Raw genomic sequence first — 57,671 nt, 5'->3', positions numbered from 1 at the left:
TTGGTGCCCCGCCTGGGATACACCGCGAGCAGGTGGTTTTCGGTCGAACCGGTAAGAAAATCCTACCTGTTCGACCAAAAACGACCTGCTCGCGGGAATAGAGAATAGCGGTTAGTCGCGGAGTTCGGGCACGGTAATCGCCCCCTGCACCGCTTTGAGAGCGATATCGGTGCGATATTGTGCGCCTTCCCAAGTAATAGCATGTACCCCCTCGTAGGCGGCATCGCGAGCCTGGGCGAGGGTATCACCAAGCGCGACGACGGCGAGCACGCGACCGCCCGCCGTCACAATCTCTTCGCCCGCGACAGCAGTTCCGGCATGCACCACATGCACATCGGGCATAGCGGATGCGCTCTCAAGCCCCGCAATCGCATCGCCCTTACGCGGGGTTCCCGGGTAGTTTTCTGCCGCCATGACCACGTCTACGGCGGTGCGGGGATCCCATTCCAGGCGGGTGTCTTCGGCGATCTCGCTGCGGGATGCCGCAAGGAGCAGCTGCCCGAGCGGGGTGCGCAGGCGTGCCAGCACCGCCTGAGTTTCGGGGTCGCCAAAGCGAGCGTTGAATTCGATGACGCGCACGCCGCGGCTGGTAACGGCGAGTCCGCAGAAGAGCACACCTACGAACGGGGTGCCGCGTTCTGCCATGCGAGCGATGGTGGGGCGGGCGATCTTTTCGATCACTTCGTCCACAAATCCTTCGGGCAGCCAGTCAAGCGGGGTGTAGGCGCCCATCCCGCCGGTGTTTGGGCCTTCATCGTTGTCAAAGATGCGCTTGAAATCCTGCGCAGGAGACAGCGGGAGCACGTTCTTTCCGTCGCTGATGACGAAGAGCGACACCTCGGGGCCGTCCAAGAATTCTTCGATCACCACGGAACCACCGGCGGCAAAACAGGCGTTCGCATGCTCTAGGGCGGCATCCCGGTTCTCGGTGACAACCACACCTTTACCCGCGGCGAGCCCGTCGTCTTTCACCACGTAGGGGGCGCCGAATTCGTCAAGGGCTTGCGCCGCTTCGGCTTCGGTTGTGGCGACGAAGGCGCGGGCGGTCGGTACGTTTGCCTCCTCCATCACCTGCTTGGCGAATGCCTTAGACCCCTCAAGCTGTGCCGCAACCGCAGAGGGTCCGAAGACCGCGAAGCCCGCCTCGCGCAGAGCATCAGAAACACCGGCGACCAGAGGTGCCTCAGGGCCGATAACTACCAGGTCTGCGGCGAGCTCACGGGCAAGCGCGACAGCCTGCTCGGGGTTATTGGCGTCGATGGCGTGTACCGGAACGTCCTGAGCGATGCCCGCATTACCGGGTGCGCTGTGAACTTCGGTCACCTGTGGATCGCGCGCAAGCGCACGGATAATTGCGTGTTCGCGGCCGCCGGGGCCCAGTACCAAAACCTTCATGTACATAAGGGTACCGTGTCGGATGCGGCACGGGCGGGGTTTGTAACAACCCATTACTGTGCTTTACCCAGTGACCCTCTGCCCCCGTAACGTTTTTACCGTGTAACGTTTTGCCCACCGAATGGTGTCTTGAACCGTTCAGCTGTTTTCCACGTTTTGTGGTTCTCCCCGCGTTCGTAGGTTAGCTACTCCAAGAAGCGCGGTAGCAGACCTCACCCACAAATGCCTCATATGCTTTCTGCTCTGCGGAAGGGAAGATGAAAATATAGGTTTTCTCGCGGCCTTTAATGCGTGCCTGGATTTTCAGTGCCGGTCCGTGCCGCAGATTACCAAATATCAAACCGGTACCAGGTGTTAAACGCAACCCGATGCCTACAGTTTCATGCACCACATCGTATTCGGGGAGTACTTGAATTTCTGTAACCTCGTCCCAAGCAATACGCCGCCGAAATAGTGGCATGTACAGCAGAATAAAGCCTTCATGAGTAACAAGTAATCGTTGGTATGCATTCGCTAGCGAAGCTGTGATAACGGTAATCAGCAAGGCGATCATGACGAGGCCATATTGCCTAGGGTTCAGCCACGAAACCATGACCACAGGTATCAGAGCGATACCGGTGATCAGAAGCCGAAACTTCGGCGACAAGTATATTTTGGGATATTTACCCACGGTGGACGGGCCGTTTAGAGTGAGGGTTGTCCCCAAGGGCTGCAGGGTCTTCGGACATGATGCCTCCGCCGCGTTTTACTGTTCTACCAGTGTACCGGGAGCGTCCTCTCAGGCAGCCACAAACGCCACGTATTTTGCGTTATTTCAAAGGCGGGAGTAGGCTAAATTGTCTTGTGAATACGGTCTGCTCTACTGGCCGGGCGCATCGCAGGGCGTATTACACAGACGAAAGGACCCTCATGAGCGCGCAAAATTCCAGCACTCAGACCCCTGCCCAAGATACGCACAGCGAATCCGATATTCACGCCAGATTATTCCCGATCCTGGCGCGTGTAGCATCCGTAACTGCGGTGCTCATGTACGTCTTTTACTTCCCGCAAATTATCGGCAATATCAACGGCCATAAGGGCGACTGGATTCAGCCGCTCGTTGCCGGCATTAACTGCACACTGTGGGTGGCATACGGCTTGTGGCGCGAGAAGAAAGACTGGCCCATTGTGATTGCGAATGCGCCCGGCATTATTTTTGGCGGTACGGCAGCCATCACCGCGCTCATGTGATTTTATCCGCTAGAATTTCTATTTTTAGCACTATTATTGTGGGTATATGACTTCTCCTCAGCTTTCCCTCACAGACGCCGAACTCGTATTTCAGACTCGTAACGATCTGATCGAGACGACCCACCACGGTATTGTGGTGGTGCTCTCCCCCGAAGGCACCACCGATCTTGCCCTCGGAGACATGAGCCAGCCATTCTTTGCCCGCTCGGCACTCAAGCCACTGCAGGCTATCGGCACGCTCAAATCGGGGGCGCCGCTGCGTGGCGCGCAGGTAGCGATCGCGTGCGGGTCGCATCAGGGAACGTTCGAGCAGATGCGCGCGGTTCAAGACGTGCTTCAGGGTGCCGGTGTTGATGCGACCGCCCTGCTCTGCCCCACCGCCTACCCCACTGATGCGCACGCGCACGAACAGATGGTACGCGCGGATTTGGCGAAGACTCCGCTTGCGCATCCGTGTTCGGGTAAGCATGCCGGGTTTCTGTGGGCGTGTGCCGCGCAGCTGGACCGCTCGGTTGTAGACCCGGAGTCGCGCCAGTGGACAATGAAGGATTACTGCGACCCTGAGCATCCACTGCAGCGCATGATTGCTGAGGAAATCGCGAGTTTTACGGGCGAGCCTGTGGGCACATCGGGTATTGACGGATGCGGTGCCCCCGTCGCGGCGGTCTCAGCTCTGGGTTTGGCGCGTGCCTATTCGACGCTCGGTGCGGCGATTCGTAATATGGATGCGGATGCGCGCGCCTCAACCGTGGCGACCGCAATGGTTGATTACCCCGAGTTGATCCAGGCCCCGGGCATGCCCGATACGGTGTTGAGTGAGCAGCTGGATGCGGTCGTCAAGAGCGGCGCCGCCGGGGTATTGTGTGTGGGCCTGCGTTCTGGCGCGTCTGTGGTCGTGAAGATTTCCGACGGCGCAACCCGTGCTGCCTACCCGGTAGCGCTGTGGGCTCTGGAAGCTACGGGGCATCTGCCTTCCGAGCAGGTGCAGCAGCTTCTTCCGCAGGTGACTCGCCCCGTGATTGGCGGCGTTCAGGATAATGCACCCCGCGAGGTTGGAGGCTGGGTGCCCGGCGCGGATCTGGAGCCGCTGGTGGGTGAGAGCGCGTGAGTGTGCGCCGTCGAGTTTCGGAGGCTGACGGCGCGGCGGCCTTTGCACAGGTTAGACAGGTTTTTGATACTGTGCTTTCCGGAGAAAAACCGCTTATTAGTGCAGAAAATCGAGCCGATATAGAACAAGCGTTCGCTCGTCTGCCGCGCGGTGTGCGCGCTACCGTCGTGCGGTACGCCCTCGAAGAACTCGCCACGCTCGCCCCCGGCAACAGCGTGGAGGTTCGGGTTCCGCCCTACGGAGTTACCCAATGTATTGCCGGACCTCGCCATACCCGCGGCACCCCGCCGAGCGTAGTCGAAACGAGCGGGTTCATCTGGTGTGCGCTGGCTGCCGGTGCCCTGGTTTGGGACGATGCGAGCGCATCCGGACTACTGACCGCCAGCGGTGAACGCAGCAACTTATCCCGCTACTTCCCGTTGTTCTAGGCGCCGAGCTACCTGACAACGGCACCTCAAGTCTTAGCGTGCACGCCCTAGAGCAGACAACACTCCTTCAGCCACGTTTTCCGCACCCCGCTGTCGTCAAGAGTCATGAGGCAACACATATTAGAGATGCGTGCCGCCGGTAGCGTCAATAACCTGACCGGTCACCCATCCCCCGTCTTCTGAGGCCAGAAAGCTAACCACTTTCGCGATATCTTCGGGCTGTCCAAGACGACCTAGGGCAACATCTGCTGTTACGCCGTCAATAGCTTCTTGATTACCTCGCAGCCAGTCGGCGTTGATGTCAGTATCCACAACACCGGGTGCCACCGCATTCACCGTAATGCCCCGTGAGCCTAGGTGCTGCGCGAGAGTAAGCGTGAAGGCGTCAATAGCACCTTTCGTGAGGGCGTACCCAATAATTTCTGGGAAAGCTATACGCGTTACGCCGGATGAAATGTTGATAATCCTTCCGCACTCACCCATACGAGGCAATGCCTCTCGAACAATGAAGTAGGGAGCGTTAACGTTGATGGTCTGCTGAAGCAGAAAATCGTCTTGGCTAAAGTTTTCAATCGTTCCGCGTAAGGTAATACCGGCGTTATTCACCAGAACTGCAATGCTCGCAGGGTCAATACCGGCTTCTAGGGCTGCAGTATCGTGCGCTTCCCAAAATTGGGTTCCTATATCGGGCACCGCCAGATCTGAGCTGAACGCGTATGCTTTTCCACCCTGCTCCTTTATAGCGGAAACCGTTTGAGCAGCGGCGGCACTGTGCGAGCCGTAATGAACTCCAACGACAAAACCATCTTGTGCAAGGCGGATAGCAATCGCTCGACCGATCCCGCGGCTGGCACCTGTTACAACTGCGATTTTCTGAGGGTTGATGTTATTCATACACACTATACTTTCATTCATTTAACGCTCATTACAAGAATAGTCGCAAACTGAGGCATATCTCATACCTAGAACACCCCTTACCAGCGCTGAATCCCAGCCGCATTGCCCGAAGGATCCGCACAGACGCCACTAGAATAGTAGGCAGGGAGGTACACTAATGAGCGGCAAACCTGGGCAGGGGCGAAAGTTTCACTTAGAAGATGCCCTTGAAGCAGCAATGATAGTGTTCTGGGCGCGTGGATATGAAGGGGCTTCCATGGCAGAGCTGACCCGCGCCATGGGAATCAAAGCCCCGAGCTTATATAAAGCATATGGGTCTAAAGAAGATCTGTTTTTCTCTGTAGTAGATCATTACAACTCCACTCATGGCTCTTTCATATCCTCCGCTATGGCTGAAGAAAAAGACGGACTGGCTATGCTCAGGCGCATTCTTTTGGAAGCCGCAGAGCATTACCCCTCAAAGCAATACCCTGGCGGGTGTCTTGTCATTAGCGCGGCGGTTTCGGTCACCTCTGCCCATGAACATGTTGCACAAAGGCTTGCCAGCATGAGGAACGACAATATTCGTCTGATGTCTTCGCGCGATGATGTTTCAGAAGATATGGCACGATTTACCGCCGCCACTTTACAAGGTATGAGTCAACAGGCACGAGACGGCGCAACTTCTGATGAGCTCAAGCGAATCGCTCAACTTGCAATATCGGCCCTTGAACATGAAGCACGACTTTTAACGACTACTCCCTAACACACAGCTCAGGGCGATCGTCCACGCTCTGGCAGACGACATTCCTTCAGCCACGTTGTCCGCATCCCAGCGTCGCCAAGAATCATTAGGCAGGATTTACCCCAAAAGATAGACTTGAAGACATGAGTAGCGCACACACACCTTCTAATTCCCACTCTGATTCTTCGGAACCGGAATCCCCCACGCCCGAAGCTGAAGCATCCCCTGAAACCGAGGTTGAGTACTCACAGGTGCGGGTTCGCCGTGCCCCGTCGGTGGTAGCTTTCATGATGCTGGGGCTCGTCATCGGGCTTATTGCGGCATTTATTTCGGTGATCGTGGGTCCAGGCGATCCGTCATATTCTGAAACATCGGTGTTCGGTGTTATCGCGGTTATTTACGGTGCCGTCGGTGTGGCGTTGGGCGCCCTCGTGGCCCTGTGGCTTGACCGCCGGTCCCTCAAAAAGTCCGTAACGGCGCGAGTTGAACCAGAGTCTAAAGAAGAGGATGAATAGAAGCGAGCGGCGCATCCTAAAACGCTTGACGCAGCCGCACGTGACATATTCATCACCCCTGCGGGCGTTAAATTTCGTAGCGTGCACCACAGGGTAGCGTGAAAGAGGGTAGACTAGAAATGTCTGTGTACTCCCCTCTGAGGGTACGGCTGCTCAGCGGCTCACACACCCGCGCGCAGACAAGACTTTCCCGCAGTCCCAACGTCGAAAAGATGTGAATTGATTCGTCCTGACGGAAAACTCACTCACGATCTCGATCCGATAGACCACGGACCCAAGGACGCCTGCGGCGTATTTGGTGTCTGGGCTCCCGGTGAGGACGTGGCAAAACTAACCTACTACGGCCTGTATGCACTGCAGCATCGCGGGCAGGAATCCGCCGGTATCGCAACGAGCAACGGCAAGCGCATCCACGTGTATAAAGACATGGGGCTGGTGTCTCAGGTTTTTGATGAGGCCACGCTCAGCTCTATGCCGGGCGAACACGCTATCGGACATGCGCGCTACTCCACGACCGGCGCATCCCATTGGGCGAACGCTCAGCCGACCCTGGGCACCACCCCGCACGGTACGCTTTGCTTGGCGCATAACGGCAACCTGACGAACTCGGCTGATCTTTACGATAAGCTGCTGCAGAAAAACGGCGGAAAGCCCCCGGCGTTTGGTGAGCTGGCTCAGGGTAATACGACCGATACCGCGTTGGTAACCGCGCTTTTAGCCGAGCACGATTTTGATTCTCTAGAAGAAGCCGTTCTCGATCTGCTGCCCACCCTGCGAGGCGCATTCTGCCTCACGTTCATGGATGAACAGACTCTCTATGCGGCGCGTGACCCGCAGGGCGTTCGCCCGCTGGTGCTGGGGCGTTTAGAGCGGGGCTGGGTGGTTGCCTCCGAGACTGCGGCACTCGATATTGTGGGTGCATCCTTTGTGCGCGAGGTTGAACCCGGCGAACTTATTACGATCGACGAAAATGGCTTGCGTTCACACCGTTTTGCTGAGGCAAAACCCGCCGGATGCGTCTTCGAATACGTCTACCTGGCTCGCCCGGATACCACGATTGCGGGGCGCTCTGTCTACGAATCTCGCGTGGAAATGGGTCGCCAGCTCGCCCGTGAACACCAGGTCGAAGCCGATTTGGTGATGCCCACGCCAGAATCCGGCGTCCCTGCTGCCATCGGCTACGCCGAGCAGTCCGGCATTCCTTACGGTAACGGTCTAGTCAAGAACGCCTATGTGGGGCGTACCTTCATTCAGCCTTCGCAGACCATTCGCCAGTTGGGTATTCGACTCAAGCTGAACCCGCTCAAATCCGTGGTTGTGGGTAAGCGCCTGATTGTCATTGACGATTCGATCGTGCGCGGCAACACTCAACGAGCCCTAGTACGCATGCTTCGTGAGGCCGGGGCGAAAGAGGTTCACGTGCGCATTTCTTCCCCACCCGTGAAATGGCCCTGTTTCTACGGTATCGACTTTGCCTCACGCGCAGAGCTGATTGCAAATGGTCTTTCGGTGGACGAAATTTGCGCTTCTCTCGGCGCCGATTCGCTCGGTTTTATTTCAGAAGACGGCATGATGGCGGCAACCGAGCAGCCCGCGAAAAACATGTGTACGGCCTGCTTCACCGGCAAATACCCGATTGAGCTTCCCTCGGAGGAGCGCCGCGGCAAATCGCTCTTCGATGCCGAAGAAGGCAAGGGCGGTCCGCTCGCCGGTAAGGCGGCGGAGGTAACCGTGGAACGACCGGTTCCTCATAAGCCCGAGCATGCGGAAGCCATCTCCATTGAAACCCGCACCGGTACCGATACCTTGGAGAATAAGTTCGATACCGCCGCGCTTCCGGTGGTTCAGGCGCAGGCTGGCTCTGGCGCATCCGCATCCGTCGAGTCTGTTCAGGAAGCTCAACAACCGGCATCGGGCATGTGCAACCCCGGTCCCGATGCCGATCTTGAAGCGTTTTTGACCGAGGAAGACTTGGTTCCCGCACACGTTAATTCACGCCCTATAACCCCGAAGGACTAATACACCCATGAGCGAAAACAGCACCTCTGTAACCTATGCAAGCGCTGGCGTTGATGTTGAGGCGGGCGACCGCGCCGTCGAGTTGATGAAGGATGCGGTGAAGGCAACTCACAACGCTTCGGTAATTGGCGGTGTGGGCGGTTTTGCCGGGCTGTATGACCTCTCGGCCTTGTCCTCATATCGCAAGCCCTATTTGGCGACCTCTACGGATGGTGTGGGCACGAAGGTTGCTATCGCGCAGGCACTCGATATTCATGACACGATTGGCTACGACCTAGTGGGTATGGTCGTGGACGATATTGTGGTGTGCGGCGCGAAGCCCCTTTTCATGACCGATTATATTGCTACGGGTAAGGTCGTTCCCGAGCGTATCGCCGATATTGTGCGGGGTATTGCCGGGGCTTGCAAGGTTGCCGGTACCTCGCTGGTGGGCGGCGAGACGGCGGAGCATCCGGGGCTTTTGGCTGAACATGAGTACGATGTTGCCGGTGCCGCAACCGGTCTGGTGGAGGCCGATGAGCTGCTCGGTCCAGACCGCGTGCGCGAGGGCGATGTGCTGATCGGTATGGCATCTTCGGGTATTCACTCGAACGGGTACTCGCTGGTGCGTAAGGTGATCGATGTGGCGGGCTGGGACTTGGATCGTCAGGTGGACGAGCTCGGCCGTACTTTGGGCGAGGAGCTTTTAGAGCCTACTCGCGTGTATGCGGCGGACTGCCTGGATTTGGCGGCTGCGTTCCCGGTCAATGGTACCGACGGGCAGACCGGTCACGGTATTCGCGGGTTCTCGCATGTGACCGGAGGCGGTCTCGCCGCTAATCTGGCGCGTGTTTTGCCGCAGGGCTTGGAGGGCCGCGTGGATCGTTCAACCTGGCAGATTCCCGCGATTTTCTCGCTTATCGGTTCGCTCGGTCAGGTTCCGCTCGCCGATTTGGAGCGCACCCTGAACCTGGGTGTGGGCATGATTGCGATTGTTGATCCTGCGGTGGCGGATGCTGCGGTAAGTCGCCTGAATGAGCGCGGTATTTCGTCCTGGATTATGGGGGATGTGGTGAAGGCTGGCGACCCTGAGTTGAATAACCCTGACTATGTGCAGGGTGCCAAGGGCGTTGATGGAGGCGCAGTGCGGCTTTACGGCAGCTACGCGGTCTAGCCTGCGCTCTGACAGGGTTTTACGCTGTAGCGCCCTGCCCTATATCTATAAAACGCGAGCGGATGATTTTTGACGAGACAAATCATCTGCTCGCGTTTTGTGTAAGGCTTCAGCGAGTTTGAAAGACGACGAGCTAATTTTGTGCAGACTTTAAATCTTCACTCAATACTTGGTGAGCTATCATTCATACTTGCGGAAAACTTTAAAGTATTTCAAGACCCTAAATCTCGTATACCAGATAGTGTGATGTATATTAAATACACTATTATTTTCTCCGAAAGAATAAATTAGACCCTAATTTTACCGTGCAAAATCAAGGATTTCACCAATATTTTAATAGTAAAACTTTATGTGTAAATATATTTTAGTGCGAAATCTATAAAAATATTTTGAGTTGAAATACTTTCAAGATGCACTTTTTCAAAACGCCCTATATTCTATTTTTTGATGACGAGTTCAATCACAAATTCGCCATCACATATATTCACTCACACATAACTGAACATAGGACATTTCATGTCACTCATCGAACACCCTACGGTGAAGCGGACCCGCATAGCGGCGCTGAGCGTAGCGGGTATCGCATCCCTGATGGTAGGGCTCTGCGCACCGTCCGCTCACGCCGCACCCGCATCACCGGTATCAACGAAGACCGGAATTCCTGCATCCTCACAGACTGAGGATATTCTGACTGCAACCTCGGTGCAGCAGCAGGAACAGGGCTATGACCGCTTTATCATCAACTATGCCGACCAGGCCAAGAACAACCTTGATATCGCGGGACTGGAATCTGGCGAATACTCCGAGTTTGTGCCCGAACTCTACCAGGGCATCGAGAAGAGCGTAAATTCGCTTGACGAGCTCCTCGGCGTTAAAACCACCTATGTGCGTGATACCGCACAGAATGATTCGGTGGTCTCTCTATCGAAGCCTCTGAATGCGCAGCAGGCAAAGCAGTATATGCAGACGCTCGCCGAGAACCCGCAGGTGGACTCGGTCGAGCCGGATCTCAAACGCCAGCCCACTGGTAGCCTCCCCGGCTCGGACAAGGTCGATTTCAACGATCCTAAGATGTCACGCCTGTGGGGTTTCACCACCATCAAAGCCGACTATGCACTGAAGCACGCGGGGGATCACCAGGTGACCGTTGCCGTGATCGATACCGGCGTTACCAAGCATTCAGACCTGGATGAGAATGTGTTGCCCGGCTATGATTTCGTGTCGGATGCTTCAGCTGCGCGCGATGGCAACGGACGCGATAACAACCCCCAGGATGAAGGCGACTGGACCACTGAAGGGCAGTGCGGTTCTGGGGCAAAAGCCACCAATTCAACCTGGCACGGCACCCATGTTGCGGGGACTATAGCGGCCGTTGGCAACAACAGCATCGGTATTACCGGGGTAGCTCCGAAGGCCAAGATTGTGCCGGTGCGCGTCCTGGGTGCCTGCGGCGGCTACGACTCAGACATTATCGATGGGCTGATCTGGGCATCCGGTGGGTCCGTGAGGGGTGTACCCGCGAACCAGCACCCCGCACAGGTTATCAACATGTCTTTGGGCGGTGCCGGGAAATGCTCGCGCACCTACAACCGTGCTATCGAGTCCGTGAACAAGCGCGGCAGCATCATCGTAACCTCCGCCGGAAACTCAAATCAGAATGCTTCGGCTCAGATTCCCGGCAGCTGTGACGGCGTGATTAACGTGGGCGCAAGCAACCCTGAAAATTCACGCGCACGCTACTCCAACTACGGCTCGACCGTTGCCATCAGCGCCCCCGGCGGCGATTTTAGGCAGTCGGGTGTGGGCGTTCTTTCGCTGGTGAACAAAGGCAAGACTGTTCCCGAAAAGGAAGATTACGCCGAATATGAGGGTACCTCGATGGCGGCTCCTCACGTTGCGGGCGCGATTGCCATCATGCGGTCAAAATACCCGAACCTGAGCTACGAAAAGGCTCTGGATATTCTGAAATCCACCGCCAACCCGATCACCTGCGATCGTGACTATTGCGGCGCCGGCATTATAGATGCGGCTAAGGCGATGGATAAGGTCGATGAGCTCGTAGAATCGGAGAAACAGCCGAGCCCCGCACCGACTCAGCCCACACCGTCCGAACCCGCTCAGCCTGTACCTGCGCCGTCCGACAGCTCTACTCCGGCACCGACTGAGACCTCAAAGCCCGCGCCTGCGCCCACACCTACCCCAACGCCTGCGCCGAGCAAGCCTGCACGCCCGATTGGACCCCCGCCGTCGAAGCCGCTGCCCACGCTGCCTCCGTATGAGGAACAGCTGCCGGTTCTGCCGATCAAGCCCAAACCTTCGCCGAAGCCTACCAAGCCCGCACCGGTTGAGACTCCTAAGCCGAGCCCGGCTCCCGTAAAAGCCAAGAAACCCACGCCCGCACCTTCGGAGTCTTATAAGCCAGCGCCTCCTTCATGGTGGTACTGGTACGACTATCCGGGTCAAGGCTACTACTCCCCCAGCCCCTGGTACGATCCCTGGTCGGGATACGGTGCATGGAATCGCTGGGATTACGGATACGGTTCTTGGGGCGGTTGGGGATACCACCGCGGACACCGTGGAAGCTGGCACAACACCTCGTGGATGTACCGTTCAGGGCATCCGTGGTGGGCATCGTACCCCTACGGCTGGGGTAACAGCTACCGCGGCTACGGCTACTATAACGTAGGCTACCGCTACTAAAATCTCCTGACGGATAACACATAAAAAGGCTCTTGATATACATCAAGAGCCTTTTTAGTAAGAAGTGAAATAGAGAAAATATGTGCAATTTTAAGTCTACATAAAATTTTACTTTATGTGTGATGCATGTCTATGATATAGGACATCATACAAATCTCATCCATGCTCAACACACGGGGTTTTTATTTGAGTAATTGATGAGGGCAATAACCGCATCGCGCCTGTCTGCTCTGCACAATATGTAGCGACTATGAGGCATGATGCGGTGCTGCGCTGCTATGAGGCATAGTAGCCTCACAACCTTGAATATCTGGAGAACCCCATGAGTAAACACAGCCTTTTGCGGGCAAATATCCCTTTGAGACGCACAGTATTCGCGATAGGTGCGAACCAGCTGTCAGACGCTATGTCTTATATAAGTGTTCCCCTAATCATGCTGTTCCTCACCGGCTCCCCCGAAAACGCGAGTCTTGCCCTCTTTGCTACAGGTGTAACACGCATACTGGCGAGCTTCCTGACTGGAGTTATTGTCGACAGATATAAGCCCACATACACTCTTACGCTTTCATGCATGGGGCAGTGCATCACCTGGATAGTCCTAACCCTGTGTGTTCTCGCAAACGTCGGTTCTGTTCCAATTCTGATAGGCATCCTGTGCGTGATGGCACTGGCATCATCGTTCGATTACCCCAGCGAGCAGGCTATTATCGCACGGGTGGTGCCTACCAAACAGCTCGGGTACGCCTCTGGATTAGGAGAAACACGAGAATCTGCCGCGAACCTAATTGGCAGCCCGTTAGCGGGTCTACTCGCCTCCACTTCTTTGATTCTGACCGCTTGCGTGCACGCGTTTGTCAATTTCACAGCTTTTCTGGCGGCACCTAGTTCATCTACTGTTGTGCATGCCGAGCGTAAGCACCGGCAGGCAGGCAGTGAAACTACGGTGTCCGATACCGTCATCGATGCACAATCCAACGGATTTTTTGCCGACCTCGCCCAAGGGCTCATGTATGTTGTGAAGAACCGTGTTCTTGTAGCGATCGCATCTGTGACCTGTTGCGCGAACTTTGCCGCCACAGGACTGCCACTCGTCTTCATCTATTACTACGCGGAACAGGGTATTGCGGCCTACAGTATCGGTATTTTTGCCTGTGTTTTTGGCGCCGGAGTGCTCTTAGGATCCTTAGCAGTCGGGTGGATGACGGAGCGTTTCGCCTTAGGAACATTGGGTGTACTGGCGGTCGGGATGATGGTCATATGCTACATGACAGCGGCGTTCACCCACGACTCTTTTTGGGTAACCTGTGCGCTGATGCTTATTTCGGGAGTGCCGCTTCCTGCCTTCAATTCCAGTATCGTCGCGTATATCAATGCTTCGACTCCGGTAGATATGATAGGACGTGTACATTCGGCGCAGTGCATCCCTAATATGCTTCTAGCCCCTGTGGCGGCATTACTTGCCGGCATCATGTATGTGCAGTGGGGGATTTCCAGAACGGTTCTCTTTTACGGATCGTTTATGGTTTTGGCTTTGATCCTGATGCTCTCACAAAGAAGTCTTCGCACACTGCCTAAACTTTCGGAAATGGCGCCAGCTTCTGACTAAGTAATCCCTGTTCCCCTTCCCTATAAAAGGCTCGTTATTTGAATAACGAGCCTTTTATAGGGAAGGACCTACGCCGCAGGATGTTCTACAAAGAGTGCGTGGCAAGCTCGCGTGAGCGCTCGTTTTGTTCCGTAGTCTGCGGAGGCGGTGCTGGCAGGAAAACCCACCGACGCTGCACCGCGAAGCTGAGGGGAATCAAGGTCAGCTCGGTTAGGATCTTCGCCGCGAGGAGCATGACCCCGAAAGCGGTAAGGACCTCCATCAGCGCGGCGTTTGCAAGCAAAATCCCCACCGCTAAAATTGCATAGCGCCCCAGGGAAACCGCCCGCGAGGGGCGATCGGCACCGTCGTTCATGAGCATACGGTTAATACTAAAATTCGTCAGCGCCGAGATAATGCGCGCCAGCACAATCGCCGGAAGCAGGGCAAAACCCGCGCCTACGAGGGCAAAGAGGGCGAGCGCATCCACGATAAACCCGGTGCAGGAGGATACCAAGAATCCCAACAGCGGCGCGTAGATTCGTGCGGAATCGCGGATCGGGCGAAAATGACTGCTCGGGTTCCCCGGCTCATATACTTTCACGATGGGCAGCTCGATAAGCTCCACCCCGGCTCGGCTAGCACGAAGCAGCATTGAAAACTCGTATTCGTATTTATCGCCGCGCAGGCTGAGAGCCCAATCAATCATCTGTGTGGTAAACCCGCGAAGCCCTGTCTGGGTGTCGGCAATGCGAGTGCCCGTCGCCAGCGTAAAGAACCCGACAGTAAGCGCATTACCCAACCGGGAACGCAGAGGAACGGTGGGTTCGGTGACCTTGGCGCGAGTATCCTGCAGGGTGCGTACCCCCAGCACGAGGGCACGCGTACCGATGCTCGCCATTCGCTCGGTTTTAGCGCCCACTCGCAGAATATCGCGGGGTAAATGCTGCCCGTCAGCATCCGCCGTCACCACAATGTGATCGGGCCGATGCGTCCGTGCCCACGCCAGCCCGGTACGCAGGGCCGCCCCTTTTCCGCGGTTTGCAGGGTGAGTAATAATCGTGACGCCCCGAATCGCCAGCTCGGTAAAGATCGGCACGTAGGTGCTTCCCGAGCCGTCATCGACCACCAGGATTTCGGCGTGCGCATCCAATTCTGTAATCTGCTGCGCTAACCGCACGAGAGATTCATCCGGTTTATAGGCGGGTATCAGGATTATCATGATGCGCTCCCGGCAATGTACAGAATATCGCTGGTTCCGCGTTCTTTGGTGCCGCCCATCGGTTTATTGACTAGCTGGTTGTTGAAGACCATCACCGAGGATCCGCCGCCGTCTAGGTTATAGGCGCTCACGCATCCGAGTTCCTTGAACATATAAGCAAATTCGGGCATGGTGACTCCGCGCGAATACCCGTCGGAACGCCCATCGACCACGATAAATACGAGGTGGTTCTGACCGAGCACACCCACGCCGGTACGCGGCTGGTTGCCTTGAATGGAGTGGTTACCGAAGTTGGTATCGACCTCAACCTGGTCGATGCCGCTGACAACTTCTGAGTCCCGCACGAGCGCCGGTCCGAAGGAAAGCGTATTCCAGGCACCTTCGTTGAGGAGCTGCTGCGCGTTTGTACCGGTTTCGTCGTAGAGTTTGACGGAGCCGTCTTGGTAGAACGCGAGCCCTTCACGGGCGCCGGAATCACGGTATGCCACACCGTTGCGAATGACGATGCCGGTGTCACGGAATCCGTAATAGTCGCCGTTAATCGCCCAGATACCGTTGTGCTGCGCGGCGATATTGGAGGGCGTATCGATAATGTTTTGCCCGAATTTGTTGTTGGCGAAGGCTCCGCGCAGCAGGGTCATGGCGTTGAGTTTGATCTCTGCGGCAAAGGAAACGACCGCGTTGTTGCCGCTTCCTTCGGTGGATTTAGTAATGGTGATAGAGCCTTCGCTGGCGCTCAAGCCGTCAGAGGTGATCTTAACGTTGGTGAGTTCGCTGGGGCTTAAGGCACCGTCAGATGATGAATTATTATTCTTTGCTTGTTGTGATTTTTCATAGGCTACGGTGTCATCAATCTGCGTATGCTCGGCAAGATAACGATTATATGCCCAGCCAGCACCAACACCCGCGACGGCAAGGGTGCCGAGACCGCCTCCTAAGAGAACGCGCCTAGTTACTTTCTTTTTCTTGGGTTTCTGGGATGTTTCAGAAGTCTCTTCGACCTGTTCGGCTGGCAGTGTTGCGGTAGTATTTTCGTTCTTCATGATTCTAGAATGCGTGGCATTTCTCGTTTTAAAACATGAAGAAGCTATGTTTTAGCTATGTATGAGTATTCATTTCCGGGGATCGCCTCACCATTCGCATATACTCCACACAGCTTGATGCATTAGACGCAAGACCGTCTTAGTTCGTTTTCTATTTTGCGGGTTATTGTGCATCGGGCGACTTAAATAACCACAAAATGCACAATAACTCACAAAATAAGCCTGCCGCCTCTACGTGAATACGCACTTACGCGCCGGTGAGGTTATCGAGGTGCCGCTTGGTGACGGAGTCAAAGAGATCAAGGCTCTGTGCGGAGCGTGCTATCAGCTGCGCGCCCTGCACCGTGCAGAATAAGGACTCCGCCTCTGTCTGCGCGTGCTCGGGATCGTACCCGGCGTGCTCAAAACGCTCGGCGAGCCAGCGAATATTCTTAGCCTGAAAGTCTGCGGTGTTAATCTCGGCAGGCTCACGGTTTTCAGCTTGAGCACGTAGGGGCACGAACGTGGCATTGATATGCGTTCCCCGTTTCGCCGTCTTCTTGCCCTCTTCAGCATCGTGAGCGGATGCGCTCTGCCCCAGGGATTCCAGCGCCAGCATTGAGCAGAGGCAGAGTTTATAGCCCTGTTCCAGGTTCGCACGGTAGGGCTTCATATAGACTTCGAGTTCTTCGCGGAGGCTGTGTGCCGCATCCACGCCTTGGCGCAGCGTCTCAAAAAAGTCTGTGCTGTACTTTTCGAAGGCTGCACGCACGAGATCTGATTTCACAGGGAAATAGTAGTGAATGCTGGGTTTTTTGATGTTCATTTTGCGCGCTATATCTGCGTAACTGAAACCACTGACGCCGTTCCTTTGGATATAGTCGGTGGCTATGCGCACAATATCATCTTTAGTTCCCATCATTCTCTCCTTATGTGATCCTTAAAATCCCCACGACCGCCGGAGCGGGGGCTGCGATGCGAATTCACCTTGCCATCACTGCGGTAACCGAGGACAATTCCCGCGAGCGCGATTTCATTGTCGGGAATATCCGGGTGGGCACGGACCTTATTCGGGTATTGTACATTTTCGTAGGTGACACTATCGTATCCACACCGCAGGACGCCCGCCAACATCAGCATATGCGCAAACAAATCAACATGAAAACCAGTAGACCGCTCAAGCACGCCCGCAGAGTATACAAAAAACCGGCCCAAGCCACCCTGCAGGGTGCTTAAGCCGGTTCGCGTATGAGCGTAACGCTAGGCTCTACCGCTACACCTCATCATCATATTTGGCATATTTCTCTGCGTATGCCGAGTAATCATCCTCATCATCATAGCGACGAGAAGATGATTCGGAGGATTTAGTGTTCTTAGCGTTGAGCTCGCGCTCAAGTGCACTGTAGTCGGTTTCGGGGCTGAAGTATTTCATCTCCCGAGCCTGCCGTGTTGCCTTAGCCTTCTGACGGCCGCGCCCCATGGCGTGACCCCCTCTTTCCTCATGTCCGCAGCCACCACACCCAAGGCGCGCATAACCCACGGATCGCTCTCTAGTCTTTCCTATGTTCTAGGGTACCTTGTTTTACCCCTCAATGTCTTGTTGATTGACAGATTCATGCTCAGAAAATCTATCGAATCTTCAGTTTCTTCGCCCAAAACCCGGCGAATTATGCATAAGGTTTGGGCTCCACCTCGCGCATTATACGCTGATGTGGAGCCCAAACCTTTGTAGGAGCCTTCTATAAGAGCCGCGCGTAGCAACCCATCTCTACAAGCCCGAGACTCAAAGATTTTATCCCCAAGTCCCTGGGAACAACCCGCACTAGCTGGCTGTAAAGCTACCTAGCTCGGTCGCACCGGATGCCAACGACGCTTCGTTGGAGTCCACAGCCGATGTTGTAGTGTACACCGTGTAACTCTGACCCTTGACGATCGATGAGCTAGAGACGAGAACCAACTGCACATTCGACTTGGTGACTTTATAGTTAGCCACCACCTTACCAGATGAATCCGCTACTTGAACCGTGGATCCTTGCTCAAATCCGGAACTATTGGTCAGTTTCAGGTAGCCGCTCGTCGAGTTGGTGGAGGGAGCCTCGAACATATCTGCCGTGCTGCCGCTGAGAACCGTGGCACCGTTGAGGAGCAAGTCGCCGTTGGTATCCAGCGCAGCGTTACCGCCTTGGCTGGGACCGTTCACTATCAGCGTTCCTCCAGAAAGAGTTGTGACACCGTTCGAATCAACGCCGTCGCCCTCAGCATTGACGGTAATATTACCGCCGCTCACGTTGATTGCAGCATCGACAACCTCAAAGGTTCCGCCGCCACCACCGGGCATACCACCCTGCGGGGGCTGGCCCATCCCTTGCTGGCCGGTACCTGTAGTTCCGTTCTGAGACGTGCCGTCCTGGGCGTTACCGCCGGGCATTGCCGGAGGCTGACCCATGTTCTGGTTGCCTTGGTTCTGGGTGTTGTTCTGCTGCTGAGCTGTGCCTGAAGTTCCGTTCTGAGACGTGCCGTCCTGCGAGGTTCCAGACATCGCAGGAGGCTGTCCTTGCGGAGGCTGACCCGTCCCCTGCTGTTGTTGATTGGAGGTTTCGCTCTGTTGTCCACCCGGCAGGCTGCCCTGCTGCTGGTTGTTCTGCTGCTGATCGGCAGTATCAGAGGTGTTCGCGGATGAATCCGTACTCTCAGAATCGCTCGTCTTCAGCGAGGCATTCATGCCGTCATCCGCGCTCGTGACGTTTACATCGCCGCCAGAGACGTTGATGTACTGTGCCTCAATGCCTTCATCGGACTGTTCAACCGTCAGGGAACCCCCGGAAATTTCGACGACCCGAGAGGCTTTGAAACCATCATCGCCTGCATTCACGGTCACGGTACCGTTACTCAGACGGGTCCAGCCCTGCCCCTCGTCGGTGTCGTTAGTAGACTTGATGCCGTCCTGCTGCGCGGTCACGTTAATAGTGCCGCCTAGGATATCCACATAATCCTTGCCCTTGATACCGGTGTTCGCCGCATTGACTTCGAGGGTCCCACTGGCGATCACAAGGCCATCACTCGTGTGAATACCGTCTTCGTGGTTGCCGTTCACCTTCAGGGTGCCTTCACCCGCGATCGTCAGGTCGGCCTTGGAATAGACCACGGCATCCGGATCATCTTCCCCCGTTGCGGTGTAATCTGCGCCGTCGCTTATCGTATTGGTGGTGCCGGATGCGCTGTAAAGAATAACCTCGTCAGCGTTTACCACGTTCAGCGCGGCACCGCTGGAATTCGTGATGTTTGCGTTATCGAGAACAAGCCGAACCGCGTCGCTATCAGCAGTTTCAACCTTGATCTGCCCCTGGTATTCGCCGGAGAGTTTGTACGTGCCAGCCTTCGTGATGGTCAAGGTGCCGTCTTCAACCGTAACGCCGTCCGTTGCGGTGGGGTTTGACAGGTCAATCGCGGTTTCGGAGGAAGTGTCCCAGCTGAGGTCCTGTTCCGAATAGTGAGTATCGACGTCGAGTTTTTCGCCGCTTTTCACGTTGGTCGAGAATGACGAGCTACTGGCGGCAGTATCGGTGGCGGTTGCCGAGGATGTTGTCGCAGTCGTACCGACTGAGCTATCCGCCGCCGTCGTGCCAGAGGCGAGGGCGTTGCTCGTAGTTGAGCATCCGGTGAGCGCAAGCGCCGCGAGCAAAGTTACCGAGGTTGCCGAAGTCAGTATTTTTTTATTCATGGGGAAAGAATCACTTTCTATCTACACTGTTTGAGCAGTTTGTGAGTATTTTCAGGGTTTACATCCGAATTCTACGGGGTAACGGGTACCTACCGCATCAAATTCACGGGTTCCTGCAGGCTCCTGATGTATGTGTCGTGTGATAGAAGTTGGATTTTCTGATGCATATTTGTGGCGTGCACCGCCACCCGCGCCGGAGTTTTGTGTGATGGTTTTATCCTGCGCAGGCTAAAGGTTGGAATAGGATTCTCTCCTCTCGTTATGTTTTACAGATCAGGGGTTGATGCCGTGAAAGTTCCACGTTCAACGGCACCAGGTGCAAGGGTGGTGGTCTTCGGATCCACCAGCGTGGGTGCTAGGTAAAGAGTGTATTCTTGACCCTTCACGATAGAGGGATTCGAGAAAAATACTTGTTTAACACCCGGAGTAATCACCCGGTAGTTTGCAACGACTTGTCCAGCAGAATCTACTGCCTGAACAGACTGCCCTTGTGGGAAAGTATCGTTATCTGCAATTCGCAGATACCCATTCGTGGAGTCGTCGATCGGGCGCTTGAAAAGCTCTACACCACCGCCGCCAAATGAGATCCTGGCATCGTTACTTACAGTAATGTCACCATTTGGATCAATAGGATCATTGGCATCGTCCTGAGGGCCGTTGATCAGCAGCTCGCCTCCTGTATAGAACTCGTGTCCGTTAGAGTCCATGCCGTCAGCACCCACGTTGAGGGTTACATTTCCACCGGTCATGTTGATCACGGTATCAATAACCTCTGTGGTATCGCGGGCACCACCCAAGGGTACGGGGCTGGCATCCGGCTGGTCGCTGTCTTCCTTCTGATCCTCATACTCTTGATCGTTAGGCAGCTGGTCCTTGAGCGAGGCATTCACGCCGTCATTATTGCTGTTGATGAGCGTATTGCCGCCATGAATATTGACGTATTGCCCTTCAAGCCCTTCTTCAGACCCTTCGATGGTGAGCTTCCCGTCCAGAATCTCAAGGGTGCGCAACGCCTTGATGCCGTCGTCGCCAGCACGAAGAACAGTGTCACCGCCAGCCACGCGCGCCCATCCAAGGCCTTGTTTTTCGGTGTTGGTGGCTTTAATCGCGTCTTTTGCGGCTTCAATACGCAGGGTTCCGCCCTGAATATCCACGTAGTCCTTGCCTTTAAGCCCGGTCTTCGAGGAATTAATGTTGAGGGCACCGCCAGCAACAACCAGTCCTTTGGTGGTGTGCACCGTCTCGTCAAATTTACCGGCGATATTCAGCGTTCCATCGCCCGCAAGGGTTAGGTTAGCGGTTGAATAGATCGTAGAATCTGCTTCTTTTTTGCCCTGAACTGCGTATTCTGGGCCGTCACTGAGGTTATTGGTGCTGCCCCGGGACGTGTAGATGACGGCTTCGTCGGCAGAGGCAACGTTAATAGCAGGTCCGGTCTCATTCGTGATATTAACGCCGTCAAGAATGAGCTGAACTTTATCTGTCTTGGGGGCTTGAACCTTCACTTGCCCCGTATAGTCGCCAGACATACGGTAGGTTCCCCCCTTCGTAATCGTAATCGTGCCGTTTTGTTCGCTGACCCCATCGGTTGTGGTGGGATCTGCCAGATTCAGCGGAAGAACAGCATCCTGGTTCCAGGTCACGTCTTCTTGCGTAAAGTGAGTTTGCGCATTAATCTTTTCACCATTTTTGGTGTTCGAGGTGTATACGCCAGATTTAAGTTCCTTCCCCTGTTCCTGTGCGGTCACAGTGGCTTTGGAGTTATCAGGGTTCCCACTAATGGCGCATCCGGCAAATGCCAGCGATGCCGCAAAGGCGCATGTAAGAACAGATGTAAACCGGTTTTTGAACATCTCGAACGGGGTTCCTTGTCTGTAGGGATTAAGTGTCTCGGTAAAGAATGCCTCAACCATCCTACGCGAGAGGGTGGGGTTTCCAGAATGCCCTAACACGGTGAGCCTCTGGAAAAACCCCACCCTATTCTTGTACCGCGTTCTAAGACGTTACCCGCTCAGGGTCTAGATCTAAGCGGCAGGTTCAAGCTGCATCCAACGTTGAATCGTGCGCTTCCACTTGTTCGCCGGCAGCTGAGGATTCAGTGCAGCCATACCCGTAGCGAACTTAGAAATTTTGACGGGTCGGATGCCCGCACGCCACAGATACTTATCGGCGACTGAAGGTGCGCTGCCGGATTTCGTTTCGATAATCACCGTACCGGGTGCAGTATATTCGGTACCGACCTGATACTTGGTTGGCCCTTCACCACCGTCTGCGGTGTACATGAGCACGCTTTCTGAAAGCGGAGTCCAGGTGAGCGAAGTATCAATCGTGAGGCGAGAATCTACCGGATTCTGCTCGGACTGGGGCAAATATACAGTCGTACGACGGTACCCGGTGCGAATAACCGGCTCCAGGTCATCGACAGACGCATCCGTCAGCTGCTCAAGCGCGGTAGCTACATATTCCTTGCCTTCTGCGGTGAGCATGTCACGGTTTTCGATAGAGTACGGAATACGTTCCTTGACCGTGAATTCACGAGCCCCTTCAGTCTTGACTTCCAAGAAGCTCAGGTCAGAATCCAGATAGCTGCGAGTACGTACCTTGAACCGGTTACGGCTGCCGATGGCGGAAGCCTTATAGCTCACCAGGTCAGGGGTGTCGAAGTATACAGAGTCATAGGCGAATTCACGCTGACCGTCGATTTCTAGGACGGCCGCCTCGTCGGCGGGAAGTTCAGCTAGGATAGATGCCGCATAGTCTGCATCCACAATGTATTTGCGGTCCACACGGGTCTGCATAGCGGCCTTTTCGTTGAGTTCATCAAGGCTGATGCTCTGCCAATAGGTTGGCACGATAGACATGGTACTTTCCTCTCGGTGCCCGCTTCGGTGAGAAGACGGAGTATTATCTACCGCAGGGGTGTGCGTAGATTCCAAAGTCTGTGCGGCGCCACCCTGAAACGGGGTGTACGGCTGAGGTACTTGGGGACTCATGGTAGGTCCTTTCAACGTGTGAGTTTTTAGGTGTAGTTTTAGGGGATATCCGCGAGATAAAGCCTAGGAAGCGTAGTATTCGTAGTTCGCGTTAAGGTGTTCTTGGAGTTGGGGAAGCTCTTTATAGGTGATAGTCACCTGTGTAGTGTCGTTGAGCAGGTCAAGCTCCAGGATCTTAGCGGAGACGACCTCGTACCCGAGACGTGATTCCAAATAGGCTTTCAAGGTTCCTTCGTCGCTGATAGCGCGATCCACCGTGACGGTTTGGGTGCGTGGCTGGTTTTTCGCTTCAAAGATCGGTGAATCCAGTAGTGCGATGATTCCGACCAGTACCACCATGAGGATGAAGGCGATATATGGCGGGTCAAGCCGCACGCCGGAGATCAGACCTAGGGCGAGAGATACGAAGTAGTACCCGACCTCGCGCTGGCTTAGGGAGGTAGACCGCAGGCGGATAATGGAGAGAACGCCGAAGAGTCCTAGACCCATAGCGCCCGCAGTGCTTCCGGCATGTGCCAGGGCGACCGTTACGGTGAAAACACCGGCGTTGATAACCGCGTATGAAATCATGAGTTCACGGGTCTTATGACGAATCATGTACAGGGTGCAGAGCGTGCCAATTGCTACTAGGTCTGCCAGTCCCATCATCAAGATATCCATTGGACTCTCCGTTCCGTTTTGTGTGCCGTTATGTTCTTGTATTTCTAGGTTCGCGCCCGTTCCTGTGTTCTTCCTGTGTCTGTCTTAACTTGTACTTATGTATTTCGTGCATATCTACAAGTTCCCCGCGATTGCAGGGAATAAAGGATGAAGAACGAGACTCAGTACTACAAAAATGTGGTGGTATGCTCATAAAAATTCAGAATTTGCATATACGGAGCGTTAGCGCCTATCTAGAGGTCTTAAGGATGCACAAAAGGCACATTCTGACTTAGATAACGTCTCCTATGCAAATCCTGATTGGTACGCTTTTCGATCGTTATTACTGCCGTGAGGGGTCTTGCTGCAGAGGGCGGTATCGGCAGCTTTTTTTGTGGAAACTATCTTCCTAGATTTTGAGGTTTAAACAGCAAAATCCCCCGCTCCTCAATCATGAGGAACGAGGGATTCTTGTAGCCTCCGGCAGATTCTAGAGCCGCCCAGAGGACTTAATCATCTAATCTTTAGGCACGCTTGCGCTTACGCAGAGCAGCTACGGTTGCACCACCCACGCCCAGAGCAACCATACCCAGACCTGCTACGGTCAGAGCACCGTTTGCACCGGTGTTCGCCAGCTTGCCATTGCTGTTCGAAGAAGCGTTATTAGAGCCGTTATTGTTGTTATCCGAAACGTAACCTGCACCGCCGTTACCGTTGGATGCGCTACCCTGCTCGCCATTGCCGCCGTTGCTTTCGCAAGCTACGCCGTCATGGTCGCTGTCGAGCTTCTCAGAGTATGCAGCGTCGCCGCGCTTAATGTCCTTGAAACCTGCTTCTTCAGCCTCTTTACAGGTAGCAAACTGGTGAGTTTCGGAACCGTTAGTCACCTGGGCGGTTTCGGTTGCGGCAGCAGATGGGGTGCTTGCAGCCTCCGCAGTGGTGGATGCGCTCGGAGTTGAAGCAGGAGTGGTTGCTTCAGGAGTCGATGATGGAGTCACAGTCGGCGTAGTTGTGGGAGTGCTGCCGCCACCTACGGCACCCATGCCGCCCTGGCCACCTTCACCGGGAAGAGAGCCACTCTTCTCAGAAGCCACGACCTTGACCTTTACAGTCTCGCTGCGCCGCACATCGCCAGCCTTTTTGCCGGTCAGAACGGTAATTTCAACATAGTCACGTTCTGCATAGGCAGCATTCCACTTGATGTTGCCGGAGACATAGCCCTGCGCGTCTGCATCATAGGTACCCACGATGGAACCTTCATGGTCTTTAAGCACCAGGGTGGAACCAGCAGAACCATCTTCGGTTGTATAGCCGGAACCTTGGAAGGTCAACTCCTGACCTTCTTTCCATTCATTGGGGAAAGAAATCTTAGCTTTATCACTGTGAGAGTGTTCCGAATTTCCCGGAACAGAAGTAGATACAGAATTACCGGGAAGGGAATTAGTGGCAAATGCTGCCGGAATGGTAGTAAAACCGCCTACCAATCCGCAGCTCAGAGCTGCAACGGCACCGAAAGTAGCAATTTTTTTAGTTCTCATGCTTTATATACTACTCTCTCGAAACCCTGCCTTCGCCTCTATGACGCGGTTTGAGCGGATTTTTTAAAGAGAAATTATTAACACAGGTATTTTTGATAGATGTACTATTACCATAAACTTTAAATATCATCTTGAGGCTTTAACTTTAATGTTATTGCAGGCACCTTAAGTTCTATCTAGAAAATACTCTTGATAGTGAAAATCGGTATTTCCAACGCTTTTTTCTTTTTGAGTAGCCCAAGGATTAGCAGGTTAGATATCGAGGCGATCCAGCATTTCTTCCAGTGCCTCCCCCACGCCCGTGCGCCACAGATAGGTGACGCGCGCATCCGCACGCCCGGGGCCACCATTCATAACCGCCACGGGTTTATCCGCGCGCAGGGCATCAAGCACAATCTTGTAGCTGCTCATAACCGCGACCGAGGAACCCACCACCAGTACACCCGAAGAATCCGCGAGCATCTGCTGCTGGCGGGCCTTCCGGTCGGCGGGCACAGATTCACCAAAATAGACGACATCAGGCTTAAGTTTCGTCGAGCCGCAAACCGTGCACCCCACCATTTGAAAGCTGCGAATATAGTCGTTATCGAGCTCAACATCGCCGTCAGGATTAACCTGCAATTCGGTACTTTCGAGGCGTTCCAGATACCCCGGATTTGCTGCGTCCAAGCGGATATCCAGGCTCTCACGCGACTCGTGCGTTCCGCAGTCCAGGCACAGAATTGAGGATAAATCGCCGTGCAGCGCCAGCACGTTCTTGCTTCCGGCACTCACGTGCAGACCATCAACATTTTGGGTAATCAGGCCGTTCACCGCACCCGCATGCTCAAGTTCGGCGAGCGCATAGTGAGCCCGGTTCGGGGATGCGCGGCGCATGCGCCTCCACCCGACATAAGACCGAGCCCAGTAGCGTTGGCGGGCAGCATCGTCGTAACGGAATTCTTGGTAGGTCATGGGCCGGTGGTCTAAGAGTGATCCTGAGGGTCCGCGATAGTCCGGAATACCGGATTCGGTACTGACCCCAGCGCCGGTAAGCGCCAAAACGCCGCCGGTGCGGAGCATTTTTTCGATGCCCTCGGCGGCGTATTGAGGGTCGTGCGGGGTGACGGTTTCGGTGACGACTCGTTCAATGGAGCGAATGGCGGCGCGATGCGCGGAGGCGATGAGTGTGCTTTTCTCGCCCGCGTCTGCGAAGTTCTGCGTATCGGTCCATTTTTCCATGTGTCTAGTGTATGTCGGGGATGTTTCTCTCCCCCAGTTAGGGACGGGCAACTTACTTCCCTGTTCGGGTTCTCTTGATCACAAACTCCTATATACAAGACTAGTATTACTGATAGTATTATTAGCAACAGCAATAGTGAAAGGAAGCATCATGGCAACCCCAACTATCGACGCTATGATCCTGGGAGCTCTGCACGAGCACCCCATGAGCGCCTACGAAATGAACAAAATGATGGACCAGCGCGGAGTGCGCGGTTGGGCGCGCATCAGCTCACCCTCCGTGTACCGCAACCTGGTGCAGCTCTACAAGCAGGGATATGTGGAGAGCACCACCGTCAAAGACAGTGCTATGCCTGAGCGCACGGTCTACTCCATTACTCTCGAAGGCAAGGAACGTCTTCATGAGCTTCTCTACGATATTGCCTCCAGCCCGGCGCGCGTAGACTTCAACTTCGTCTCCGTCATCGCGAATATCCGCATGGTGGATGAGAAGATGGGGCACGAACTGTTGCAGTCTATCGCCGATACCTACAGCGAATGGGCAGATCGGCTGGAACAGGCTGCCGCATCCATCGACGATCAGATAGAGGCGAAGGCAACCCTAGAGCTGTGTTCCGATACCTACCGACTTATTGCGGACTGGGCACGCAAATTCGAGAAGGATTTCTATCAGAACCGCAAGAAGTAAGAGCTGATTCCACGCGTTAAAGACTGAGTTCTGGGAGCATAAACTATGCTCCCGCCTCGGGCAAAGATAAAAACACGGCTCGGAACGAAACCTTATACGTTATGTTTCATCTATAGGTATGACTGGGTTTCCTCGGAGTAACTAACCCTCCTTGAAAGTGCCTGTGGGGCAAGCAGTAGCATGATTTTTATGTCAAACACTATGAAAACAATTGCTATGCTACGTTCCCTGCCAATTTCTGACCCAGAAGCGCTCATTGAGGCTGAAATGCCCATCCCTGTTCCGGGCGCCCAGGATCTCCTAGTTCGAGTGAAAGCTGTCTCTATCAACCCCGTGGATGTCAAGGTACGCGCGGGTGCAGGAGTTCAGCAAGATCCTAAAATTCTTGGTTGGGATGCGGCAGGTATCGTCGAGTCTGTAGGAGAAAATGTATCTGGTTTTGTCCCTGGCGATGAGGTTTATTACGCTGGTGATCTCACACGCCCAGGTTCAAACGCAGAATATCAGACGGTAGATTACCGTATTGTCGCTAAGAAACCTGCATCGCTGGGGTTCACGGAAGCGGCCGCCATTCCACTTACCGCAATCACTGCGTGGGAAACGCTCTTTGATCATATGGGTCTCACCAAAGATACTTCGGGTAACCTTTTGGTGATTGGAGGGGCAGGCGGAGTCGGTTCTATGGTAATCCAGTTTGCAAAAGCACGAACTTCTCTTCGCGTAATTGCATCAGCCTCACGCCGAGAATCCGCTGAATGGTGCAAGAAGCTGGGAGCGGATGACATTGTGGATCACAGCAAAGATTTGGGGCAGCAAGTTCAGGATCTTGGCGGTGCCGACTACGTTTTCTCTGCTTACACTGAACATCGTGAAGAGGATATTGCCTCTGCCATGAATCCGCAGAGTCAATTAGTTTTTATTGACGATCCTCAGACTTTTAACATTGGCGCTTTTAAACCTAAGTCGATCTCTGTGACGCCAGAATTTATGTTCACTCGTTCCATGTTTGCAACAGAGGATATGGCGTATCAGTCTGATCTGCTGAGGCAGGTAGCTGACATGATTGACTCGGGACAGGTTACGGGCACTCTCACCGAGACTTTAACAGGACTTAGTGTTGAGTCTTTCCGTGAGGGGCATCAGAAAGTTGAAAGCTCCCATATGATCGGAAAACTCGTCATCTCTTATTCTTAAACTCCCGTCAATGTGAGGAGGGGCTATCGTGCAGACGATAACCCCTCCTCATATATATTCTGCCGCTATTTCGTCGTATCGTACACGTCTTGTGCGTCAAGTACTTCTTGTTTATGAGCCTCAGACCATTGGCGAAGAACTTGTAAAGGCTCAATTAGGGTTTCACCCAATGGGGTAAGTTTATATTCCACAGTAACGGGTACGGTAGGAAAGATAGTCCTGCTCACTAAACCGTCGCGCTCTAATGTCCGGAGGTTCTGGGTCAGAACTTTCTGCGTTATGCCGGTGATGCTACGCCTCAACTCTGAAAAACGTTGAGGTCCCTGCTGCAGACGCCCGATAATAAGTGCCGTCCATTTATCCGCGATCCTATCGAGAATATGTCGGCACGGACAGTTCTTGTTGTAAACGTCAGCGTTATTCTCACAAGTATCCATGAGGGAACTATAGCATTTTGAAATATCTAGAAGCTTATGCAAACAGGCGTATCGGTCCTTAGCTCTGCAAGCACGAACTCCTCCGGGAGTGGAAAGTTGCAGCGGGAGCGTAGTTTACGCTCCCGCTGCAACTTAGCATTCTGTTTCGCGCTGTGAAGAGTTAGTCGTCACGCTTGGAGGTCACTGACAGACCGTCCATCGCAACATCCGGGTTCACATCCACCTCTACGGTATCGCCATCGTGAATAGCGCCCGAGAGGATGCCCTTCGCCAGACGGTCGCCGATCTCGCGCTGTACCAGGCGGCGCAGCGGGCGGGCACCGAAGGCCGGATCGTACCCTGCCAAGCCCAGCCACTCCAGGGCGGCGGGGGTAACATCCAGGGTCAGGCGGCGGTCGGTCAGACGCTTGCCCATGCCCTGAATCTGCAGGTTAACAATCTGTCCCAGGTGCTCGGAAGAGAGCGGCTCGAACATGATGATGTCATCCAGACGGTTCAGGAACTCGGGACGGAACGCCTGGTGAACCACCTGCATCGCCTTCTCGGTGCGCTCCTCAAACGGCATCTCCTGATCGACCAGATACTGGGAACCCAGGTTCGAGGTCAGAATCAGAATCACGTTGCGGAAGTCCACGGTGCGACCCTGACCGTCAGTCAGGCGACCGTCATCAAGCACCTGCAGCAGGATATCGAAGACCTCGGGGTGAGCCTTCTCAACCTCGTCCAGCAGCACCACGGAGTAGGGGCGACGGCGCACGGCCTCGGTCAGCTGACCGCCCTCTTCGTGACCCACATATCCGGGAGGCGCACCCACCAGGCGGGAAACGCTGTGTTTCTCGCCGTACTCACTCATGTCGATGCGCACTAGGGCGTGCTCGTCGTCAAACTGGAACTCCGCCAGAGCCTTCGCAAGCTCGGTCTTACCCACACCGGTCGGCCCCAGGAACAGGAAGGAACCAATCGGGCGGTTCGGGTCGGAAATTCCGGCGCGGGCGCGGCGAACCGCATCCGCTACAGCAACCACGGCAGCTTCCTGACCGATCAGGCGTTCACCGATGCGTTTCTCCATCTCCAGCAGCTTCTCGGATTCGCCCTGAAGCATGCGCCCGGCGGGAATGCCCGTCCAGGAAGAGATAACCTCGGCAATGTCGTCAGCCGTGACCTCTTCAGAGACCATAGCCTCGCCATGAGCCTCAGTTTCGGCGCGCTGAGCTTCCTCCAGTTCCTTCTCCTTGGCGGGAATTTCGCCGTAGAGCAGGCGGGATGCATCCGCCAGGTTGCCCTCGCGCTGTGCCACCTCGGCACGCGAGCGCAGCTCGTCGATTTCACTCTTGAGATCACCCACACGGTTCAGACCGGCCTTTTCGGCTTCCCAGCGGGCGTTGAGCGCATCCAGCTGTTCTTTCTTATCAGCCATGTCTTTACGCAACGCCGCCAAGCGTTCCTTCGACGCTGGGTCGGTCTCGTTCTTGAGGGCCAGTTCTTCCATGGTCAGACGGTCTACGGCGCGGCGCAGCTGATCGATTTCCTCGGGGGCCGAGTCGATCTCCATGCGCAGGCGCGATGCTGCCTCATCCACCAGGTCGATCGCCTTATCGGGCAGCTGACGTGAGGGAATGTACCTATTTGAAAGTGCTGCGGCGGCGACTAGGGCGGCATCCGAGATTTGCACCTTATGGTGCCCCTCGTAGCGTTCCTTGAGCCCGCGCAGAATACCAATAGTGTCATCAACACTCGGCTCACCCACGTAAACCTGCTGGAAACGACGCTCCAGGGCGGGGTCTTTCTCAATGTTCTCGCGGAACTCGTCAAGCGTGGTAGCACCAATCATGCGCAGCTCACCGCGTGCCAGCATGGGCTTGAGCATATTGCCCGCATCCATGGAACCTTCGGATGCGCCCGCACCAACCACGGTATGCATCTCGTCGATAAAGGTGACGATCTGGCCTTCGGATTTTTTGATTTCTTCGAGCACGGCCTTGAGGCGTTCCTCGAATTCGCCGCGGTATTTAGCGCCCGCAACCATGGACCCAAGGTCAAGGCTGATCAGGGTTTTACCGCGCAGTGATTCGGGGACGTCGCCAGAGACCATGCGCTGAGCCAGCCCTTCGACCACAGCGGTTTTACCGACGCCGGGTTCACCAATGAGCACGGGGTTATTCTTGGTGCGCCGTGAGAGCACCTGCACCACGCGGCGGATTTCAGAGTCTCGACCGATCACGGGGTCGAGTTTGCCTTCACGGGCGAGCGCGGTCAGGTCGGTTCCGTACTTTTCAAGGGCCTGGAAGGTGCCTTCGGGGTCCGGGGTATCCACGGTGCGGTCTCCTCGTACTTGGGGAATGGTCTCTTCAATGACTTTGGCAGTTGCGCCCAGGTTTTCAAGTGCGCGAGCGGTATCGCTATCGCCGCTTGCGATGCCCAGCAGCAGCATTTCGGTAGAGATATAGGTGTCACCGAATTTTTGGGCGTGGGTCTGCGCGCTCTGAATAGCGGCGAGGGCGCTGCGGCTGAAGTTTGCGTTCTGCACGGATGCGCCAGATGCCTTCGGCAGCTTCTTAATCTCTGCAGATGCGGCTTCCGAAATGGCATCGACATCAAGCCCTGCGGCCTTGAGAACCGCTACGGCAACGCCTTCTCGCTGATCCATCAGTGCTTTGAGGATGTGCGCAGGTTCGATGCTGGGGTTACCCGCTGTCTGCGCGTTCATATTAGCGGCGGAGAGCGCTTCTTGGCTCTTGGTTGTGAATTTTGCGTCCATAAATCTTATCCTTTCGCGTCTTGTGTGGGGCGCATCCTGCGCCTTCTTTTTACAGCTAACTTGAGTCTACTACACTCAATGTTTGGATGCAAGGGGTTACCGACGGTTTTCGGGACCAAAATTCAGTGTTAAAAAAGGCTCTTTATGCGAATAAAGCGGCGAAAAATACAACTTTATTCGTATCAAGAGCCTTTTAGGGCGCGGGGGCGAGAATCAGATAGGCCTCAGTCCAAGAAATCATACGGGCTTTGTTGTCGCGCCTGCTCCTCCAAAACCTCGTCGGTAACACCCTGCTGCATGCGCGCCGAGCGCCTATTGGCATTGAAAGCGATCACGGCGGCGGTAATAGCCATGGCAAAGGTCAAAATTCCGAAGGTATTCCCAAATCCTGCACCGTAGCCCACGTAATCGGCACCCGCAAGCGCGCCAATTCCTGACACCGGCACCCCGGCACGGTAGTCGGGGATGAACATCCCAAAGAGAAATGCGAGCGTCCAGCAGGCCCACACGGAAAATACGAATCCCCAGGATGCACCAACCCGCAGGTGCTCGCCACTGGCAACGCGACGATGCGCATCACGAAACATCCACCACGCACCCAAGCACAGAATTACGGCGAGTGCTGGACCGAATGAGATAGCAAAAATAGGCACGAGATCACCGGCGGCGCCAAAGAGGGCACGACCTACGGTAATCCAGGCGGCAGAAACAAACGCCATGGGGTAGGCGGCATAGAGGGTTGCAACCTGCATGACGGCAGGTGTGCGTGCGGCTAATGAATTTACGTGCGGATGCGATCCGGAGTGCTCTGATTTTTCGTTCACTGTGCCATCTTAAACGGTTTGTGCCCCAGGCTGGGGCAGCACTCACCATGTCAGCGGGCTTTCTGCGGTAAATCCCGCATAAACCTAAACTTAAACCAAAAACTTTATTGTTATACTGAGCACATCGGGCGCTTGCGGGTGCCCATACCAACCACAGCGATAAATATTGGGAGCCTACATGAAAATATTGGCTTTAGGAGCAAGCGGTCGCACTGGAAGCCTTTTCACCCGCAAAGCGTTAGAGGAGGGACACACGGTCACCGCCTATGTGCGTAACCCCGATAAGGCGGCAGCGCTTTTGGGGGAACACCAGAACCTCATTATTGTCCCTGGTGCCCTGAACGATGCTGAGCGGCTCGCCACGGTTTCTTCCGGGCAGGATGTGATGGTTAGCATCCTGGGGCAGAAAGCTACGGTACGGGAGTTTCTATCGACCAAGTTCATGCAGAAGCGCCTGCCGCTCATTATGGAGGCGGTAGTGGGTGCGGGTGTGAAGCACTGCGTTATTATGAGCGCCTACGGGGTAGGTGATACGGTACGGAGCGCATCTTTCTTAATGCGTGTAGTGTGTAAGACCATTATGCGCAGTATTTTTAGGGACCGCGTGAAGGCCGACGCTATGGTTACTAAGTATCAGCCGTATATTTCGCGGGCACTGCCGGGCAGGCTGACAGATAAGCCGGGTAAGGGCGGGGCGAAGGTGGTTGATGTGACGAGTGTTGCACAGGTTCCGGGCATCCCGACGATTGCCCGTGAGGATGTTGCTGATGCTCTGCTCAATATTGCGGGAAACCCACTGAACGCGGGGACAGATTTTCTGGTGACGATTGATGACGTTGTCCTACGGGCTACCTAGAAATGCCCGGTAGGCTTAATCTATGACGAATAATTCTTCTTTTCCCGCCGCAATTCTTTTCGACCATGACGGCACACTTGTAGATACCGAGCCGGTGTGGGCTGCCGCAAAGGTTGCTCTGGCAGCCGAGTTCGGTGGCACCTGGACCGAGCAGGATACCCTGGATTGTCTGGGGCTTTCCATGAAGTTTACGCTTGACCGCCTGCGCGAACGCGGGGTTGATCTGCCGGATGAGCAGATTAACGAGCGCCTGGTTGCTAAGGTTCGTGAGGCACTGGCGCATCAGCAGGTGGAGTTTCTGCCCGGTATTGAGCGTTTCCTAACCCAAGTGCGTGATGCCCAGATTCCGGCGGCGATTGTTACGAATGCGACTACGTCGATCGCTCAGCGTACAGCCGATACCGCCCCAAAAGGAACGTTCTCGGTCATTATTGGCAACGATGAGACAACGCATCCGAAGCCGGATCCACAACCGTACCTTTTGGCGGCGCAGCGTTTGGGGGTTGAGCCTAGCCGGTGTGTGGCGCTTGAGGATTCGCCCTCCGGGGTGCGCAGCGCAACGGCGGCGGGCATGAAGGTAATTGTAGTGCCGGGTGAGCTTGAGGTTCCTGCCGAGCTGGGGAATGCCCGCATGTTACATACCGAGTTAACGTTGGATGCGGTGCGCGCCTTAGGCGAATAGCCGCCCGATTTTCGCATTCCTCACCGTATTCACGATGATGATTCGCTGATTGCACAGGGTTGTGGCAGGGTGTGCTAAGCCTTATCTGGGCTATTTTTTAGCATTGCCAGAACCACTTCCAAAGCCAACCTTATTATGAGTTACTAAAAATAAACTTGACTCCGGGGTGTAAAAATGATTTACTAAGGATAACGCTTTTGTGGGGAAATAGCGGGCGAGAATCCCCCGCCATCTACCCCTTGAAGCAGCATCTACACACTCAGAAGGAGTCTCATATGACATTCGCACAATACACCGCACCCGGTCTTACTCTTGACGAAGGCAAAGAAATTTCCGAGGTTCTACAGGCTCGCCTGCACGACCTCAACGAACTGCATCTTTCCCTGAAGCACGCACACTGGAACGTAACCGGTCCCGACTTCATCGCCGTGCACGAAATGATTGACCCGCAGGTCGACACCGTTCGCAACTTCGTGGACGACATCGCAGAACGTATGGCAACCCTGGGTGCAACCCCCAACGGTCTCGCCGGTGCACTGGTCGCAGCACGCAACCACGAGGATTACCCCGTAGGCCGCGCTCGCGTGACCGAACACCTGCATGCCCTCAACGACGTCTACACCCGCGTGATCGAAGACCAGCGCAAGGCTATCGAGTTCGCCGGCAAGGTTGACCCCATTACCGAGGATCTGCTGATCGGCCAGACCGCTGAGCTTGAGAAGTTCCAGTGGTTCGTTCGCGCATTCCTAGAGAACAGCGCAGGCGAAATCAAGTAATCCGCACACAGGATTTTAGAACGAAAGGTGTCGTCTCCCCTACGCGGGAGGCGGCACCTTTTTCTTAACAACCGTTTCTCACGCTACCTGTAAATTCTTTTTCGCGTGAAGAAACGTACCAATGAGGGTACTGGGAAAGATATTTTTCGACGCAGCGAACATAAAAGCACCGGCACCTTTTCCTAGATTTTCGAGTACGAACCCCCTATGCTGGTGAGTTGCACACCAATCTACCCGGGATATCTATGACATCGGCCGAACCGCATAAAACTCAGAGCGAGCATCTTCTCACCGCCCAGGCTGAGGGGGTTCGCACCGCATCCGAAGATTCCTCCCCGGCAGCCGGGCACATACCGGCACGGCACCACCCCGTCACCCAGCCGAGTGATGCGCAGATCCGGCGGTGGCGGCGCTATCTCGCCGATGAAGAGTCGGAGGCGCGCATCTACCGCTACCTGGCCCAGCGCGCCGAGGGCGAAGAGCGTGAGATTCTGATGCAGGTTGCCGAAGCCGAGAAACGCCATCAACAGCACTGGCGCGATATGCTTGGCGAACATGCCGGTAAACCCTCACGTCCTTCGCTATCTTCGGCGATTTTGCAGTTCCTTGCGCAGCATTTCGGGTCGGTTTTTATTCTGGCGATGGCTCAGCGTGCCGAATCCCGCTCCCCCTACGCCGAAGATCCCGACGCCACCGAAGAAATGGCGGCTGACGAGGCTATTCACGAAGAAATCATCCGTGCCCTGGCCACTAACGGGCGTGAAAAGCTCTCGGGCAACTTCCGCGCGGCGGTGTTCGGCGCGAACGACGGGCTGGTCTCAAACCTGGCGCTGACAATCGGTATTACGGCCTCGGGCGCATCCAGTTCTATGGTGTTACTTTCGGGGATTGCCGGGCTGCTCTCGGGTGCGCTTTCTATGGCGGCGGGCGAGTTCGTTTCGGTACGTTCCCAGCGCGAACTTTTGGATGCATCCCAGCCGACCCAGGTGACCCTGCGTGTGGCGGGCGACCTTGATATTGATGCGAACGAGCTTGAACTTATCTACCGGGCGCGCGGTATGGATGAGGAGGCGGCGCATCACCGCGCACTGGAACGTTTCGGGTACCTCGACTGTGATTGCGACCCATCGCTGTCGCATCGTGCTGATGAAGAGGGTGAGGAAGAAAACGTAGCGCTGGGTACGGATATTGGCGCGGCGGCGGCATCGTTTAGCTTCTTCGCATCCGGGGCGCTCGTGCCGATTCTGCCCTATATTTTCGGGCTTTCCGGCGTCTGGTCGATGGCGCTTTCGCTCCTGTTCGTCGCCATGGCGTTGGGCTTCACCGGCGGTATCGTGGGGCTGCTCTCGGGGTCTTCCCCGATGCGCCGCGGACTGCGCCAAATCCTTATCGGACTAGGCGCGGCGGGCATCACCTACCTGCTGGGCCTAGCCTTCGGCACTACGCTGGGTTAGGGTCCCCGAGAAAAACTATTCTGGAAAGAATACTTATCTGCGTTCATATGTGGAGAGTGATTCTTTAGAGGTTGTTTTGCAACCGCCATACAGCCCACTCACCACGAAAAATATTCTCTGGCCCAGATTTTAGGAACAAGTGGTGTAGGCAGCTGAGAAGCCGGTGTTTCGTTGCATGAGCGCAGTGCCCCTCCATGAGCAGCCCCTAAAAGTAGGCTATTTATAAGTATTGACACCATATTATTCTAGTACTAGAGTAGAAGTATTCTACTACTAGAATAATATGATGAAGGTGTCTATGGGTATTTCATTAAATGAACAGCTTATTCTAGGTATTCTGACTGAAGGGCCGCAGCACGGTTATCACATTGAACAGGTAATTACAGAACGTGGTATGCGTCAGTGGTCAGACATTGGGTTCTCGTCTATTTACTACATTCTTGATAAATTAGAGAAAAAGGGGCTGGCTGATAGTAAAGCCAGTAAAGGTAAAGAGAAAAAGGAATATCAGATTACCGATAAAGGTGTTGAAGCCTTAAAGGAAGCAACACTAGAGATGATTTGCGAACGTAAGCCCACAAACACACATTTCATGACGGGGTTCGCAACCAGTTTTCTTTTAGACAACGAGGAGTTAATCGTCGCACTTTCCAAGCGAAAGGAGAACCTTGAGACTGACCTCAGCAACATGTTACACGAACGAGAAAATAGTCAGCATCATGCCCCCATTGCTCAGCAGCTTTTTAGTCTCGGGCAAGCGCTAATGCTAGCAGAATTAGATTGGATCAACCAGGAAATTCATCTACTTCAAGGAGGAAATGAAGATGGCATTTGATTATAAGAAAGAGTTCAAGGAGCTCTACCAACCCAAGACAGAACCCAGCATTATCACTGTTCCCACAATGAACTATCTGGCTGTTCGCGGTACAGGCGACCCTAATCAAGATGGGGGCGAGTATAAAGAAGCTATTGAATTATTGTATGGAGTGGCTTATACCCTAAAAATGAGCCATAAAGGTCCTCGCAAAATAAATGGATTCTTTAACTACGTTGTTCCTCCTCTTGAAGGTTTTTGGTGGCAAGATAAAAGCGGAAATGCAATGGATTATACAAGGAAACAAGATATGCATTTTATATCTGCCATTCGATTGCCAGATTTTGTAGCCAAAGAAGACTTCGACTGGGCTGTTAAAACAGCCACGGAGAAGAAAAAGCGTGATTTTTCAAAGGTCGAATTTCTAACTTACAACGAAGGACTCTGCGTACAATGTATGCACATTGGTACTTATGACAGCGAGCCTGAAACCGTTGCTGCAATGCATGAGTTTGCCATTCAAAATGACTATCAAATAGACATGAGCGCAGAGCGCCTACATCATGAAATTTATCTCAGTGACCCGAGGAAATCCAACCCAGAAAAAATGAAGACTGTTGTCCGTCATCCGATTAAATAAGAGTGGCGTTTATTCACTAGAAGATAGCACCCTGGCTGTGAGAATATACGAAGCCCCCGGCGGCGCGAGCGTAATACTCGCACCGCCGGGGGTCTTATTAGCTGCCCTACCCGGGCGGAATGCTACTTGTTGGCGAAGATTTCGCGCATCAGATTAGCGGCCTCGGAAGGGGTCTTGCCAACCTTCACGCCAGCAGCCTCCAGAGCTTCCTTCTTCGCCTGTGCGGTCCCCGAAGAACCTGAGACGATCGCACCCGCGTGGCCCATGGTCTTGCCCTCAGGAGCGGTGAAACCAGCCACGTAACCGACTACGGGCTTGGTGACGTTCGCCTTGATGTACTCGGCGGCACGCTCCTCCGCGTCGCCACCAATCTCACCAATCATCACAATGCCCTCGGTCTCCGGGTCAGCCTCGAAAGCCTCCAGAGCGTCAATATGGGTGGTGCCGATAATCGGGTCGCCGCCAATACCGATAGCGGTGGTGAACCCAATGTCGGCGAGCTCGAACATCATCTGGTAGGTGAGGGTACCCGACTTGGAGACAAGACCGATCTTGCCCTTTCCGGTGATATTCGCCGGAGTAATACCGACCAGGCACTCCTCAGGGGTGATAATACCGGGGCAGTTCGGCCCGATAATGCGGGTAATCTGCTTGCCGTTCTCGTCCACCGAAGCCTTCGCGGCAGCCCAGAACTCAGCGGTATCCTGCACAGGCACGCCCTCGGTAATGACGACGACCAGACCGATCTTAGCCTCAATAGCCTCAAGCACGGCGGCCTTGGTGAAGGCGGGCGGCACGAAAACAATCGAAACGTTTGCACCGGTTTCGGCAATAGCCTCGGCAACAGTACCGAAAACCTTCAGCTCAACATCGGAGCCGTCCTTTGCCTTGTGGGTAACGGTGGTGCCAGCCTTGCGGGCGTTCACGCCGCCCACAATGTTCGTGCTAGCTGCGAGCATACGAGCGGTGTGCTTGGTGCCTTCGCCGCCGGTGATGCCCTGAACGATGACCTTAGAGTCTTTGTTCACAAAGATAGACATAGTTTTTCCTATAAATCCTTCGGTGGCGATTACGCCTTGTTAGCGAGCTCTGCTGCCTTGTCGGCGCCTGAATCCATGGTGGTTGCCTGCACCACGAGCGGGTGGTTTGCCTCAGAGAGGATGCGGCGGCCTTCCTCCACGTTGTTGCCGTCCAGGCGCACCACAAGCGGCTTAGTTGCGGAATCGCCCAGAATCTCAAGCGCCTTCACGATGCCCTCAGCCACGGCATCGCACGAGGTGATACCGCCGAAGACGTTCACGAAAACGTTCTTAACCTGCTCATCGCCCAGAATAATCTCAAGGCCCGCAGCCATAACCTCAGCGGATGCGCCGCCACCGATATCGAGGAAGTTGGCGGGCTTCACGTTGCCGTGTTTTTCGCCAGCGTATGCCACCACATCCAGGGTAGACATCACCAGACCGGCGCCGTTGCCGACAACGCCAACTTCACCGTCGAGCTTCACATAGTTCAGGTCGTGCTGCTTAGCCTTAGCTTCCAGCGGGTTTTCGGCGGATTTATCGACAAGCGCCACGTGATCGGGCTGGCGGAATTCCGCGTTATCGTCGAGAGAGACCTTACCATCAAGAGCCAGAATATCGCCTTCGGGGGTCTGCACGAGGGGGTTAACCTCAACGAGGGTTGCATCTTCCTTATTGAAGACATCACCCAGCTTCACGAGAACCTCAACCACCTTGGGCTGCAGTTCAGCAGAGAACCCGGCGGCCTCAACGATCTCCTGTGCTTTGGCGGAGTCGATACCCACCAGCGGGTCCACCTCAACCTTAGCGAGAGCCTCGGGGCGTTCAGCGGCGAGCTGCTCAATTTCCATGCCACCCTCTACCGAGCACATGGCAAGGTACGAACGGTTTGCACGGTCAAGCAGAATCGAGAAATAGTATTCTTCAGCAATGTCAGCGCCCTGTGCGACCAGCACGCGGTGAACGGTATGACCCTTGATATCCATACCAAGAATCTGCTGAGCGTACTCGTATGCCTCATCAGGGTTTTTAGCGAGCTTCACGCCGCCAGCCTTACCGCGGCCACCGGTCTTAACCTGAGCCTTAATGACGGTCAGGCCGCCGATTTCCTCAGCTGCTGCCTTTGCTTCTTCGGGAGTGGTCGCAACAATACCCTTGAGCACGGGTACACCGTGCTTTGCGAAGAGATCGCGCGCCTGGTATTCGAAAAGGTCCACAGGTGTCCTTCTTCGTCGAAGTGATGCCGCCGCATGGGGTGCGACGGCCTGGTCTCATGAGGTTCATACGATGCGCCTTGGCACCCGTGCGGGCGCGCGAAAACGCTTTCGAAATCCTCTCGTCTCTACTTTATCGGAAATATAGGTTAGTGTGCACTTATGGGTGCACATCAACCCGGTTTTTGTGGGTGGCATCACGTGTTCAGATGCGCCCTACGGGTCGGGGTCTACGAGACTTTCTCCAACGGCGCATACCGCAACAGCAAACGCTTCTCTTCGGAGGCAAAACGCACCTTCGCCACGGTCTTATCGCCGGTGCCTTCCAGAGCGAGAACTCGGCCCTCTCCAAACTTGGTGTGGCGCACCGTATCGCCCACCTTCAGCTGCGGAATTTCCTTGCCTTGATGCACCCGCGAACGGTTGCGCACCGCTCCGGATGCGCTGGCTGCGGCCGCCAAACCGTAGCTTGCCGAACCATTGACCTCAGCGGTTGATGGTTCACGGTTCGCTCGGGTGCGGGATTCATCGTATCCTGTGCCGTAGCCGCCCGTGCTGCGCCCGTCTAACCCGCGCCCATCAGCATTGCGCCCACCGCCGGAGCTGTATCCGCTCGCCCCGCGATAGCCGCCCTGCCCGTAGCCTCCATACCCGCTGGCACCGTTGGCGTATGCGCCCATCCCGGAGGCACCAAACCCGGCAAAACCGCCCAGGCGGCGCCACTCGATCAGCTCCTCGGGAATCTCTTCCAGGAAGGGTGAGGGCGGGTTGAACTGGCTCTTGCCCCACATCGTGCGGGTCTCAGAGCGGGTGATATAGAGCCGCTGCATCGCGCGCGTGAGCCCCACGTAGGCAAGGCGGCGTTCCTCGCTCATCTCGCCCTCGTCGGTCAGCGCCCGCTGATGCGGAAACAGCCCGTGTTCCAGTCCGGTCAGGAAAACAACCGGGAACTCCAGACCTTTGGCGGTGTGCAGGGTCATCAGGGTGATCATGCCCTGCGCCTTCGCCTCCGCGGCCTCGGCGGCAATCTGCGCGGCAGACGGGGTCTGCCCGTCGGCGGAGGCGCCTCGGGAGGGGATCGAGTCGGCATCTGCCACCAGCGAGACATGCTCTAAGAACTGTTCTAAGTCCGCGCCGGGGTTCTCCGCCTCAAACTCGACCATCGCATCCAGCAGCTCCGAGAGGTTTTCCACCCGGGATTCGTCCTGAATATCCTTAGATTCGCGCAGGGCGGCGAGATAGCCGGACTGTTCGAGCACCGCCTCTAGGGTTGTGGCGGCTGATTCAGTGCGCGCAATCTGGGCGAGGTCGTCCATGAGCTTGACGAACTGAGCATACTTTTTCACGGCGGCAGCGCCCAAACCCGGCACACTCCCCGGCTCGGCAGCAGCGGCACGGGCGGCGGCGAAGAAAGAAATTCGCTGTGCCGATGCGTGATCGGCAACCACGGTCTCAGATTTCGCACCGATACCGCGTTTAGGTTCGTTGAGAATACGCCGCACACTCACGTCGTCGTCCGGGTTTGAGAGGGCGCGCAGGTAGGCGAGCGCATCCTTAATTTCTTTGCGCTCATAGAACCGGGTGCCGCCGACCACGCGGTACGGCAGTCCGGCGCGCATCAGCAGTTCTTCAAGGGCACGGGATTGAGCATTGGTGCGGTAGAAAATCGCCACATCCGAGGGTTTGATGCCGTGTTCGTCGGCAAGCCGGTCTATTTCTTGGGCAATGTAGCGTGCCTCCGCATGTTCGGATTCGGCGACGTACCCCACGATTTTTGTGCCCTCCCCCGATGCCGTCCACAGCTTCTTGGGGCGGCGGTTGGGGTTGCGTTCAATCACGGCGTTCGCGGCGGAGAGAATGTTCTGCGTGGAACGGTAGTTCTGTTCCAGCAGAATAATGTGCGCATTGGGGTAGTCACTCTCGAAATCCGTAATATTGCGAATGTCGGCGCCGCGGAAGGCGTAAATCGACTGGTCTGAGTCGCCCACGACGGTCAGTTCGCCGGGCGGCGGAGCATCCGGGTACGGCCCCTGCTCGCGAGTGTTTCCCTGCGGATGCGCCCCCACTAACTCCCGCACGAGCGCATACTGGGCGTGGTTGGTGTCTTGGTATTCGTCCACCAGAATATGCCGAAATTTGCGGCGATAATAGTTTGCGATTTCGGGGAACTTCTTGAGCAAAAACACGGTTTTGCCAATGAGGTCGTCAAAGTCGAGGGAGTTCGCGGCGCGAAGGCGCTGGGTGTAGACGGTGTAAATCTGCGCGATAGTCTTTTCCCACGGGTTATTCGCTGCCGCCGCACTGTATTCTTCGGCGCTCACCAGCTCGTTTTTGAGGGCAGAAATCCTGTGCCCTACGGCCTTGGGGGCAAACTTTTTGGTGTCAAGGTTCAGCTCTTTGATAATGAGCGTGAGCAGGCGCTGCGAATCCGCCGAATCGTAGATCGTGAAGGTCGATTTGAGCCCGAGTGCCTTAGCTTCTCGGCGTAGCACGCGCACGCAGAAACTATGGAAGGTGGAAATCCACATGTGCTGTGCACGCGGGCCGATCAGCGCTTGGATGCGCTCACGCATTTCCGCTGCGGCCTTGTTCGTGAAGGTGATGGCGAGAATCTGCCCGGGAGTCGCCCGCCCGGTTGCGAGCAGATGGGCGATGCGGTGCGTCAGCACGCGGGTTTTACCAGACCCAGCCCCGGCGACGATCAACAGGGGTGAACCGGCGTGTAAAACAGCTTCGCGCTGCCGGTCGTTAAGCCCGTCGATCAGGGTTGCGGGGTCGATAGTGCTGAGCGAATAAGTGCGCTCCCCGTAAGGGTCTTCGGGATTGTACTCGCTTCCGTACCCGCCCACTCGGTAGGCGGGCGGCATGAACTCGCCGAGCGCATCCTCATGGGCGGTGACGGTTTGGGCATTCACCGCTTCAGGGTTGAGCTCGGGCATAAAAGATTCGTGGGCGAAGGGGTCTTCTTCCGGTGCGGAGCTATCTTCCGGCGGAATGTGGGCATCATATTCGGGGTCGTAGGGCGGCTGCGTGTTTTCGAGATCGGCAAAGAGGGTATCTGCGGCAGGCTCAACGCCGGATGCGGAGTTGGTGGGTTCGCTCATGGTCTACCTCGCTGCCTAGAATACACATTCGATATTCCATGCTACCGTATTTGCCCTCTCGCTCCCACCCATAGCGCCCGTTTGCCGCGCATAATTCGCTCTTAGCGGTACCCCACCGCGCGGTGTAGACATGTTACGATGACCGGATGGATCAGGTCATCACTCCCGCTATTTGGTGCGACGGCACCGCCGACGAAGCAGCACAGTTCTATACTGATGTTTTCCGCGATACATCCATTGCCGAGCAGGCGCCCGGGCTCACGGCGACGGTCAGCATCCACGGTTTCAGGCTCTCGCTCATCAACGGCGGTAACCAATATGCCCCGAACCCGTCGATCAGCTGCATCCTGAACTTTGATCCGCTCTTATTCGGCGGAGAGGAACAGGCCCGAGACTACCTTGATGAGCTCTATGAGCGGCTCAGCACCGGCGGCGTACTCATGGAGCTGGGTGAGTACCCCTTCTCCCCGCGCTACGCTTGGGTTCGTGACCGTTTCGGCATGACCTGGCAGCTCATGCTCACCGACCCGGACGGCGATCCGCGCCCCTTTGTTATCCCATCCTTCATGTTCGGCGGTACTAATCACGCTCATGCCGAGGAAGCCACAGACGCTTGGATCGCCCTGTTTGATAACGCCCGCCGCGGTGCTCTGTACCGTTACGAGGAAGGCGGACCGCTGGATGCGGGTACGGTCATGTTCACCGACTTTACCCTGCGCGGCACCTGGATGGCAGCCACGGACTCTGGGACCTTCCACGATTTCACCTTCACGCCCGGAGTCTCCATGATCGTCTCCTGCCGCGACCAGGAAGAGATCGACCGCTACTGGGCGGGGCTCTCTGCTGTGCCCGAGGTCGAGCGCTGCGGCTGGTGCATCGACCGCTGGGGTGTCTCGTGGCAGGTCGTCCCCCACAACATCGCCGAACTCATGGCCAACGCCGCCACACGCGATAAGATCCTGCACATGGGCAAGATCGACCTGGCCAAGCTATAACCCGCTGCACCACAGCCTTCCTAATATAGGGGTATCAGCAAAACGAGCGATACCGCGCGGCAGATGACCAAGAAGCCTGCCCCGCATATACTCCCATTCTTTTGGTAAAGGCCCCACGCTGACACAACCAGTCGCTCTGCGCAATAATGGAAGGTATGGGTCTATCACAAGGTCAGAAGAAACGCCTGTACGGCGAGCAGGCGCAGCAGGGGCAGAACCGACCGCAGCCTGGGCGAAAACCCCAAGAGCATAAAATTCATGAGCTCAAACAGGTCATGGATGACCGTGCCGTGCGCGCGAACGCACCCGCCGAACAGCAGCGTTCGAAGACCTTTCTGTACGTGGCGGTCACGATTTCTCTGCTGCTGGGCGCCTATGTGGCGTTCTGGGTGCTGCCAAGCTACGGCAGGCTGGCGAACGCCCAAGTCCCCGACCTCTCCCCCGTCACCTCAGCCGAAGCCCTGTCCGCCTTCGCTTCCGGACTGGGCGACAATCTGGGTGCGTATACGTATGCGCATCGTTCGGTGGGCATAGTTTTTGCGCTCTTTTTTGGGCTTTCGCTGGCGTTTCTGGCGTACACGTCACGCCTGCCGAAGGTACTGCAGGCACTGTTCACGGCGGCTCCGGTGGGCTACCTGCTCGTGCACATTGCCACGATTTTTATGCTGGATGCAGCGCTCGCCGACCCTGCGCATCAGCCCGGCGCCCTGAACGTGCTGTTACCCGTGGATTGGGCGCTGCTGCTTCTGTCTCTGGCGGGTATTGCATACCAGCTGGTGCGCAGCATTAAGGATGCGGCCTCCACCTTTATCGCGGGCGAGCCGAACGTCGAGGCAGACGGTAAATCCGAGGAATAACTTTCCCCTTCATCCTCTCATAAAAAAGGAACCCTAATTCACGATTAGGGTTCCTTTTTTATTCAAGGACTCATGCAGAGCCCCGCACGGAAGACGAGATCAGCGTTGGCTAAACTTTTGACGAAGCTGATGGACTACTTGTGCTCTCCTCACCTTCCTCTTTAATCTGGGTAACGACCCCTAGAACCTCCCACACACCATGCTTGTACTCGGCAAGCAGACGTCCCGTAAACTTTTTGGTAACTTTAGCGCCGCCGGGCACAAGTTCTTCTGCGTTACCGTCATTGACCTCAAACGCACCATAGTCAACAGAAAAAGTGCGGTCCCACGAGTAGTACTCACCCTCAGAATCTGGCACTTCGGTATCTAGGGTGTATGTGAATTTAGCGTTATCAACCCACCGTTTACCGTTGCGTACTTTTTCGAGCTTTTCTTTGGTCTCTGGGTCTAAATAATAGTTCTGCTCCACTTTATCCATGTTGCTTTGCTGGATCAGAGAATAATCACCCGTATTAATCGCATACTCAACCGCCGCCACCGCGTAGGCAATACTGTCTCTCAGTCCTTTAGCGGATTTTTCGTTCATAGTCGACGGTTTCTTGGGTTTGGGGGTGTTTCTCTGAGCGTGTTCCTTGGTGGCGGGTTCAAAGGTACCCGACTTCTCGTATTCGAGCACGGATTCAAAGTTAATATCGCCCTTGTAGCTGCCGCTCATATCGATACTCGGGCTCGGGCTTGACGACGCTGAACGTGATGCCGACGAACTGGAGCTTGAAGAACTCGACGAGGAACTAGAGCTCGACGAGCTGGAAGAAGACGATGAACTAGAGGATGCGGGCGACGTCGCCTCAATCCCATTCACCTTAGGGGCACATGCAGATAAAAATACGGCACCGGCGCTAGAGCCCAGAACCAGTAAGGCGGTTCGGCGATCGAACAGAGAAGACATGAGTAGAGTTCTCCTTATCGGAAGTGTTGGACAAATCGGTATATGTTTAAGTTTAGGCTTGCACTGCCCCTCTTAGCGCGGCACCGCGCACAAGTTCCCGTCATCATCAGCAATACTCGTCGCACAGGGGTATAGAGCAGTACAGCACGCACATTAGTAGTCCGAAAGGATAAACAGAGTCCTTCGGAGATAAATACCTTTACAGAGGCAAGGGCACTACGTTTTAGCTCTTATACTTCGGTTGATTGGCAACCGCGTTGGTTGTCCAAGCTCCGTTAATATACTGTGCCGTCAGAACACCTGTAAACTCTTCGCTATATGTCTCTTCATGGTCATCGTCTGATTGGTACTCAACTTTGCCGTCAATAACCTCGAATTTACCGTACTCAACGATAAATTTACGATCCCATTTGTATTTGCCATCGCCTTCAAGCTGGGGGCTCTCTTGGGTGAGCGTATAGTCGATCGTAACGTTATCTGGCCAGTATGTACCTTCACGGGTTTTATCGAGTCGCAGTTTTTCTTCCCTCAAGAAGTAGTTGCGTTCTGGCTCTACCATAGAGCTTTGCTCCAGCAGGGAATAGTCGCCCGTGTTGTAGGCGTATTGCGTTGCGGCAACCGCAAACGCGATGCTCAGGTAGAGACCTTTGAGCGATTTCTCATCCGCACCGGCAGGTTTCTTGGGTTTAGGAACATTTTTTGCCGGATGCTCCTTCGTAGCGGGCTCATATGTACCGGATTTCTCGTATTCCAGAACGGACTCAAAATCGATTTTTCCGCCATAGCTGCCGCTCATATCAATATCGGTTGCACCAGACTGCGATGATGAGGATTCTGAGCTTGATGAGGCAGAAGCCGATGAGGAACTTGCCGAGGCTGAACTCGGCGATGAAGAGCTTGAACTTGAAGAGGTACTCGGCGATGCATCAGACGACGATGCGCTCCCCGACCCGGAACTTTCAGCGGTGGAATTACCACCGCACGCGCTCAGTAGTGCCACACCGGCTCCGGTTCCGAACACGAACAATGCATTTCTGCGGGTAAAAATAGAAGACATCATTGCCTCTCATAGATATGTATGGGTGTTTATCGGTCACTTTCAGAATAAGCGTATAGGGCTGCCTACTTCAGGATTTGCGGCAAAATGTTATGGAATCTTTATGTTCTACACGCCGCATAAAGATGCTCCCGACCATCGAATGATCAGGAGCATCCTGTCAAAGAACAGCGCAGATTCGTTAGCGCTTCATCAATCTCTTAGGAGGAAGAATCCTTCTTCTCACCGTTGAAGAATCCGCTAAGAACCCATGCGCCGTTAGTGTATTTTCCGGTGATCGCTCCCCGGTAGTATTCCGAGGCAGGTTTATCGTCCGGCTTTGGCGTTGATGAGTACGAGGTATCGTGCACCTGGCCGTTACTTACGTAGTAACCACCGCGGCTAACAGTCAGTTTATAGTCCCAGGTGTATTCGCTCCCATTCTGTTGAGGCTGCGGGTCCAAGAAGGTGTACTTGTAGCTTGGATCATTTTCCCAGTAGGTGTGGTTACGAATATCTTCTAAAGGATGCTCCCGCGCGAACTGTTCCTGCTCGCTTTCGGTCATCCCTGACATCCGCACATAGGTATCGTCCCCCATATTCAGGGCATAGTCGATAGCTGCAATAGCATACGCCAAGCTGTAATAGAATCCTTCGGTGGATTCCAGGTTCATATTATCCGGCTTCTTGGGCCTTTTCAGGTTCCGAGCCGGGTGTTCCTTTGTAGCAGTCTCACTCACGCCTGCGCTCTCGTAGCTGTCATAATCCAGCCTCGGTTCACCACTCCAATCGGAGCGGGCGCTCGTGCTGGATGATGAGCTTGAGCTTGACGAGCTGGAGGAGCTCGAACTTGCTGGGCTTGAGGAACTTGAACTCGACGATGAGCTTGATGAAGAACTAGACTGTGCGGGACTTGGCGATGCAGAACTAGAAGATGATTCAGCGGATCCTTGACCGCCCGTCACCGAGTTACCACAGGCAGAAAGGAAGGCGGTACCGGCGCCAAGACCCAGCACCCCCAAGACCGCACGACGGTTCACAATAGAGGACATAGAGACCAGTCTCCTTTCAGACATCAATGTTCAACCGGTCACTTCTAGCATAGAATTATGTCTGAGCTCACTCCAGCAACCTCATGTGTGATATTAATAATATCTAAAACACTACCTTATAGTTCTACTAACTTGTAATAGATATTGAATGTATATTCTGAATGATTTGTTCCAGCTATATTAAACACCGTACAAGCAAGTCTATACTTCGGTGTTCTGCACCCTCAACACGGGCAACGGCGCCCTGCAGATAAAATAAAACCCGCTTGATGCTCCTCCGCGAGGAAGCTGCATCAAGCGGGTTCGCTACCCGTGCCCCCGAGACGATTCGAACGTCCGACACCTTCTTTAGGAGAGAAGTGCTCTATCCCCTGAGCTACGGGGGCAACTCGTTCCATTATACGGGCATCACACAGGTTTTAGCATCTTACACGCCCCTAGAATAGACGAGTGAGTATTTTTATCGACCCACCCGTCTGGCCCGCACACGGCACGGTCTTTTCGCACCTAATTTCTGACACTTCTTTGGCGGAACTTCACGATTTTGCGGCGAAAACCGGCATAAGTCCGCGTGCCTTCGATGCCGACCACTACGACGTTCCCGCGTATCGGTACGAGGGGCTGGTTCGTGCAGGTGCGCGCGAGGTGAGCGGATCGCGGCTGACGCGCATCCTGATAGGCAGCGGGCTGCGGGTGCCACTGCGGGAACGCCCTAACAAAATACACCCACGCCTCATGCGCGCTTGGGAATCTTTGCTGCCCGGACACACTGCACTGGGCGAAGATCTGCTGGCGCGTTATGAGCAGCCGCATCGGAAATACCACACGAGCGTGCATCTTTCGGAAATGCTCACCGCGCTCAAGACCCTTTACGAACAACACCACACCGCAACCCCGCGGGCGGTACTTCTGGCGGCATGGTTTCATGATGCCGTCTACGAGGCAAATCCCGGCGAAGACGAGGCAGCTAGTGCCGACCTCGCACGCAACGCCCTCACTCCCCTGGCAAGCACCGGGTCTCTCACGAACCGCGAGATTACCGCTATTGCGCACCTGATAGAGCTCACGGCTTCTCACCAACTAGCCGATGGTATTGAAGAATATACCTCTGGCGCGCTTACCCGCGCCGATGCAGCATTCTTCCTTGATGCTGACCTTGCGATTCTTGCCGCCGATAGCCCGCGTTATACCCGCTATGTCGCTGGGGTTCGCGCCGAGTACGCCCATTACGCTCCGGACGCCTTCACTCGCGGTCGAGCGGCGATTCTGCAAGGTTTTCTGAACCGCACGGCGATCTATGCCTCAGACACCGCACATCTTCTCTGGGATGCGCCTGCGCGTCTGAACCTCCGTACCGAGCTGGAGGGCTACCGCCCAGCGTTGAGCGAACAACCAACCAAGGAGGCACACTAAATTGTGCCTACCAATGAGTTAGTCCTACTCACTGCGGGGATTTTTTCGTGCCCTCGTTTTCTTGCGGTAGACCATGCGGGCACTCACCATACCGATAATAATGCCTATGCCGCCGACGACAGAAACCCACATGGCCGGGTTGCCGAGCGGCAGCGCGACGAGCAGACCGATCACAATGCCCGGAATCGCACCCGCCACCATGCCGATGGCAAGGTACGTAAATTCCTGGTCGGAGCTGTTCTTAGGGCTTTCAAACTGTGTTGGCATTCTTCTATGGTACCCGCATATCCTGCCCCGCAAGAACGCATTTTCGCCTCACGCCTAGAGACGTATACGGGGCGTGCGCCTGATCGACCATCAGACGCACGTCCCGTGTAACCTACCGAAAATAGCCTGAGGCGGGCTTAGTAGTACATGCCGTGGCGATAATCCCAACTGGGGAATGAGCCGCTCAGATGGCGCATAATCTCTTCATAGTCCAGACCCTTACGAATCAGGGTGGGGGCGGGGGTCACGCCGCGTTCACCGTGCTGTTCGGGCACTAGGTTGCCCTCGGCATCGACCATCGAGACCATCACGCCCTGTTCGTGGCGTGTTTCTTCGGTCTTATCGGGTTGAATGGATTTCACGTATTCATCGCCGCGCACGATCACGTCTACGCTGTTCTCGATGCGGTCGCCAATGCCCGTCACGCGCCCCTTATTCCCGATACCCGAGGGGTTTGCCGAGCTCGCAAAGGTCAGTTTCCCTTCATTCTCCCAGAGGGCACGAACAATCTGTTCTGCGGGAGTGCCAAAACGCACCACGAAACAGCTGGTTGCGCGCGCATCGCGGGCAAGTTCCTTCGTCGTTTCATCCGGCAGGTACTTTTCAGCGTCTTCGCGCCAGGGCAGAATGCATCCTAAAAGAATGTCGTCATCCCAGTGTTTCCGGTAGAATTCGCGGATTTCTGGAGTCATCTGGGCGAGTTTATCGAGCTGTTCTAAGGATGCGCACAGCACGACACCGGGCTTTTCGCGCTTGCGGAGCTTGGCGTCAAATTTACGTTCGAGGCCTTCGCCATCAGTAGCCATGAGGATATAGCCAACCTTTGTGGGGGCGACGATCAGGCCGCCGGTGCCTGAGAGGGTCGCTACGGCTGTCGGAGATGCCTCGCCCGTCCAGTCTTCGCGGATGGGAGTTGATGATGTATTTTCCATAGTTCAAGTATTGTACTCGCCCAGAAGACAAGGCAAGCCTATCTTTATATAGTCACATCATGAGATATTCACATGACCACGATGCGGTCTCTCCCGCGTTTTTCTGCCATAGAGCCGCAGTGTGAGGGCTTAAGCGTTTAGAATCCGCCGCAAGCCTTATGAGTGTGACACCAAGTCTGACACCGAAGTTCGAAAGGCATATATACCTTCCAGAGCACGCAAAGACGGCACCTATCCGATTGGACGGGTGCCGTCTTTGTCTAAGTTTTCTCTATCTCAGATGAGATTAGAAAGCGGTGTAGTAACCATCGACAGGCATGTAACCATTGCCATCAACGGGGGTCAGCTGGGTACCCTGCGAGGGGTTCAGAGCGGAGACCATCTGGCCGTTACCCACGTAGATACCAACGTGGTTGTAACCGTTGGTGAACACGATGTCGCCAGGCTGGGGGTTCGCGGTTGCGCGAAGCTCAGTGGACATGGTGTAGGTGTAAGGAGTCAGCTTGATGCCCTGCTGAGCAAAGATGTAGGAGACGAAGCCGGAGCAGTCCCATGCACCGTAGGAGCGACCGCCCCAAACGTAACCGGTACCCTGAGCAGCCTTAGCTGCAGACACGATAGCGTCGCGGGTTGCGTTGTTGGTAGCGGGTGCAGGAGTCTTATCTGCTGCAGGAGCAGGTGCCTGTGCAGAAGTAGTCTCAACCTGTGCGGTCTGTTGTGCAGGTGCAACGTACTCGGTCTGCTGCTCAGCCTGAGGTGCAACGTAGGAAGTTGCGGGGGTCTGGTAGCTGCTGTAATCGTACTCGTAGCTGCTGTAGTCGTAGCTCAAGTCGGTTGCTGCAGGAACCTCAGCAAATGCGTTTGCGGGAATGTTGGAACCGATAACAGCAGCACCGGCAACAGCAACGATACCTGCGTTACGAACAATCTTCTTAGCCATTAGTAATATTCCTCCATTGCCTGACGAGGTAAGCTGTCGGGCGCGAGCATGGATTCACTCGGTCACTTGCGCGACTTAGCCCCTAGGCTTCTCCCCTAAGGAGAAACCAAAAAGTGGTTCCCCCGCTTCTGCCGTATTGGGTAGACGTTCCTTGAAGTGCTGGCAGAACTCGGCGGATTCACTCCAAGGGTGTCCTCTTACGATTAGGATTTGGACACAAAATGAGAATACACAGAAAACTCTCAGTTGTCACCTCGTGTCGCCACCTTTTTTCACTCTAATAGTGTCAAATAGTCCATAACAGAGAGTTATCAATACTTTACGAAAAGAACACTTGTTCTTCTGAAATAAGCCCCTGACTAGTAGTTTTAGACAGTGTTCCGCGGATTTTAGGGGTTTTATCGACACCAATATCCAGCATTCCCAGGTTTCTTTAAGGTTGATCCATATCTCTTAAAATTTTTTTCTGCGCGAACGTTAATTTTCTCCTGATAGTCGCACCGTAAAGTTTTGTCGTTTTACGGCAGCTTCCGCGCTATATCTGGGATGTATCCCCCAAAACCTGGTTTTGAACATCGCGTCTGCAAAAGGCACGTCCGGCATGGATGCACTATGACACGCTAAATTCTCGACGATACAGATATATCGTCCCGAAGAGTATAATCCGGCAGCCACCCCCTATATATTAAGGAGTAACCGCAGCTCACACCCGCCCATTCCCGAGAATTCAGGATATAACAGAACCGTGGAGCTCACCCTACGGTAAGCCCCACGGTCAATTATGAGATCTATACGGGAAGGCGCGCTATCGGCCGCCTTCTACAACCGCCCGGCTGGCGAACGATACATTCTTTAGAGTGCAGATGCGCGCTTGACCACAATAGCGTTCGCAACATCCAAATCCAGCGAGATAGAGGCATCTTCGCCATCAGCACGCACAATCACATCGTTATTGTCGCCGCCGACCACAGACACCGAAGCGCCAAAGGTAATACCGGCGTCGGCAAGCACCTTGAGCAGGTCAATATCCGTCTGGATAGATTCGGGGAAGCGTGAAATCGTGAAGCGATCCTCTGGTCCGGAATCACGGGCAGCAAGCGCCATAGGAACAGTACGTTCGTCGTTCTTTTCGCTGTCGACGCCGAGTTCTTCAAGACCGGGAATAGCGTTGCCGTAAGGAGAGAATTTAGGCTGGTTGAGCATATCCAGAATGCGCCTCTCCACGTGATCGCTCATCACGTGCTCCCAGCGGCAAGCCTCATCATGTACATACTCGATATCCAGACCGATCACATCAGAGAGCAGACGCTCGGCGAGGCGGTGCTTACGCATAACCTCAACAGCCTTCTTGCGACCTTCATCGGTCAGTTCGAGGTGACGGTCGGGCTCAACAGTGAGCAGTCCGTGCTTTTCCATACGCGCCACGGTCTGTGAGACGGTCGGACCGGAATGGTCTAAGCGTTCCGCAATACGCGCACGCATGGGGGTAATGCCCTCTTCCTCAAGTTCGAGGATGGTGCGCAGGTACATTTCAGTGGTATCAATCAGATCGGTCATACCGTCTTATTCCCCTTATATACAACCTGCAGCCAAGCAAACGTAGCCTAGCCTTATATCGAACCTATATCTGAGTAACTATTATGTACCTTTTTAAGTAGTTTTGCCACGGATTACCCCGGCGCGTCGCTTGAAGCGAACTTTTCGCCTTAGAATCCATCTCGAAAATCGTTCCGAGTACATCCGCGAAAAGCAAAACTATCAAGGCGGCTCTCAGCAAAAGCTCACGCTAAACCTCTTCGGCATCCTCGGCGTCCTGCTGTTCCTCAGTGGATGCGCCCTCATCCTCAGCGCCGTTGTTATCACGTTCGCTGGCCTGCAGGCGATCTGCCCACGGCACCCATTCGGGGGCGAGAAGCGCATCATCACCGGGAATCAGACCGACTTCGCAGATAGTCGCGACCTTAGATCGAGGCGCCCGCGACAGAGTCGCAAACCAAAACCACCCGCGGTACCCCGGCAGCAGGCACTCAAAAAGATGCGTAGTCAAGCGCTCTTCTTCGCCGCGCAAATGATGCACCAGACCGATAGAGTTATGCGGTGCAACAGCCTCAACCCCGGTGAGTGCAATATCTTTTGCCTCCGCAAGAATATCGTCAACCTTCGTGGTGCGACGGCGCCTATGCGCAGGTCCCAGGGTGGGTTCCCCGGTAGGAAGTTCATCTTCCTTAACGACGAAAGGGTCATGCACAGCTGCCGTTGTCTCGGCATCATGTTCAAGCGTGGGCACGGTAGATTCGTCGGGCTGTTGGTTCACCTGTTCAGACATACTACCTATTAAAGCATCTCCCAGCGCGATGACGGCGAGGAGTTCGTGTGATGTTTTCGCCCGCATGCACCCATGTCAGACCCTAACCTGCGCAAACGCTGTGAATACTGCCCGCCACAGCGCAATATTGCGTTTTTCGGCGGGAGCAGGCCCATAAACCTGATACGGTTATGCCATGAGTAGCAAAAGCGTATCTTCCTCTGAGCCCGTAGAGGCCGCCGCTGCCCTTCCTTACACCCGAGCGATTCGCTGGCTAGGTACAGGCGGCGGTATTCTAGCCGTAGTATGCGTAATATGCGGCGTCGTCATGCTCCTCATGAAATGGGCGGGGGCGCATCCGCCAGCGCTCATGAGTCAGATTCCGCTGATTCTGCTTCCGGTCGCTTTTCTTGCGCTCATGGTCAGCATTGTGCTGGCGGTTCTGCGCAGGCGAGCAAGCTAAGACGCGCATACCGGTACATAAGATTTTCCGATAATTTTCCTGGTGAAAGAAGAGTACACAATGTCTGCAGAAGCTAAACTGCTCGTCGTTGATGACGAGTTCAATATTCTAGAGCTTTTGGCTACATCCCTGCGCTTTGCGGGGTTTGAGGTTGTCACCGCCGGTAACGGTCGCGAAGCGATTGAAAAGGCGGAAAACGAACAGCCGGACCTCATCGTCCTCGACGTGATGATGCCCGGTATGGACGGCTTTGAGGTGACTCGCCGTTTGCGCGATGCGGGGCGCACGTACCCGGTGCTGTTCCTCACCGCGAAGGACGCCACCGAAGATAAGGTTGCCGGCCTGGGCGCGGGCGGTGACGACTACGTCACCAAGCCGTTCTCGCTCGATGAGGTGATTGCCCGCATCCGCGCTATACTGCGCCGGTCACGCAACGTTCAGGAGGAAGACGACGCGATTTTGCGCGTGGACGACCTGAGCCTGAACATTGACACCCATGAGGTGTTCCTGGGAGACGAGGAAATCGACCTCTCCCCCACCGAGTTCAACCTGCTGCACTACCTGATGCTCAACGCAAACCGCGTGCTTTCGAAGGCACAGATTCTCGACCACGTATGGGAGTACGACTTCAACGGCGATTCCTCCATTGTGGAGTCGTACATTTCGTACCTGCGCCGCAAGATTGACAACAACCGAGAAGGACACGAACCGCTCATTCACACCAAACGCGGTGTAGGCTACATGATTCGCGGTTCTCGGAGCTAGTATCTCGTGCCACTGAAACCTGTTGATCGTCTTCCTCACTCGCTGTCGCTGCGAACCCAGCTGGTGCTGGTGACCTCGGTACTCATTGCGCTTGCCATCGCGGTCACCTCGCTCGTGGCGATTTCGGCATTGCGCGCCCAAATGGTGCATCAGCTCGACGAAGAGATGAAGGCGAGCTCTTCCTCGCTCGTTTCCTCCGTCGGAACCTCGCAGACCCGGCAGGACGGGGCGGTCGGCTCGTACCGGGTCTATGTACTCGATCAGCACGGAAACGTGCTGTACTCGATTGCGGGAGCCGATCAGCAGGCGGAAAACGAGCCGGTTCTGACCGGCTGGGATTCCGAAAAGGTCAAGAAATACCACGAAACCGGCACGACCGTGAACTCGCGGACAGGCTCTAACGACTGGCGTATTATGCCGATTTCTTTGGAGTCTTCAACCAACGGCCAGGCATCTTCAATGGTGATTGCCCTGCCGCTGAAGCAGACGAACCAGGTGGTCGCGTTGGTTGGGGTGCTGACCTTCGCGTTCGGGCTTGCCACACTTGCCGCTGCAATCGCGATGACCTGGGTTATTGTGACCCGCACCTTCGAGCCGCTGGCGCGTGTGGAGCAGACCGCCGCGAAGATTGCCGCCGGGGATCTCTCGCAGCGCATCGAGGATTACAACCCCAGCAACGAGATCGGCAACCTGGCAATCTCGCTGAATACTATGCTCGCGCAGATTGAGAGTTCATTTAATGCACAGGCGAAGTCAGAGGCGAAGATGCGCCGGTTCGTGGGAGACGCCTCGCACGAGCTGCGCACCCCGCTGGTGAGTATTCGCGGGTACTCCGAACTATACCGCCAGGGCGCCCTGCCCAACGATGAGGCCGTGGCAACCGCGATGGGGCGCATCGAGTCCGAGTCGAAGCGCATGGGCCAGCTGGTCGAGGATCTGCTCACGCTGGCGCGCATCGACGAACGCCGCGAATCTAAACTCGCCCCCTTCGACCTGTTCCACCTGGCGGTTGATGCCAGCAACGACGCCTACGCAACGTCGCCGGATCGTGAAGTCTCGCTGGTGGGCCTTACCGACGATGTGGCCCCCACAAGTGCACCCGTGATCGGCGACGAATCGCGGATGCGCCAAGTGGTCGCCAATCTGCTTACCAACGCGATGCGCTACACTCCGGCGGGCACACCCTTAGAAATCGCGGTTGGCGTGCGCGAAGATGTTCCCGGATACCCGCTCTCGGTTATTGAGGTGCGCGATCACGGCCCGGGTATTCACGGTGAAGATCGCGAGCGCGTGTTCGAGCGTTTCTACCGCACCGATACCTCGCGTTCGCGTGAGACCGGCGGCACCGGGCTGGGGCTGTCGATTGTGGCGGCGATTTTGGAGCAGCACGACGGTTCTGTGCATATTGAGGAAACGTCCGGAGGCGGTGCGACCTTTGTGATTAGCCTGCCATTCTATCCGGCGCCGGTGATAACCGATAACGGTGTTTCGCAGTAGCCGCTGGGCGGAGATATAGTTCGTCATAGTTCGGCTGGTGCGGATGAGAAACCGCATCCCATGCCGGTTTTAGGACGCTCTCGGACTGTGGATAACCGGTTTTTGTGTCCCGCGCGGGCAGTTATCCACAGACAGTAAGGTTCGCGGGCGCATCGCGATGGGCGTTTCTCTAGGGTAGATGGTGAGCGCTGCACGGCATTGAATTCTACGGCAGAATTTCACGTGGTCGGCAGCTTTCGAAAAACCTTTACACTCTACCCAGGAGGAATATCATGGCACAGTTCGTCGTCGATTCAGAGACTATTGCAGCGAAGGCAGCCCAGGCTAAAACCCAGGTCGCTAACATTAGCGCCGAGGTTACCGGGATGACCGCATCCCTACAGGATTTGCAGGGTTCGTGGACGGGCTCGGCATCGACGAACTTTCAGGCGGTGCTTGATAATTGGCGCGGCACCCAGAAGCGTGTGGAAGAGTCGATTACCCAGATTAACGAGGCTCTAGACCGTGCGGGTGTGAACTACGCGGAGACTGAAAACGCGAATGCTGCGATGTTCGTGGGCTAGGTTCCAGAGCCGCACTATGTGCACTGAACTTTAACGAGATAGCACGCGGGGCTGCCGTGAAGGATTGATAGCGGACTTCACGGCAGCCCCGGTTTTTCTTAGGCGCAGATGATCTGGTGACGTCGGTTCCCGCGCGGACTGCGCCGATTTATGCGGGCGATGTGCGAGCTTAGGATGCGGTAGTCTCTTGCCTAAACCGCAGCCGCCACCCGTTCGGGGCTGCTGCCGTGTCGTAATGCCACAGGCTCGAACGATTGACCCGTCCGCGTGCCGTCTGCACTGCCGCCATGATGAGCACATTATGATCATCGACAACCTGCACGCCCTGTTTGGCGGGGCTGCCCTGCTGGGTGAAGGCGCGCGCACGGTACGCAATGGTGTCGGCACGGCTGACGGAACGACCGGTCGCGGTCACCCATACCAGACGCTCGTGCAGCAGCGCAGAAATCTCGGATTCGCTCATGCTCCCGCCGCGCATCTCAAGCTCACGTTCGGCGTGCACGGCATCTTCGGGGTTCGGAGCGGAAAGTTCCGGTTGTGCAGGTGCCGGTGCGGCGGTTCCCGTGGGGGCGTCTTTAACGGGCGCAGGCTCTTCGGGCACGGCATTTTCCGTGGCACTTCCCTGAGAGTTATTCTCCTGCTCGGCTTCCTCGAACTCTTCGCCTTCAAATTCTTCGTTCTCTTCAGCTTCTGATTCGGCAAGTTCCTGCTCGGCGAGCGCTCGTTGCTGCGCCTGCGCCTCACGCTCTGCGGCACGTGCGGAGGCTTCGGCAAGTTTCGTTTTCCGCTCCTGCACCGCCTGCGGATCGGGGGCGGTAACGGCGGATGCGGGCTTGAGAATCCCGTTGAGTTTCAGGGAGTCAAACCCCTGGCGTGCGCGTTCCACCTCGGTCTCGGTGAAATCTTCGAGGCTCAGGTGCGCATCCGCAGCGAGAGTATCGGGGTCTTGGGCGTGGGCGTGGTTCTCGGTTTCACGAGTTTGGGCGGCTTGGGTGCTCGGGGCGCTCTGTTCACCCGTTGTACGGGGCGAACCGGGAAATCCCGGGCCGGTTTCGGGTTCTCGCCCC

52 protein-coding genes, 1 tRNA gene and 1 riboswitch (1 of these 54 running past the window's edge) are annotated in these 57,671 nt (G+C 55.3%); of the genes, 24 read left to right on the top strand and 29 right to left on the bottom strand.

Annotation, left to right across the window (positions count from 1 at the left end; all coding sequences use genetic code 11):
- Window positions 1-111: 111 nt before the first annotated feature.
- Both purD and HMPREF2958_RS03685 read right to left on the bottom strand, forming a co-directional pair.
- Window positions 112-1,395 (bottom strand): phosphoribosylamine--glycine ligase, encoded by a 1,284-nt coding sequence (gene purD, locus HMPREF2958_RS03690; protein ID WP_070696850.1) that lies wholly within the window; start codon window positions 1,393-1,395, stop codon window positions 112-114.
- 181 nt (window positions 1,396-1,576) lie between these two features.
- Entirely contained in the window at window positions 1,577-2,041 is a 465-nt protein-coding gene (locus HMPREF2958_RS03685) for a hypothetical protein (RefSeq protein WP_246828013.1), read from the bottom strand.
- Between the two features lie 263 nt (window positions 2,042-2,304).
- Between HMPREF2958_RS03685 and HMPREF2958_RS11130 the strand changes: the two genes are divergently transcribed.
- The 3 genes from HMPREF2958_RS11130 to HMPREF2958_RS03670 are packed head-to-tail and all read left to right on the top strand — an operon-like array spanning window position 2,305 to window position 4,161.
- Complete coding sequence (locus HMPREF2958_RS11130; protein WP_083313689.1) at window positions 2,305-2,625, top strand: hypothetical protein; 321 nt, start codon at window positions 2,305-2,307, stop codon at window positions 2,623-2,625.
- Window positions 2,626-2,671: 46 nt separating this feature from the next.
- A complete protein-coding gene (locus tag HMPREF2958_RS03675) occupies window positions 2,672-3,733 on the top strand; it encodes an asparaginase (protein WP_070696718.1) in 1,062 nt (353 codons plus the stop codon).
- The gene (locus HMPREF2958_RS03670) at window positions 3,730-4,161 is read left to right on the top strand and encodes a sterol carrier family protein (protein WP_070696715.1); all 432 of its coding nucleotides are present in this window, start codon (window positions 3,730-3,732) and stop codon (window positions 4,159-4,161) included. Before HMPREF2958_RS03675 ends, HMPREF2958_RS03670 begins: the two co-directional genes overlap by 4 nt.
- Window positions 4,162-4,281: 120 nt before the next feature.
- Here the strand turns inward: HMPREF2958_RS03670 and HMPREF2958_RS03665 are convergent, their stop codons facing one another.
- Entirely contained in the window at window positions 4,282-5,055 is a 774-nt protein-coding gene (locus HMPREF2958_RS03665) for an SDR family oxidoreductase (RefSeq protein ID WP_070696712.1), read from the bottom strand.
- A 160-nt stretch (window positions 5,056-5,215) separates the two neighbouring features.
- On the opposite strand from HMPREF2958_RS03665, the gene HMPREF2958_RS03660 reads away from it, so the two are divergent.
- From HMPREF2958_RS03660 to HMPREF2958_RS03635, 6 genes are all read left to right on the top strand, one after another.
- Window positions 5,216-5,803 carry a TetR/AcrR family transcriptional regulator gene (locus tag HMPREF2958_RS03660; RefSeq protein ID WP_070696710.1) on the top strand — a complete coding sequence of 196 codons (588 nt, stop codon included), beginning with the start codon at window positions 5,216-5,218 and terminating at the stop codon, window positions 5,801-5,803.
- 122 nt (window positions 5,804-5,925) lie between these two features.
- Complete coding sequence (locus HMPREF2958_RS03655) at window positions 5,926-6,297, top strand: hypothetical protein (protein WP_041321555.1); 372 nt, start codon at window positions 5,926-5,928, stop codon at window positions 6,295-6,297.
- 219 nt (window positions 6,298-6,516) lie between these two features.
- Complete coding sequence (gene purF, locus HMPREF2958_RS03650) at window positions 6,517-8,316, top strand: amidophosphoribosyltransferase (RefSeq protein WP_070696708.1); 1,800 nt, start codon at window positions 6,517-6,519, stop codon at window positions 8,314-8,316.
- A 7-nt stretch (window positions 8,317-8,323) separates the two neighbouring features.
- On the top strand, window positions 8,324-9,469 hold the full coding sequence (gene purM / locus HMPREF2958_RS03645) for a phosphoribosylformylglycinamidine cyclo-ligase (RefSeq protein ID WP_070696705.1): 1,146 nt from the start codon (window positions 8,324-8,326) through the stop codon (window positions 9,467-9,469).
- A gap of 516 nt (window positions 9,470-9,985) precedes the next feature.
- Window positions 9,986-12,169: a S8 family peptidase gene (locus tag HMPREF2958_RS03640; RefSeq protein WP_246828012.1), complete on the top strand. Its 2,184-nt coding sequence runs from the start codon at window positions 9,986-9,988 to the stop codon at window positions 12,167-12,169.
- Between the two features lie 322 nt (window positions 12,170-12,491).
- On the top strand, window positions 12,492-13,775 hold the full coding sequence (locus HMPREF2958_RS03635; protein WP_070696702.1) for an MFS transporter: 1,284 nt from the start codon (window positions 12,492-12,494) through the stop codon (window positions 13,773-13,775).
- 85 nt (window positions 13,776-13,860) lie between these two features.
- On the opposite strand, the gene HMPREF2958_RS03630 is transcribed toward HMPREF2958_RS03635, so the two are convergent.
- The 10 genes from HMPREF2958_RS03630 to HMPREF2958_RS03580 form a co-directional block, all read right to left on the bottom strand.
- Window positions 13,861-14,976, bottom strand: coding sequence for a bifunctional glycosyltransferase family 2/GtrA family protein (locus HMPREF2958_RS03630; RefSeq protein WP_070696699.1), 1,116 nt, complete (start codon window positions 14,974-14,976; stop codon window positions 13,861-13,863).
- Window positions 14,973-16,019, bottom strand: coding sequence for a phosphodiester glycosidase family protein (locus HMPREF2958_RS03625; protein WP_070696697.1), 1,047 nt, complete (start codon window positions 16,017-16,019; stop codon window positions 14,973-14,975). Before HMPREF2958_RS03625 ends, HMPREF2958_RS03630 begins: the two co-directional genes overlap by 4 nt.
- A gap of 247 nt (window positions 16,020-16,266) precedes the next feature.
- Entirely contained in the window at window positions 16,267-16,917 is a 651-nt protein-coding gene (locus tag HMPREF2958_RS03620; RefSeq protein ID WP_246828011.1) for a TetR/AcrR family transcriptional regulator, read from the bottom strand.
- A gap of 354 nt (window positions 16,918-17,271) precedes the next feature.
- On the bottom strand, window positions 17,272-17,478 hold the full coding sequence (locus tag HMPREF2958_RS03610) for a DUF3073 domain-containing protein (protein WP_013397806.1): 207 nt from the start codon (window positions 17,476-17,478) through the stop codon (window positions 17,272-17,274).
- A 342-nt stretch (window positions 17,479-17,820) separates the two neighbouring features.
- Window positions 17,821-19,719, bottom strand: coding sequence for a carbohydrate-binding domain-containing protein (locus HMPREF2958_RS03605; RefSeq protein WP_070696689.1), 1,899 nt, complete (start codon window positions 19,717-19,719; stop codon window positions 17,821-17,823).
- 266 nt (window positions 19,720-19,985) lie between these two features.
- Window positions 19,986-21,671, bottom strand: coding sequence for a carbohydrate-binding domain-containing protein (locus HMPREF2958_RS03600; protein WP_246828010.1), 1,686 nt, complete (start codon window positions 21,669-21,671; stop codon window positions 19,986-19,988).
- Between the two features lie 72 nt (window positions 21,672-21,743).
- Complete coding sequence (locus HMPREF2958_RS03595) at window positions 21,744-22,580, bottom strand: polyphosphate polymerase domain-containing protein (RefSeq protein ID WP_037231269.1); 837 nt, start codon at window positions 22,578-22,580, stop codon at window positions 21,744-21,746.
- A gap of 195 nt (window positions 22,581-22,775) precedes the next feature.
- Window positions 22,776-23,360, bottom strand: coding sequence for a DUF4956 domain-containing protein (locus tag HMPREF2958_RS03590; RefSeq protein WP_239652941.1), 585 nt, complete (start codon window positions 23,358-23,360; stop codon window positions 22,776-22,778).
- Window positions 23,361-23,875: 515 nt separating this feature from the next.
- Window positions 23,876-24,889, bottom strand: a complete 1,014-nt coding sequence (locus HMPREF2958_RS03585; protein ID WP_070696683.1) for an excalibur calcium-binding domain-containing protein — start codon at window positions 24,887-24,889, stop codon at window positions 23,876-23,878.
- A 252-nt stretch (window positions 24,890-25,141) separates the two neighbouring features.
- A complete protein-coding gene (locus tag HMPREF2958_RS03580; RefSeq protein WP_070696681.1) occupies window positions 25,142-26,110 on the bottom strand; it encodes a Sir2 family NAD-dependent protein deacetylase in 969 nt (322 codons plus the stop codon).
- 151 nt (window positions 26,111-26,261) lie between these two features.
- Between HMPREF2958_RS03580 and HMPREF2958_RS03575 the strand changes: the two genes are divergently transcribed.
- Together HMPREF2958_RS03575 and HMPREF2958_RS03570 are read left to right on the top strand one after the other, a co-directional pair.
- Window positions 26,262-26,798 (top strand): PadR family transcriptional regulator, encoded by a 537-nt coding sequence (locus HMPREF2958_RS03575; protein ID WP_048752672.1) that lies wholly within the window; start codon window positions 26,262-26,264, stop codon window positions 26,796-26,798.
- A gap of 189 nt (window positions 26,799-26,987) precedes the next feature.
- Complete coding sequence (locus HMPREF2958_RS03570; protein ID WP_246828009.1) at window positions 26,988-27,992, top strand: zinc-binding alcohol dehydrogenase family protein; 1,005 nt, start codon at window positions 26,988-26,990, stop codon at window positions 27,990-27,992.
- Window positions 27,993-28,057: 65 nt separating this feature from the next.
- Here HMPREF2958_RS03570 and HMPREF2958_RS03565 read toward each other — a convergent pair whose 3' ends face one another.
- From HMPREF2958_RS03565 to HMPREF2958_RS03555, 3 genes are all read right to left on the bottom strand, one after another.
- A complete protein-coding gene (locus HMPREF2958_RS03565) occupies window positions 28,058-28,429 on the bottom strand; it encodes a winged helix-turn-helix transcriptional regulator (RefSeq protein WP_070522017.1) in 372 nt (123 codons plus the stop codon).
- Window positions 28,430-28,589: 160 nt separating this feature from the next.
- Window positions 28,590-31,187, bottom strand: a complete 2,598-nt coding sequence (clpB, locus tag HMPREF2958_RS03560) for an ATP-dependent chaperone ClpB (protein WP_070696673.1) — start codon at window positions 31,185-31,187, stop codon at window positions 28,590-28,592.
- Between the two features lie 224 nt (window positions 31,188-31,411).
- Window positions 31,412-32,011, bottom strand: a complete 600-nt coding sequence (locus tag HMPREF2958_RS03555; protein WP_070696670.1) for a hypothetical protein — start codon at window positions 32,009-32,011, stop codon at window positions 31,412-31,414.
- A gap of 178 nt (window positions 32,012-32,189) precedes the next feature.
- On the opposite strand from HMPREF2958_RS03555, the gene HMPREF2958_RS03550 reads away from it, so the two are divergent.
- From HMPREF2958_RS03550 to HMPREF2958_RS03525, 6 genes are all read left to right on the top strand, one after another.
- On the top strand, window positions 32,190-32,867 hold the full coding sequence (locus tag HMPREF2958_RS03550; protein WP_070696667.1) for an SDR family oxidoreductase: 678 nt from the start codon (window positions 32,190-32,192) through the stop codon (window positions 32,865-32,867).
- Window positions 32,868-32,889: 22 nt separating this feature from the next.
- The gene (locus HMPREF2958_RS03545) at window positions 32,890-33,549 is read left to right on the top strand and encodes an HAD family hydrolase (RefSeq protein ID WP_070696665.1); all 660 of its coding nucleotides are present in this window, start codon (window positions 32,890-32,892) and stop codon (window positions 33,547-33,549) included.
- 275 nt (window positions 33,550-33,824) lie between these two features.
- Window positions 33,825-34,325 carry a Dps family protein gene (locus HMPREF2958_RS03540; RefSeq protein ID WP_070522005.1) on the top strand — a complete coding sequence of 167 codons (501 nt, stop codon included), beginning with the start codon at window positions 33,825-33,827 and terminating at the stop codon, window positions 34,323-34,325.
- Between the two features lie 245 nt (window positions 34,326-34,570).
- Window positions 34,571-35,779, top strand: coding sequence for a VIT1/CCC1 transporter family protein (locus tag HMPREF2958_RS03535; RefSeq protein WP_070696663.1), 1,209 nt, complete (start codon window positions 34,571-34,573; stop codon window positions 35,777-35,779).
- A gap of 298 nt (window positions 35,780-36,077) precedes the next feature.
- Entirely contained in the window at window positions 36,078-36,614 is a 537-nt protein-coding gene (locus HMPREF2958_RS03530) for a PadR family transcriptional regulator (protein ID WP_070696846.1), read from the top strand.
- Window positions 36,604-37,233: a GyrI-like domain-containing protein gene (locus tag HMPREF2958_RS03525; RefSeq protein WP_070696844.1), complete on the top strand. Its 630-nt coding sequence runs from the start codon at window positions 36,604-36,606 to the stop codon at window positions 37,231-37,233. Before HMPREF2958_RS03530 ends, HMPREF2958_RS03525 begins: the two co-directional genes overlap by 11 nt.
- Before the next feature lie 122 nt (window positions 37,234-37,355).
- Here HMPREF2958_RS03525 and sucD read toward each other — a convergent pair whose 3' ends face one another.
- The 3 genes from sucD to HMPREF2958_RS03510 form a co-directional block, all read right to left on the bottom strand.
- Window positions 37,356-38,273 (bottom strand): succinate--CoA ligase subunit alpha, encoded by a 918-nt coding sequence (sucD, locus tag HMPREF2958_RS03520; RefSeq protein ID WP_070696660.1) that lies wholly within the window; start codon window positions 38,271-38,273, stop codon window positions 37,356-37,358.
- 29 nt (window positions 38,274-38,302) lie between these two features.
- Window positions 38,303-39,469: an ADP-forming succinate--CoA ligase subunit beta gene (gene sucC, locus HMPREF2958_RS03515; protein ID WP_070696657.1), complete on the bottom strand. Its 1,167-nt coding sequence runs from the start codon at window positions 39,467-39,469 to the stop codon at window positions 38,303-38,305.
- A gap of 227 nt (window positions 39,470-39,696) precedes the next feature.
- Window positions 39,697-42,570, bottom strand: a complete 2,874-nt coding sequence (locus HMPREF2958_RS03510; protein WP_070696654.1) for an ATP-dependent helicase — start codon at window positions 42,568-42,570, stop codon at window positions 39,697-39,699.
- Window positions 42,571-42,716: 146 nt separating this feature from the next.
- On the opposite strand from HMPREF2958_RS03510, the gene HMPREF2958_RS03505 reads away from it, so the two are divergent.
- Together HMPREF2958_RS03505 and HMPREF2958_RS03500 are read left to right on the top strand one after the other, a co-directional pair.
- Entirely contained in the window at window positions 42,717-43,565 is an 849-nt protein-coding gene (locus HMPREF2958_RS03505; RefSeq protein WP_070696651.1) for a VOC family protein, read from the top strand.
- 155 nt (window positions 43,566-43,720) lie between these two features.
- Window positions 43,721-44,422, top strand: coding sequence for a TANK-binding kinase 1-binding protein (TBK1-binding protein 1) (locus HMPREF2958_RS03500; protein WP_246828008.1), 702 nt, complete (start codon window positions 43,721-43,723; stop codon window positions 44,420-44,422).
- 109 nt (window positions 44,423-44,531) lie between these two features.
- Here HMPREF2958_RS03500 and HMPREF2958_RS03495 read toward each other — a convergent pair whose 3' ends face one another.
- The 4 genes from HMPREF2958_RS03495 to HMPREF2958_RS03480 all read right to left on the bottom strand — a co-directional run bounded on the left by HMPREF2958_RS03495 (window position 44,532) and on the right by HMPREF2958_RS03480 (window position 47,845).
- Window positions 44,532-45,371 (bottom strand): DUF6318 family protein, encoded by an 840-nt coding sequence (locus tag HMPREF2958_RS03495; RefSeq protein ID WP_048754128.1) that lies wholly within the window; start codon window positions 45,369-45,371, stop codon window positions 44,532-44,534.
- Between the two features lie 223 nt (window positions 45,372-45,594).
- Complete coding sequence (locus tag HMPREF2958_RS03490; protein ID WP_070696644.1) at window positions 45,595-46,428, bottom strand: DUF6318 family protein; 834 nt, start codon at window positions 46,426-46,428, stop codon at window positions 45,595-45,597.
- Between the two features lie 200 nt (window positions 46,429-46,628).
- Complete coding sequence (locus tag HMPREF2958_RS10975; protein WP_065425141.1) at window positions 46,629-47,459, bottom strand: DUF6318 family protein; 831 nt, start codon at window positions 47,457-47,459, stop codon at window positions 46,629-46,631.
- 313 nt (window positions 47,460-47,772) lie between these two features.
- Window positions 47,773-47,845: transfer RNA gene (locus HMPREF2958_RS03480), tRNA-Arg, on the bottom strand.
- Between the two features lie 64 nt (window positions 47,846-47,909).
- Between HMPREF2958_RS03480 and HMPREF2958_RS03475 the strand changes: the two genes are divergently transcribed.
- Entirely contained in the window at window positions 47,910-48,872 is a 963-nt protein-coding gene (locus HMPREF2958_RS03475; RefSeq protein ID WP_070696640.1) for a DUF4031 domain-containing protein, read from the top strand.
- Window positions 48,873-48,896: 24 nt separating this feature from the next.
- On the opposite strand, the gene HMPREF2958_RS03470 is transcribed toward HMPREF2958_RS03475, so the two are convergent.
- The 5 genes from HMPREF2958_RS03470 to HMPREF2958_RS03450 all read right to left on the bottom strand — a co-directional run bounded on the left by HMPREF2958_RS03470 (window position 48,897) and on the right by HMPREF2958_RS03450 (window position 53,337).
- Entirely contained in the window at window positions 48,897-49,139 is a 243-nt protein-coding gene (locus HMPREF2958_RS03470) for a hypothetical protein (protein ID WP_070696637.1), read from the bottom strand.
- A gap of 137 nt (window positions 49,140-49,276) precedes the next feature.
- Window positions 49,277-50,071 (bottom strand): L-threonylcarbamoyladenylate synthase, encoded by a 795-nt coding sequence (locus HMPREF2958_RS03465; RefSeq protein WP_070696634.1) that lies wholly within the window; start codon window positions 50,069-50,071, stop codon window positions 49,277-49,279.
- Between the two features lie 286 nt (window positions 50,072-50,357).
- Window positions 50,358-51,011, bottom strand: a complete 654-nt coding sequence (locus HMPREF2958_RS03460) for a C40 family peptidase (RefSeq protein ID WP_004005562.1) — start codon at window positions 51,009-51,011, stop codon at window positions 50,358-50,360.
- 2 nt (window positions 51,012-51,013) lie between these two features.
- Window positions 51,014-51,196, bottom strand: a riboswitch (cyclic di-AMP (ydaO/yuaA leader).
- A gap of 667 nt (window positions 51,197-51,863) precedes the next feature.
- Window positions 51,864-52,568, bottom strand: a complete 705-nt coding sequence (locus HMPREF2958_RS03455; RefSeq protein ID WP_004005563.1) for an iron-dependent transcriptional repressor DtxR — start codon at window positions 52,566-52,568, stop codon at window positions 51,864-51,866.
- A gap of 229 nt (window positions 52,569-52,797) precedes the next feature.
- The gene (locus HMPREF2958_RS03450; RefSeq protein WP_246826058.1) at window positions 52,798-53,337 is read right to left on the bottom strand and encodes a DUF3027 domain-containing protein; all 540 of its coding nucleotides are present in this window, start codon (window positions 53,335-53,337) and stop codon (window positions 52,798-52,800) included.
- 175 nt (window positions 53,338-53,512) lie between these two features.
- On the opposite strand from HMPREF2958_RS03450, the gene HMPREF2958_RS03445 reads away from it, so the two are divergent.
- The 4 genes from HMPREF2958_RS03445 to HMPREF2958_RS03430 all read left to right on the top strand — a co-directional run bounded on the left by HMPREF2958_RS03445 (window position 53,513) and on the right by HMPREF2958_RS03430 (window position 56,604).
- Complete coding sequence (locus HMPREF2958_RS03445; protein WP_004005565.1) at window positions 53,513-53,779, top strand: hypothetical protein; 267 nt, start codon at window positions 53,513-53,515, stop codon at window positions 53,777-53,779.
- Window positions 53,780-53,839: 60 nt separating this feature from the next.
- A complete protein-coding gene (locus HMPREF2958_RS03440) occupies window positions 53,840-54,544 on the top strand; it encodes a response regulator transcription factor (protein WP_070696628.1) in 705 nt (234 codons plus the stop codon).
- Between the two features lie 6 nt (window positions 54,545-54,550).
- On the top strand, window positions 54,551-56,041 hold the full coding sequence (locus HMPREF2958_RS03435; RefSeq protein ID WP_070696625.1) for a sensor histidine kinase: 1,491 nt from the start codon (window positions 54,551-54,553) through the stop codon (window positions 56,039-56,041).
- Window positions 56,042-56,313: 272 nt separating this feature from the next.
- Complete coding sequence (locus HMPREF2958_RS03430) at window positions 56,314-56,604, top strand: WXG100 family type VII secretion target (RefSeq protein WP_004005567.1); 291 nt, start codon at window positions 56,314-56,316, stop codon at window positions 56,602-56,604.
- A 169-nt stretch (window positions 56,605-56,773) separates the two neighbouring features.
- Here HMPREF2958_RS03430 and HMPREF2958_RS03425 read toward each other — a convergent pair whose 3' ends face one another.
- Window positions 56,774-57,671, bottom strand: the 3' portion of a protein-coding gene (locus HMPREF2958_RS03425) for a ribonuclease H family protein (protein ID WP_070696622.1). It continues 434 nt past the right edge of the window; 898 of the gene's 1,332 nt are visible here — the last part of the coding sequence; the start codon falls outside the window, past its right edge — the gene reads right to left on this strand; it ends in the stop codon at window positions 56,774-56,776.

The organism is Rothia sp. HMSC036D11, assembly GCF_001814205.1.
In the GTDB taxonomy this organism is placed as follows: domain Bacteria; phylum Actinomycetota; class Actinomycetes; order Actinomycetales; family Micrococcaceae; genus Rothia; species Rothia dentocariosa.
The sequence above is the reverse complement of the archived record's forward strand: the minus strand, read 5'-3'. Positions and strand labels throughout refer to the sequence as shown.

Bases quoted from the DNA above. Each gene is read 5' to 3' on its own strand.
- purD (WP_070696850.1), bottom strand. From the start codon at position 1,395: ATGAAGGTTTTGGTACTGGGCCCCGGCGGCCGCGAACACGCAATTATC.
- HMPREF2958_RS11130 (WP_083313689.1), top strand. From the start codon at position 2,305: ATGAGCGCGCAAAATTCCAGCACTCAGACCCCTGCCCAAGATACGCAC.
- HMPREF2958_RS03675 (WP_070696718.1), top strand. From the start codon at position 2,672: ATGACTTCTCCTCAGCTTTCCCTCACAGACGCCGAACTCGTATTTCAG.
- HMPREF2958_RS03665 (WP_070696712.1), bottom strand. From the start codon at position 5,055: ATGAATAACATCAACCCTCAGAAAATCGCAGTTGTAACAGGTGCCAGC.
- HMPREF2958_RS03660 (WP_070696710.1), top strand. From the start codon at position 5,216: ATGAGCGGCAAACCTGGGCAGGGGCGAAAGTTTCACTTAGAAGATGCC.
- HMPREF2958_RS03655 (WP_041321555.1), top strand. From the start codon at position 5,926: ATGAGTAGCGCACACACACCTTCTAATTCCCACTCTGATTCTTCGGAA.
- purM (WP_070696705.1), top strand. From the start codon at position 8,324: ATGAGCGAAAACAGCACCTCTGTAACCTATGCAAGCGCTGGCGTTGAT.
- HMPREF2958_RS03640 (WP_246828012.1), top strand. From the start codon at position 9,986: ATGTCACTCATCGAACACCCTACGGTGAAGCGGACCCGCATAGCGGCG.
- HMPREF2958_RS03635 (WP_070696702.1), top strand. From the start codon at position 12,492: ATGAGTAAACACAGCCTTTTGCGGGCAAATATCCCTTTGAGACGCACA.
- HMPREF2958_RS03630 (WP_070696699.1), bottom strand. From the start codon at position 14,976: ATGATAATCCTGATACCCGCCTATAAACCGGATGAATCTCTCGTGCGG.
- HMPREF2958_RS03625 (WP_070696697.1), bottom strand. From the start codon at position 16,019: ATGAAGAACGAAAATACTACCGCAACACTGCCAGCCGAACAGGTCGAA.
- HMPREF2958_RS03620 (WP_246828011.1), bottom strand. From the start codon at position 16,917: ATGGGAACTAAAGATGATATTGTGCGCATAGCCACCGACTATATCCAA.
- HMPREF2958_RS03610 (WP_013397806.1), bottom strand. From the start codon at position 17,478: ATGGGGCGCGGCCGTCAGAAGGCTAAGGCAACACGGCAGGCTCGGGAG.
- HMPREF2958_RS03605 (WP_070696689.1), bottom strand. From the start codon at position 19,719: ATGAATAAAAAAATACTGACTTCGGCAACCTCGGTAACTTTGCTCGCG.
- HMPREF2958_RS03595 (WP_037231269.1), bottom strand. From the start codon at position 22,580: ATGTCTATCGTGCCAACCTATTGGCAGAGCATCAGCCTTGATGAACTC.
- HMPREF2958_RS03590 (WP_239652941.1), bottom strand. From the start codon at position 23,360: ATGATGGGACTGGCAGACCTAGTAGCAATTGGCACGCTCTGCACCCTG.
- HMPREF2958_RS03585 (WP_070696683.1), bottom strand. From the start codon at position 24,889: ATGAGAACTAAAAAAATTGCTACTTTCGGTGCCGTTGCAGCTCTGAGC.
- HMPREF2958_RS03580 (WP_070696681.1), bottom strand. From the start codon at position 26,110: ATGGAAAAATGGACCGATACGCAGAACTTCGCAGACGCGGGCGAGAAA.
- HMPREF2958_RS03575 (WP_048752672.1), top strand. From the start codon at position 26,262: ATGGCAACCCCAACTATCGACGCTATGATCCTGGGAGCTCTGCACGAG.
- HMPREF2958_RS03570 (WP_246828009.1), top strand. From the start codon at position 26,988: ATGTCAAACACTATGAAAACAATTGCTATGCTACGTTCCCTGCCAATT.
- HMPREF2958_RS03565 (WP_070522017.1), bottom strand. From the start codon at position 28,429: ATGGATACTTGTGAGAATAACGCTGACGTTTACAACAAGAACTGTCCG.
- clpB (WP_070696673.1), bottom strand. From the start codon at position 31,187: ATGGACGCAAAATTCACAACCAAGAGCCAAGAAGCGCTCTCCGCCGCT.
- HMPREF2958_RS03550 (WP_070696667.1), top strand. From the start codon at position 32,190: ATGAAAATATTGGCTTTAGGAGCAAGCGGTCGCACTGGAAGCCTTTTC.
- HMPREF2958_RS03545 (WP_070696665.1), top strand. From the start codon at position 32,890: ATGACGAATAATTCTTCTTTTCCCGCCGCAATTCTTTTCGACCATGAC.
- HMPREF2958_RS03540 (WP_070522005.1), top strand. From the start codon at position 33,825: ATGACATTCGCACAATACACCGCACCCGGTCTTACTCTTGACGAAGGC.
- HMPREF2958_RS03535 (WP_070696663.1), top strand. From the start codon at position 34,571: ATGACATCGGCCGAACCGCATAAAACTCAGAGCGAGCATCTTCTCACC.
- HMPREF2958_RS03530 (WP_070696846.1), top strand. From the start codon at position 36,078: ATGGGTATTTCATTAAATGAACAGCTTATTCTAGGTATTCTGACTGAA.
- HMPREF2958_RS03525 (WP_070696844.1), top strand. From the start codon at position 36,604: ATGGCATTTGATTATAAGAAAGAGTTCAAGGAGCTCTACCAACCCAAG.
- sucD (WP_070696660.1), bottom strand. From the start codon at position 38,273: ATGTCTATCTTTGTGAACAAAGACTCTAAGGTCATCGTTCAGGGCATC.
- HMPREF2958_RS03510 (WP_070696654.1), bottom strand. From the start codon at position 42,570: ATGAGCGAACCCACCAACTCCGCATCCGGCGTTGAGCCTGCCGCAGAT.
- HMPREF2958_RS03505 (WP_070696651.1), top strand. From the start codon at position 42,717: ATGGATCAGGTCATCACTCCCGCTATTTGGTGCGACGGCACCGCCGAC.
- HMPREF2958_RS03500 (WP_246828008.1), top strand. From the start codon at position 43,721: ATGGGTCTATCACAAGGTCAGAAGAAACGCCTGTACGGCGAGCAGGCG.
- HMPREF2958_RS03495 (WP_048754128.1), bottom strand. From the start codon at position 45,371: ATGTCTTCTCTGTTCGATCGCCGAACCGCCTTACTGGTTCTGGGCTCT.
- HMPREF2958_RS03490 (WP_070696644.1), bottom strand. From the start codon at position 46,428: ATGTCTTCTATTTTTACCCGCAGAAATGCATTGTTCGTGTTCGGAACC.
- HMPREF2958_RS10975 (WP_065425141.1), bottom strand. From the start codon at position 47,459: ATGTCCTCTATTGTGAACCGTCGTGCGGTCTTGGGGGTGCTGGGTCTT.
- HMPREF2958_RS03470 (WP_070696637.1), bottom strand. From the start codon at position 49,139: ATGCCAACACAGTTTGAAAGCCCTAAGAACAGCTCCGACCAGGAATTT.
- HMPREF2958_RS03465 (WP_070696634.1), bottom strand. From the start codon at position 50,071: ATGGAAAATACATCATCAACTCCCATCCGCGAAGACTGGACGGGCGAG.
- HMPREF2958_RS03460 (WP_004005562.1), bottom strand. From the start codon at position 51,011: ATGGCTAAGAAGATTGTTCGTAACGCAGGTATCGTTGCTGTTGCCGGT.
- HMPREF2958_RS03455 (WP_004005563.1), bottom strand. From the start codon at position 52,568: ATGACCGATCTGATTGATACCACTGAAATGTACCTGCGCACCATCCTC.
- HMPREF2958_RS03450 (WP_246826058.1), bottom strand. From the start codon at position 53,337: ATGTCTGAACAGGTGAACCAACAGCCCGACGAATCTACCGTGCCCACG.
- HMPREF2958_RS03445 (WP_004005565.1), top strand. From the start codon at position 53,513: ATGAGTAGCAAAAGCGTATCTTCCTCTGAGCCCGTAGAGGCCGCCGCT.
- HMPREF2958_RS03440 (WP_070696628.1), top strand. From the start codon at position 53,840: ATGTCTGCAGAAGCTAAACTGCTCGTCGTTGATGACGAGTTCAATATT.
- HMPREF2958_RS03430 (WP_004005567.1), top strand. From the start codon at position 56,314: ATGGCACAGTTCGTCGTCGATTCAGAGACTATTGCAGCGAAGGCAGCC.